Source organism: Microcoleus sp. PH2017_34_RAT_O_A (genome assembly GCF_020737885.1).
Classification (GTDB): Bacteria; Cyanobacteriota; Cyanobacteriia; order Cyanobacteriales; family Microcoleaceae; genus Microcoleus.
The window spans coordinates 1-57,671 of sequence record NZ_JAEQDD010000016.1 but is presented as its reverse complement, the minus strand read 5'-3'; the positions used below and the strand labels follow the sequence as shown (position 1 = coordinate 57,671).

Below are 57,671 nucleotides of genomic sequence, written 5' to 3'. Positions count from 1 at the left end.
CCGGGAAAAATTTCGCAAAGACAGAACAATTTCGCGAATGCGATCGGCTCCATTTTCAATTGAATTCAGCAGGTTCGGGAAATCCTCTTGCATAAATTCTACTTCTATTTCTTGAGCAAAATTCGCGATTTCCGTCACTGGTTGCGGGTAATTTTTTTGATACAAACTACACAGTTGCAGCAAATTTTTTGCATACTCGTTAGCGTGAATAATATTGCCGTAAATAAAACTAACAGGATTATTGATTTCGTGAGCAATTCCGGCTACTAGCTGTCCCAAACTCGACATCTTTTCTGCTTGAATTAATTGAGCTTGAGTCCGGCCTAATTGTTCCAAGGTTTGCTCTAGTTCGCGATTTTTATCTTTTAATTCTGATTCGGCTTGTTTGCGCTTGGTAATATTGCGGGCGATAACTATTGCCTGATTCGAGTTAAAAGGTAGCAATCTCGCTTCATAGGTTTCTTCCCCAGACGGCATGGATAGGGAATACTCTAGACTAACTGGAGTTCTATTTTCGGCAACTTCCAGTAGAGCCTGTTCTAGCTGGCTAGCGGCGGTTGTTGGCAATATATCGGTCACTTGTTTGCCAAGAAAAGAGTCGGAATTCAGGTACAAATCCCCTGAATTTCCTGACAAATAATCCAAAATAATGCCGTCAGCATTGAGGCGGAAATACAGATCCGGCAATGCTAGAAAAACAGATTCCAACTCAGAAGTTTTTTGGCGCAATGCTTCTTGGGCGTAGTAGCGATCGCTAATATCCAAAATTACCCCATCCAAACAGGAAACGCTCCCATCGGCGTCGAACACTGGAGAACCTTTATCCCACACCCATTTAACGGTGCTGTCTGCTGCTAGCAAGCGGTATTCTAAATTATAAGACTGTTTATTTTCTATTCCTTGCCGAATAGTTGCTTCTACTTTTGCCAAATCTTCGGGGTAAATAATGCTAGCAAAAGTTCTGCCTTTGCTGTCCAAACGCGAAATAAAATCCCCAGCCGGGTAGCCCGCTATTAAGTAAATTGCCTCGCTAATAAAACTTGTTGAAAAATCGCACTGCCAGCGATAAACCACCCCGGGAATATTAGCAACCAAAGACCTAAATCTGGCTTCACTCCTACGCAAAGCTGCTTCCGATTCATGGCGTTTTGTAATATCGTTAGTAAAACCTAGCACTGCAAATATATTACCTTCAGTATCGCGCAGAGGGACTTTTTTGGTATCTAAAATATGTATTGAACCATCAGCAACAGTTGCGGCATCGCAGGGATTGTGGATGATTTCGCCTGCCAGTACAGCAGAGTCGTCTGTGCGAAATCCTCGGATATTTTGTGCGGAATTTCCAAATACTAGCTCTTCTGAGAATCCTAATTCTAAATCTGATTTGCCAATTATTTCTTCGACTGTTTTACCGATCGCTTCGGCTAAACTGTTGTTGGCCAAAATGTAGCGAAATTGTTTATTCTTGGCAAAAATCCAGTCACTGGTTTTGTCGATTACCGTCCGCAGAAGTTGTTCCGAACGTTCGGTTTGTGCCAATGCTACTTGCAGTTCTACTTCCAGGCACTTGCGATCTGTAATATTTTCAAATGCCACGCCTACGGAGTTGTTAGGTAACGGAAAAGCTTTAATAGAAAAAGCACGAGTTATTTTTCCCGATTCGTCGCTGTCAATATCTTCAACTTCTACAGCTTTTTGGTTGCGAATTACTTCAGCAAATGCTTGGGGAATGTTTTTCGATCGCAAATGCGGAAAAATCTCGTCGATTGTCATGCCCAAAACGTCGGCCATTTCTAGCCCGGTAAACCGCGTAGCAGCGGGATTCGAGGCGATCGCCCTCAAGGTGCTATCATCGTCTATATTTTCCAAATGGTAGACGTACAAACCAATTTGCATATTCTCGACAATTTGGTCGTAGAGGCGCACGCTTTCGTCTACCTGCCTGCGTTCGGTGATATCTTCTGTAATCCCCAAAACGTACTGAGGCTCGCCCTGAGCGTCGAGAATTGGCACTTTGCGGGTGTGCAGTATTCTCATACCTTTGTGGCGAGTTTGGATCGGCTCTTCGGCTATTTCTTTAACCAGAGATTGGTTGTGATGGCTGGTCAATATTTCCCTGTCTTGAGCGGTAAAAACGTCAGCTTGCTCTTTCGGGTAAATATCGTAGTCATTTTTGCCGATCGCCTCTTGAGATGTCACACCTGCGATCGTTTCCCCCGCCTTATTCCACAGCACGAATTTTAGCGAAGAAGCATCTTTAGCAAAAACTCCCAACGGCAGATTTTCTACTACGGAATTGAGGAACCCTCTAGCTGATTTTAATTCAGCTTCTGCGCGCTTGCGTTCGATGCCTAAAGCGATGACATCGGCAACGGATCCTAAAGTTTCTTCAAAGGGTACTGTCAGCGACTGGTGGCTGACAATTACCATGACTCCCACTAGCCTTTCTTCGACAATTAAAGGATAGCCGGCGAAGGTAAGAATTTGCTTGGGGATTTGGCAATTTCCCCGATTGTGACTGCTGTCGATAATTGCTAATTGCGAACTGTGTGCTGGCGTGGCTTCCCCGCATTCTTGCTCCTCTAGCCCCAAATGATTCAGTTCAAATCGGCAGTCAAATAGTGGTTTTTGCTGTTCGGCGATCGAGTTAACCTTATTTTGAATAAATCTAGCAACCTCGTCTGTGCGGCTGTAGATTCCAGAGGTTGCTTGCAACTCGCAAATATTGTATTGAGAGTTAAAAGTCCAAATTTCAGCAGAGGCGACATCGAGATTTCGTACCATTGCCTCGCAACAGGGAAGCAGGATATCTTGAGGGTGTTTGGTGAGGGCAATACCGACATCGGCTACCATTGCTGTGAGGCGAGAAGCTTGGGCTTTTTCTGCTTCCAGCCGTTTGCGATCCGTGATATCTTCCACCAAAGAAAGCACTGTAAAAGTGTCGCCGCTGCGAATAATCGAGTTGAACCAACGACACCAAATAACTTGTCCGCATTTGGTTTTATTTTGATTGATTGAAGTATTGCCGTTACCGGAGGCTAGTTCGAGTTCGATCGCACTTACAGCCTCTCGATCGTCCTCGCAAACCAAATCCAAATCGCCGAAATGCTTGCCCAGCATATCATCGGAAGTCCAGCCAAATATTTCTTCAGCACGTTTCGACCACTGAACGATCCGAAAATTCTCATCCCAGCCTACCATTGCCAGGGGACTGTTAGCTGCATTCAACCACAGTAAATGATTCGAGCGACGCAACTGTTGAGTTTTCTGCTGCTGCCAGCGGTAGTGCCTGGTTATATCTCTACCGACACCCAACACCCGCATCTGATTGTTAGCGACATCCAGCGCTGGCGTGTAAGCCGTTTCGTAAATTTTAATCCCGCCATCTGCCGCCGTCACCTCGTGAATTGCCAGCTTTTTTTCCCCTGTGATAAATACTTGTTGCAGGCAGGAATCAATCTGAGAGATTATATTTTTTAGAGCTGTATTATTGGGATATAATTTCAACAATTCCCGATTCGTTTTGTTGACTGCTTCAGCCGGATCCAATCCCATCCAAGCAGCAGCTACAGGATTAATCGATATGTACTTTTGCTGTCGATCGCACTCTAGGAAAGCATCAACAGAGTCAGAGAAAAAAGACTGTAACGAGTTGATAACTTCCTGCATGGGTATTTTTTGATCACTTGCAAGTTAAGCTTTAAATTTTTCCTAAAGTTAGTTTAACTCACTCAAATATTTTTTCGCACTTTACTGCTGGCGTTCCCGGTACAATTTTCGGCCCGTTCCCTATAATACAAAAAATTTCAGGAAATAGTATGTTTTGGAATATAACTTAATTAGAGCATCTGCTCTTTTTTTCAACAAGACGCATCGGATACAAAAGGAGAAGAGGGAGGGGGAGAGGGAGATGGGGAGAGGGGGAGATGGGGAGAGGGGGAGAGAGGGAGAGGGGGAGAGGGGGAGATGGGGAAAGAGGCGTTTGCTTGGAAAAATCTTTAATAGCTTCAGGTGGGCAGTGCGCACCCGAAAGACGCTAGAGACATTTTTGGGATCAAAAGCCAGCAGTCACCAGGCAGTTTTTAGCTGCTAACTGATGACTGATGACTAATAACGTTCGCTCGGGAGCATCTCATTTTTGCAAAAAGCATTTTTTCTTTCAGTGCTGTCCCCGCTCGCGTGCTTTATAAAGCACGCGAGCGGGACAGCACTACAAATGCAAAACCCAGATGCTCCCCGTTCGCTCGGGGGGGGGACGTTCGCACTAATGACTGATGACTAATGACTACATCATGCCCATGCCGCCCATGCCGCCCATGCCGCCCATGCCGCCCATGCCGCCCATGCCGCCCATGCCGCCCATGCCGCCCATGCCGCCCATGTCGCCCATGTCGCCACCAGCTTTTTTCTTCTCGGGTTTTTCGACAATTACAGCTTCAGTGGTCAAAACCATGCCAGCAATGGAACCGGCATTTTGTAAAGCCGATCGCACTACCTTAGCCGGATCGATAATTCCAGCGGCAATCATATCTTCGTAAACGTCGGTGAGAGCGTTGTAGCCAATGTTCAGCTCGCTAGCCCGCACTCGCTCGATCGCGATCGAACCTTCAACACCGGCATTATCAGCGATTTGACGCAAAGGTGCTTCCAAAGCTTTTGCAACCAAATCAGCGCCAATTTGCTCTTCAGCGTCTAAAGTGCTTCTGATGGCATCAATTTTTGTAATCAGGTGAATCAGCGTCGTACCGCCTCCAGCGACGATACCTTCTTCCACAGCAGCTTTAGTAGCGTTGAGGGCGTCTTCAATGCGGAGTTTGCGATCCTTGAGTTCGGTTTCGGTAGCTGCGCCTACTTTAATTACAGCAATACCGCCAGCAAGTTTGGCAATGCGTTCGGTTAATTTTTCCTTATCGTAGTCAGAATCCGTCGCTGCTAGCTGCTTGCGGATTTGCTCGATCCGTGATAACACGTCTGCTTTGTGTTCGTCGCCAGCGACAATGATGGTGTTTTCTTTGTCGATCGTAATTTTGCGGGCGGTACCGAGCATTTCTAGTGTTGCGGTATCAATGCTGAGTCCGACTTCTTCAGAAATCAGTTGACCGCCGGTCAGAACGGCGATATCTTGTAGCATGGCTTTGCGTCGCTCGCCAAAACCAGGAGATTTGGTAGCTGCGATATTCAATACACCGCGTGCTTTGTTGATGACCAAAGTTGCCAAAGCTTCACCTTCAATATCTTCGGCGATAATGATCAGCGGTGAACCGGTGCGGGCAACTTTTTCAAGAAGCGGAATTAGTTCTTGAATGGAGTTAATTTTTTTGTCGGTAATCAGGATGCGAGCGTTTTCGTACTCAACTTCCATGCGATCGTTGTTGGTGACGAAATACGGGGAAAGATATCCGCGATCGTACTGCATCCCTTCGACAACTTCCAATTCTGTCAACAGAGATTTCGACTCTTCAACAGTAATGACGCCATCTTTGGTGACTTTTTCCATTGCTTGAGCAATCATGTCGCCGACTTCTTCGTCGTTACCGGCGGAGACAGTGGCGACCTGAGCAATGGCAGATCCTTCGACTGGTTTCGCTAATTTAGCGATTTCTAGGACTAAATGGGCGATCGTTTTTTCAATCCCGCGGCGCAGTGCGACTGGATTGGCGCCTGCTGCGACATTCTTCAAACCTTCGCGAATGAGGGATTGGGCAATCACGGTAGCGGTGGTGGTGCCGTCGCCTGCGATATCTTTAGTTTTGGAGGCGACTTCTTGAATTAAGCGAGCGCCAGCATTTTCTAGAGGATCTTCGAGTTCGATTTCCCTAGCAACGGTGATACCGTCGTTAACGATTTGGGGAGTGCCGAATTTCTTTTCGAGTAGGACATTCCGGCCTTTGGGGCCCAAGGTAATGCGGACTGCATCGGCGAGTTGATTGACGCCGCGTTCCAGTGCCCGCCGAGATTTGTCGCTAAATGCAACTATTTTGGTCATGTTTGTCTCCTTGCGCTTACATTAGCAAATTTAGCACTCTCTGACTCTGAGTGCTAAGTCGATCGACTTTAGATTGTAGCGTGTCCCTCAGAAGTGTGGGGCTGGCGGGGGCGGATTTGGGGAAAAGGGCGGGCCCCAACGGTGGCCCAGGACACGTCACTGCCGTGTCCCTACATACCCGCTGTAGGGACACGGCACTGCCGTGTCCTCATAGATATAATGTGGTTTGTGACATATCGCCCGATCGGATATTGGAGTGCCCCCTGTCAACTGTCAACTGTCAACTGCTATACGCATCAACGGTTAAATTCGGTACTAACTGTCAACTGTCAACTGTCAACTGTCAACTGTTATACCTATGGCTCGTTATTCTCGACTGCAAAAACTCATTTCTTATATGCGCCCGCACTGGAAACCGACATTCTGGGGCGTTTTTTCCTTATTAATTGTCAATGCTGTGGGCGTTTACATTCCCCTACTGATTCGGAATGCAGTTGACACACTCCAAGTGGCGACTAAATTTGACCAAGTTTTCAACTACGTGATACTGATTCTCGTACTAGCTTCAATCATGTGGGGAATTCGGATGGCATCGCGGATTCTGCTGTTTGGCGTCGGGCGTCAAGTAGAATTTGACCTCAAACAGCAAATATTTAATCATTTATTAACATTAGAACCGTCTTATTTTGCTGCCAATACTGTAGGGGATTTAATTAATCGCGCTACTTCCGACTTGGACAATATTCGCCGCTTGGTGGGTTTTGCAGTGCTGAGTTTGGCGAATACAGCCTTTGCTTATGCTTTGACTTTGCCGGTGATGCTGGGGATTAATGTACGGCTGACGCTGTTGGCGATCGCAGTTTATCCATTAATGCTAGTTTTGGTACAGTTATTTAGCGACAAACTTCGCATCCAGCAACTAGCAGTCCAAGAAGAACTATCGGCGATGAGCGATTTAATTCAAGAGGATATGAGCGGAATGTCCGTAATTAAAATCTATGCTCAAGAAGAAAACGAACGTCGAGCTTTTCGCGATTGTAACGCCAAGTTGCTATCAGCAAATTTGACATTAGCCCAAACTAGAAACTTTATTTTTCCACTACTGGGCGGTTTAGCCAGCATCAGTTTGTTGGTACTACTTTCAGCAGGTGGCGGAGCAATTGCTAAGGGCGAAATTAGCATCGGCGATTTTGTGGCATTGCTGATTTATGTCGAGCGTTTGGTATTTCCGACGGCGCTGTTGGGTTTCACCATTACTGCTTACCAGCGCGGAGAAGTCAGTGTCGATCGCATAGAATCAATTTTGACTGTGGAACCGCAAATTAAGGATGCTCCCGATGCAGCGGACTTGCCAACTCCTGTCAAAGGTGAAATAGTCGCTCGCAATTTGAATTATACCTATCCAGGCGCTAAGATACCCGCGCTCAAAGATGTCAATTTTACCATCAAACCGGGCGAAACAGTCTCGATTGTTGGGGCGATCGGTTCTGGCAAATCAACCTTGGCTAATGCCCTGCCGCGCTTGCTGAATATCGATGCGGGTGAGTTGTTTGTAGACGGGCAGGATATTACCGAGGTGAAGTTGAGGGAGTTGCGCGGGGCGATCGCCTACGTGCCCCAAGAAAGCTTTCTGTTCGGTACTACCATCAAGAATAACATCCGCTACGGCAATCCTTTAGCAGAAGAACCCCAGATTGAAGCAGCCGCCAAACAGGCACAAATCCACCCCGAAATCCTCAACTTTCCGCAACAGTACAAAACAGTTGTCGGCGAGCGCGGCATTACCTTATCCGGCGGACAAAGGCAGCGAACAGCACTAGCTAGAGCCTTGTTAGTTGACGCTCCCGTGCTAATTTTAGATGACGCTCTTTCCAGCGTGGACAATCAAACTGCTACCGATATTTTGCAGAACTTGGCAACCGGAACCGATCGCAAAACCGTAATTTTTATCTCGCACCAAATGTCAGCAGCCGCGAGTGCCGATCGCATATTCGTCATGGAAAAGGGAGAAATAGTGCAAAGCGGCACTCACGCAGAATTGGTAAAGGAAACAGGGCTTTATCAGTATTTGTGGAACCAGCAAAAACTAGAAGAATTGCTGCACTGACAGGTTCGTAGTGAGGACTTTAGTCCTTCTTCATCCAGGTTCGTAGTGAGGACTTTAGTCCTTCTTCATCCAGGTTCGTAGTGAGGACTTTAGTCCTTCTTCAGACAAAGGGAAAAGGACTGAAGTCCTCACTACAAACTGAAGCGTAGTTAACTTAGTTATTTATCAAACATAGTCGTGGAAAATCAAAATCCCGATCCTTCAAGCCTCTCCAGCAACACTGATTCACCGGGAAATAGTCCCATCAAAATAATGCCCCTAGGTGACTCAATTACCGATGGATACTTCGTACCAGGAGGATATCGCATCGATTTACAGCCTGCAATGGAGAATCGAGGCTATGCTATTGAGTTTGTCGGTTCCCTAAGCAATGGCCCCGATACCTTACTCTCTCAGCATCACGAGGGACATTCCGGTTGGCTGATCGAACAAATTTGCGATCGGGTTGTGGAGTGGCTGCAAACCTTCCAACCCGATATTATTTTGCTCCTCATCGGCACCAATAATATCGGACAATGGTATCAAGTAGAAACTGCAAGCTATCGCCTCAACCAATTAATCGATCGCATTTTTGAAACTGCACCCAATGTTAAACTCTTTGTCGCTGCAATTCCGCCAATGTCTGAACCCACCTTAAATCAGCGAGTTAAACTATACAATCAAAACAGCGAGGAGTTAGTCAAGGAAAAACAACAAGCAGGGAAGCCCATAGATTTTGTTGATTTATATAATATCCTCAGCCTTGACGATCTCCCCGATGGCGTTCATCCCAACCGAGAAGGATTTCGGAAAATTGCTGGTGCTCTTGAAGCTTGTCTGTCAGCGCACCTAAGTTAACAAATTCCTCGTCTGCGATTCCACGCAGTCTACAATCGTCGTCAAGAAAAATAGTATAATGAATATATCTAGTCCACCCCAATAATCCCCAATCATGCTCGCAGAAGCAAACGCCACACTCTGGCCTAGTCTAATAACTGTTTCAGCATTAATTCTATACTTCGTTGTTACCATCAACGTTGGCAGAGCCAGATTCAAATACAAAGTTTCTCCCCCGCAGATGACAGGAAACCCGGACTTTGAACGAGTAGTGCGAGTTCAGCAAAATACCCTAGAGCAAATGATTCTATTTTTGCCCTCGCTATGGCTGTTTTCGCAATTTGTCAGCCCAATTTGGGCAGCCGGTATCGGTGCAGTTTGGATAGTTGGACGCATTTTGTTTGCTTGGGGTTATTACCAAGCGGCGGAAAAACGAGCCGCAGGATTTGGTATTAGTACCTTAGCTACTTTAACTTTGCTTGGCGGTTCATTGATTGGCATCATCATGTCCCTGGTAAAAGTTTCACAGCTATAATTTATATTAGTAGGGTGCGCCGCGCGCACCTTTTTATGTAAATCTAACTCTTTCAATCTCGTTCAGGAGTCAATATGTCTGAAACTAACAAACCTGTATTTCAAATTAACCAGCAACTTTTTCAACAGCTTACCGAGTGGCAACAAAAACTCGCACTAGAAGATGAATTAGCCAGCGAGTCAGAAGACGAGAAACCAATAGAGGTAAAAAGTCCTCCCGATAGTGATGAACAGCATTCTCAAACCAATAATTCCTAGCTTGTGGCTGGCAGTATTCTTTTTTGTATTTCCGGCTGCTGTCTCGGCTCAATCGTTGACAATCAGCCAAGTTCAACAAGTTAATAGCGGTTTATTTCGTTCTAACTCTCAAGATTTCTTCGAGCAAGGAAATCGCCAACTGGAACGGGAAATCGCAGCTTTGTTGCGAAAAAATGTTGCTTCCGAAGGCAAGATTCTGGAGATTGATGAAAAATTGCGCTCTCAGCTTTGTCGGGAAGATTTTTTAATCTCCTCGCGGTATCATGATACAATCAGTGCTGCTGAGATTGCCAGTTTTCAGCCAAAATTAAATGAGATTTGCAGGCAGAAATAAAGTCAAAGTGAGGTCAAGATTAAAGTTTTAGCGTTAATGGATAAAGAAGTAATGACTAAATTGAAACTAGCGCTGCTGGAAGCGAAAACGGTGGCTCAGTTGGCTGCGATTATTATTGATTACACTCATGAGGAAATGATGCTAGTTTTTGATGAGCTGGAATGGGAACAGCAGGCAAAAATTAAGGATATTTGGAAGAGTGTTTGAGGGATGGCCTGTTTATAAAGTTGTAGGTTCCAGCACCGGACACGGCATTGCCGTGTCCCTGCGGATATCGCGTAATGCAGCCCTACTTTTTGGGAAGCGATTCGAGACACAATTGACGGAAATGATCGCCGCGTTGCTCGAAGCTTTGGTATTGATCGAAGCTGGCGCAAGCTGGCGAAAGCAGTACGACTTTAGCTTTGTTTTGTTTGCCTAATTCTGCGGCTCTGGGAATGGCTCTTTCCATTGTTTCGACGATTTCCCAAGCGTTATAATCTGCTTGTTCTAGCCGATCGCTAAAAAGGCCCGCTGCATCCCCAATTAACAGCACTGCAACAGCCTTCGCCTTGATTGTATCAATCCAAGCGTTATCATCGCCCTCTTTGGGATCGCCGCCCGCAATCAAAATCGCCGGCGCGCTGACAGCAGCTAACCCAACTTCCGCCGCATCATAATTAGTCGCTTTGCTGTCGTTGATGAAATCTATGCCTTCCCAGGTGCGGATGTGTTCGAGGCGGTGCGCCACTCCGGGGAATTTCGCGATCGCCCGGGCGATCGCACTTTGATCTATCCCTGCCAAATTAGCCGCTGCCACAGCCATCAACAAATTTTGCAAATTGTGTTCGCCCACCATCCGCAAAGACTCAGCAGGCAAAATTTTCTCGCCTTGAGCAATTACCCAACCGTCTTCGATGTACGCTCCAAAAGCGTGTTTTCCCAACAAATCTTTTTCACCTTTAACACTCGTCCAACACGCATCCGGCCAAATGTCAACTCCTTGCTGTCGCAAACCAGGATCGTCACCGTTGATGATTTGCAATTCCGAATTTTTTAGCAAATGGGCTTTAATGTTGTAGTAATTTTCTAAAGTTTTGTGGCGGCTGAGGTGATCCGGCGTCAAAGTCGTCAAAACTCCGATGCGCGGCGCTACCGACGGCGATGATTCTATCTGATAGCTGCTGATTTCTGCGATTACCCAATCAGGCGGTTTCTCAGCTAAAGCTAATTCGCACGCAGCATAACCAATGTTGCCACAAGCGGGAGCATGAAGCCCTGCTTCGGCAAAAATCGCAGCAATTAAAGCAGTAGTTGTAGTTTTGCCGTTAGTACCAGTAATTGCTACCCAAGGAGATTTGAGATAGCGCCACGCGAGAGCCATTTCTCCGATTGTTTCAATTCCCAATTCTCGGGCGCGTACTAATGCTGGAATATCCCAGGGAACGCCCGGACTTACTACTACTAATTCTATGGATTTGTCAGGTTCAAAAGATTTACCTAATTCTAGGTTGATGCCTTCGTTAGCTAGTTCCTGTTGTTGTTCGAGCAAGTTTGGGGCCGATGAGCGATCGCTCAGCGTTACTTCCCATCCTTCGCGTTTGAGCAGTCTGGCGGCGGCAATCCCTGATTTTCCTAATCCAATTATATGAGCGATCGGCATACGTTATGTGTGTGATGGAGCGAATTTCCCTGGTTTTCTAAGTTTATATCTTAACCTTGCATGAATTTTTGCCTATTGGCCATTATGCTTAATTTACGAAAAAAGGTATGTTGTTGCGCTTAAGCGCTCTTTCATCTATGTATGAAAGGGGAGTATCTCAGTTTTGCATTTATTATAGTGCGAGCACCTCAAAGAAAAAATGCTTTTTACAAAAATGAGATGATCCCGCAGGAAAGAGCGCTGAAGCGCAACAACGTACCTTAAAAATTTAAAATCGATTGACGATCGCCCCAAAGTCAGCCAACACCCGCGCGTGATTCCGCAACAAACCCAGTAAATTCAAGCGATTGCGCTTAATTTCCGGGTCAGAATCCATCACCAAAACGCTTTCTGGCCCGTCAAAAAAGCTGCTCACAGCCGGAGCAATCTCCGTCAAACTATCTACCAACTGTTGGTAATTGCGAGTTTGCTTCGATAGCAGCGTTTGCGGCACTAACTGCACCACAGCATCGTAAAAAGCTTGTTCGGAAGACTTTTGAAATAACTCGGGTTTCACCGCCGTTTTCGGTTCCAATTCTACCTTATCCAAATCACCTTGAGCCGCCAAACGAGTCGAACGGTTGACTGTTTCGTAAATCAGATCCAAAGTCTTGTCATTGCGGATTTGTTGCAGGAAAATTGCTCTTTCCAGCGCGTCCAACAAATCTCTTAATGCTCGTTCAGTATATTCTGGGTCGTTTTCTCCCAAAACTGCATTCACCAAATCATAATCTACATTCTTTTCTTCTTGCAGCAAAGTGCGAATTCTTTGCAGGAAAAACTCGTATAATTGCGATAGCAACTCCGCCGATGTTTGGGGGCGCACCGCGGTAAATTCTGCGACAACTTCTGCAAGTAGTTGGTGCAAATTGATTGGCAACTGAGACGCCCAAATAATGTTAGTTATTGCATTGGCGGCGCGGCGCAGGGCGAAGGGATCGGAGGAACCAGTCGGCAGCATTCCTAAGCCGAAGATGCTGACTAATGTATCTAATTTATCGGCGATTGCGACAACTTGACCTGTGAGAGTTTGCGGCAAATTATCGCCCGCACCTTTGGGCAAATAATGCTCGAAAATTCCTGTTGCTACGGCTTCCGGTTCGCCGCAAGCTAAGGCGTATTTCTGACCCATAATTCCTTGCATTTCGGGAAATTCGTAAACCATTTGGGTTACAAGGTCGGCTTTGCAAAGCAATGCTGCTCTTTCTATGTAAGCTTGTTCTGCGGCGGTGATTTGCAGTTGCTTGGTGATGAGAGAGGCAATCTTGCACAGTCGATCGACCTTGGCGCGCACTGTACCCAAATCTTCCTGGAAAGTGACCGTCTCCAACTTTGGCAAATAATCCTCTAGAGGCTTTACCAAGTCTGCTTTGTAGAAAAACTGACCGTCTGCCAATCTCGCCCGCACGACTCGCTCGTTACCTGCGGCAATAATCGCCGATTTTGCCGGATCGCCGTTGGAAATTGTAATGAAATAGGGTAGGAGTTCGGGGAATTCTGGGCTTTTGAGAATTGGAAAATAGCGCTGGTTGGTGACGATAATTGTGGTGATTACTTCCGGCGGTAACATCAAAAAACCGTCGTCAAATTTGCCGACTACGGCGTTGGGCCATTCTACTAAGTCGGTAACTTCTTCTAACAAATCTTCGGTAATGTCGGCGTAACCGCCTTGTTTGGTGGCGGCGGCTTCTACTTGTGCTTTAATTTGAGTTTTGCGCTGTTGTCGATCGACTTCCACGCCAGCAGCCCGCAGACACTCGACATAATCCTCGGCTTGCGGAATCGAGACCCCCCCCATCTCCGGTGTAGGGGGGGTGTGCAACACCCGATGTCCTTGGGAAATGCGATCGCTCTTGACGGTATCTGAACCGCTGACCAATGCGATCGGCAGTACAGTATCATCAAACAGCGCTACGATCGATCGAATCGGGCGCGGAAACTTCAAATCTCCGTCAGCCCACCGCATAAATCTTTTGCCTTCTAACTTGTTAATCCACTGCGGCACAAGTTCGACCAAAATATCCGCCGTCATCCGCCCCGGAATCTGTTTGAGAACAAACACAAAATCGCCTTTATCGGTAGCGCGAACTTCCAAAGCATCGATTTCTACGCCTTGTTTTTTCGCAAAACCTTCGGCTGCTTTCGTCGGTTTGCCATCTTTAAAAGCCGAACTTGCGGGCGGCCCTTTTACCTCTTCTTCTCTGTCTAATTGCTTGAGTGGCAGTCCTTTAACAAGAACGGCCAAACGCCTCGGAGTTGCGTATACATTAATTGATTCATTTGTCAAAGATTGTTCTGCCAGAGTTGCAGGTACGAGTTCCTGCCACTGTTGGACGCTGCCTGCGACAAAAGATGCGGGCAATTCTTCGGTGCCGAGTTCTAATAAAAAGTTAGGCATATAGAAATTGTGAAGTGAGGGAGCTACGGATTGGTAATGGGTAATGGGTAATTGGTAATTGGTAATCGGTAATTGGTAATCGGTAATCGGTAATCGGTAATTGGTAATTGGTAATTGGTAATTGGTAATTGGTAATTGGTAATTGGTAATTGGCTGGTGAGTGCGTTAGTTGACCTAAAATTTTTACATAACAAAGTTTGGTGTTTTTGTCAAGAGGCAATTCATCTCCCGATTCGATCGTTACAAAAGTTATGGATCGGCCGTCAAAATAGCCTGGAATTGCGATCGCGATAATAACATCACAGAATTATTTTACCGGTCACAGGTCTGATTAGAGCTAAAAAACACTCAAATGATCAGCATAGCACTTAAAATCGGGGGTGAAAGATATTCTCAGCAGCTCATGACCTTGGCGGAAAGACTAGCAGAAGATTGGAAGTCGCGACTCGAACAAGATTGCCCCGACGAGAGCTCTAGCACTCGCGAGAGTGTTGTTCGCTGGCTGTTGGGAGACAAGCCAGAAAGATTTGACACTCTAAATCCGACTCAACTCGCTGTCGCTTCTGGGGCGATCGACTTTTTATATCGAATTTTGCAGCAGCGCTATCTGGGAGTAGCGCCAGAAAGAGCTTACCGCAACTTGATCGGGCGCCTGGGCGGTTTGGTGGTGCTCCGGCAAAAAATCCAAGCGTGGGTTTCTCTCTCGCGCGACAGACAGCGCAGTGCGGTAGAGGTACTGCAAGAAGTGATTCAGGAAATGCTGAATTCCGATCGCTACCTCCAGCAGCAAGTCGCCTGGATTGCCGAATGCACAACAGATAAACGCTTGCGAAATGCTTTGCTGCTAGCGAGCACTGAAGAATACTGCTTGCGGCCGATCCGCAACCAGCCGCTGCTGGTGTACCGCTTCGTCAACTACCTGCGGCGTTCCCAGCGGGGCGGGTTGACGCAAGTCCCGGCGGGAGATTGGGTGCGGCTGGTGTCGGAACAGGTTCTGCCTGACGATACAGACGAACCGCTCAGCTTGCTAGACGAACAGGCGATGTCGGATTATCGAGAACATCAAGCTTGGGAAGAACGGCAAACTCAGCGGCAGATTGTCCAACAAGAATTTGAGAATTACTTGACTGCTGAAGTCGATCCGCTGGCTTCGCGATGGCTGCGGCTTTACCTGCAAGGCCGTTCCCAAGAGGCAATTGCTGAGGATTTGAAGGTGCCAGTCAAACAAATTTACCGCTTGCGAGAAAAAGTCAGTTACCACGCGATTCGGGTGTTTGCAGTCAAACAAGCACCAGAATTAGTCGCTAACTGGCTGGAAATTTCGCTCAAAGAACACAGTTTGGGCTTGACTCCCGCCCAGTGGCAGCAATATTTACAAGATCTCACGCCGGTGCAGCGACAGTTGATAGAATCGCTCAAAGCAGGGAAAAGTGTAGAGACGATCGCCTCTGAATTAAAGTTAAAAACCAATCAAGTCATCGGCGAGTGGAGCAAACTCTATTTAGCTGCTCAATCCCTCCGAAACGAGTAGATTGGTAATGAGTGGCGGGCGAAGCGTAGCGGAGGGAATTGCTAATTGTTAATTGGCGGTAGGAATTTTCCGAATTCGCGCTACAAATCAATTCCCGAACAGCCAGATTTGCTGCGAGTTTCCCCGTGGAAACCGCGATCGATCGTTCGATCGCAACTGCTACCGCGATCCCGGCAAAAAGGATACTGTACGATCTACACTCACGATCGTCGAGCCCCAAATTTGAGACCAAAGATCCAGCTTCCAGATTTATATAGAGGAGTTAATCTAAAATCTAAAATCGTTCGACGCGATCGAAGCCGTCGAAGTCTAAAATCTAAAATCTAAAATCGGCTCGCGATCGGGGATGCTCACCGTGAACTTTGTGGAGTAAGATATTAGTAGGACGATCGAATGAATCAGGATTTTTGAACCAATCCTCAATTCAGCAGTTACCTGTCAATCATCGGTTGTGGTGTATCTCTCAAACTTGGGCATTCAGACACAATTTTATCTTTGCCAGCCGCGGGAATCAATCTGGGGCGATAGATGATATTTCGTCGATAGTGCGCCCGCCATTATCTAGCTGTCAATCCTTCTGTATAATTTGAGACTGGAATACAGCACGGGGAAAATTCTGAGATTCAAGATTTTTCTTTCATCAAATCTTCCGGTTTTCATGCGAATACCTCCGTCAGGGAAGTTGCAGAGTTTAATTGTATAAATCAGGTTGGCGTGGCGCGATCGATCGCGCTTCCGACTACAGAGAAGCTAATGGTACATACATCTTCAACAGACTCGGCGACTACAATGGACTCCGATCGAATATTTCAACTAATCGATACAGTTGTTCCCTTTGAAGCTTGCCTTTACTATCAAGTTTTGCCTTTATCTCTAGAAGGCAATCTATTTAAATTGGGCGTAGTCGATGTGCAAGATGACTCCGCTTTGGACTACGTGCAGCGGATTTTAGCATACATGAATTGCTCGGTGACAACGGAGCAAATTGCCCCGGAAACTCAGCGTTCGATGCTCTCAGCTTACTTGCTCCACGGGAACCAAGTCAGAGAACCCAGCCTGACAGAAACCACACCAGCCCCAACACCGATACCAGCCCCAACACCAATAAATCCCGCACCAACAACATCAAGCTCCGAAGCAGACACCCTGCTGTCTGTACCCGAACCCTCCATTCGGGTTCCCGATCGGTTGAAACCTCCCGATGCTGAGGTTTTGCTGACGCCGACAGAACTTTCGGTTTTGGATGTCGAGGCCGTGCACTTGTCAAGCCCCGTCGAAGTTTTGGCAACTTTACCCGCGCCCCAACTGCTGCAAGAATTGCTCGGTAGAGTGCTCGTAGACGGTATCGGTAGGCTGTTTTTTGAGAGACACCAGTCCCAAGGTAGGATTCTTTGGAGTCAAGACGGCGTTTTGAAATCGATCCTCGAAGGTCTCTCTCCCTTCCTGTTTCAAGAAGTCATCGACGAGTTGAAACGGCTGACAGATATGCCTGTTTCCCCGGTGGAACATCCCAAACAAGTCGAAGTAGAACGCATCTATGGAAAAACTCATTTGCTGTTGCGCTTGCGAGTAATGCCCGTGGGTGGCAAGGAAGAAGCAACGCTGCAAGTCTTGCGGGGAGCAGCTTTGAGGTTTTACCAGCAGCAGCAATTGTCTACTCTGAGTCGAGATGCACTGCAACTGGCCAAAGAATTGCAGCGGAAAGTGAATCAAATTCGCGATCGCACTCGGCTTTCTCCTTTACCTTTGGAAGGTTTACCCGCTTTGGAACAAGTTGTCAGAAATGTTGACGACCAACTTGAAGCTTTGATGCAAGAACAGAATCCCGAGGATTTCTAATTAGAAATAGTTGTAAGTTTTGAACTTTCTTTAACTCAAATCTAGCCCGATCAAATAAATAATAATAATTAGGTTCGTAGTGAGGAATGCGAGTCCTTCCTTATCCAAAATCTGAAGAAGGACTCGCATTCCTCACTACAAACCTATGTGAGTGCAGTTGTGCGATCGCACCTAAGATGAACCGTGCTCGAAAATCTTATCGTACTGCAACAAATCCAAACTTACAAAAACTGGCAAACACCCAAAACATTGCTGTGCAACTTCCCAGCGTTCCTCTCGCTGCAACATAGCAGTCAACTTTTGTTTAGCGCCCAGCAAATATCGGACATCGTTAGCAGCGTAGCTCAATTGGTCATCAGAAAGATGCTCGGAATTTCCCCAATCCGAACTTTGAGAAGTTTTATTGAGTTCTACTTTTTCCAACTCTTGGATTAACTCTTTAAGTCCGTGTCTGTTAGTATAAGTTCTGGCTAACTTGCTAGCTATTTTTGTGCAGAAAACAGGTGCAATGTCAATACTTAAATTGTAACGCATTGTTGCCAGATCGAAGCGCGCAAAGTGAAATACCTTCTCAATATTTTCAGCTTCCATGAGCTTTTTCAAATTTGGCGCCGCCGTCTGGCCTTTAGCAATCCGCACCGCCGCCACTTTACCTTGCGGATCGCACAACTGCACCAAACACAGGCGATCGCGCCAGGGCATCAAACCCATCGTTTCCGTATCAACGGCGATCGCCTCCGCCGTCAAATAATAAGATAGCAGATCATCGGAGATATCGCGATCGCACACTTGAAAATCTGGAAATTCCATTCTTGGTTATTGGTAATCGGTAATTGGTAATCGGTAATTGGTAATCGGGCATCGGTAATCGGTAATCGGGCATCGGTAATCGGGAATCGATAATTAATCTTTCCTTCTTTCCTCTTCCTTCTTCCTTCTTCCTTCTTCCTTCTTCCTTCTTCTTATCGACTACGGACAAAAAGCTGAGTAAAATAATACTCCCCTTTGGCATTTTTGGCAATCGCAATACCAGTCAAATTAAATTGACTCTCGATATTCTTGCGGTGGCCCTCACTTTTAATCCAACCCTCAACAGCATTGCCAACCGGGTCGCTGTAGCCAAAATTGTAAGCAACATTTTCAGCTACACTTTGATAGGGAACAGTAATTGCTTTCGCCCGCCCTTCAAATCCATCGTGGCTAAATTTAACTTTCCCACTCGCCATATTTTCGCTGTGAATTCTGGCTATCTGACTAATTCGCGGATCGACAGTCAGCGGCGGCAACTTTTTCGAGGCTCGATATTGATTGATCTGTTGGTTAACAGCTTTTTCTAACTCAGCAATTGAACTCGTAGCAGCAATATTAGTATTCATGGAAGTTTCTGGGAGCGATTGTGTAGGAATGAGTTGAGTACAATTAGGTAGGATTGCCAGGAATCCTAGAGACATTAAAATCAAAGGTTTGTACATGAACTATTAAAGATAAAGAAGACCGGGCGGTTGAAACCGCGGCTACACAGACAAAACCCGCCTCCGCGGGTTGAAGAACGGATGATGAAAATTACGTTATCTTCTAAGTCGGCGGAGGCGGACATCATTTATATAGACGCGGTTGAAACCGCCGTCTGACCATTCCTACAGGGCGATCGCCCGAAATTCCGGTAAACTAGATATTCAGAACCTTCGCCACAGTGTTCACATCTTTGTCACCCCGTCCCGAACAGTTGAGGACAATGCGCGGACTGCCAGTTAACTGCGGACAGAGAGTTTCCAAATAGGCGATCGCGTGAGCAGTTTCCAAAGCCGGAATAATCCCCTCCAACTGCGACAACCGTTGAAAAGCATCCAAAGCTTGCTGATCGGTTACACTGTAATATTCAGCCCGGCCAGCATCCTTCAAATAACTGTGTTCCGGCCCCACACCAGGATAATCCAAACCCGCACTAATCGAATGCGGCTCGATGACTTGACCCTCATTATCCTGCAACAAATAACTCATAGCCCCGTGCAGAACACCCACAGTTCCCTTAGTCAAAGTAGCAGCGTGTTTATCCGTATCCACACCTTCTCCCGCCGCTTCAACACCAATTAACCGCACAGTTTCTTCCCCAACAAACTCATGAAAAAGACCCATAGCATTAGAACCGCCGCCCACACAAGCTAATAAGATATCTGGCAAACCATTCCATTTTTCTAGACACTGACTGCGAGTTTCTTGACCGATAATTGCATGGAAATCGCGCACCATCATCGGGTAAGGATGCGGCCCCGCCACCGAACCAAGAATATAATGAGTTGTTTCAACATTTGTCACCCAATCGCGAATCGCTTCAGAAGTCGCATCTTTCAGCGTTCCCGTACCCGCCGCCACGGGTCGCACTTCAGCACCCATCAAGCGCATTCTAAACACATTTAAAGCCTGTCTTTCCATGTCATGAACGCCCATGTAGACAACGCATTCTAAACCGAAACGAGCGCAAACAGTGGCAGTAGCAACGCCATGTTGGCCAGCACCAGTTTCAGCAATTACGCGCTTTTTACCCATGCGTTTTGCGAGCAATGCTTGAGCCAAAGCATTATTGATTTTGTGAGCACCAGTGTGGTTTAAATCTTCGCGTTTGAGGTAAATTTGGGCGCCAGTGCCGTCTGGTTTAGCATAATGCTCCGTGAGGCGTTCGGCGAAATACAATGGGCTGGGGCGGCCGACATAATCCTTAAGTAATCCTTGAAGTTGCTGTTGAAATTCCGGTTCGCTGCGGTATTTGTGAAAAGCCGCTTCAAGCTCAAATAAAGCCGGCATCAGGGTTTCGGGGACATATTTGCCGCCGAATTTGCCAAATCTACCGAGGGAGTCGGGGCGTTGGGCGGTGGTTTCGGTGGTTTCTGTGGTGAGACGCAGGGGTGTGACAGTCACGGACTTTGTGGGGATAAGGGGACAGATTTTATTATATCTAGTCGATGTGGCGGGGCGGTGGGCGATCGGGTAATTTTGCGAGGGCTGCCAAAAATCGCTAGGATGGCGGAAGTTCGTCGGAGCCTTCGAGATATTGCCCTGTAAGGGTTTCAGGGATTTTTTCTGTAGATGAGAGGTTGTTTGTACAGAGATTTTTGGGAGTCCTCGCAAATGGCCTCTGGACACGTTGCGCTGTATGGGGTTTATAATCGAGGGATCCCCACTCGCTGGGGAAACTAATTGAATGGAAACTAGGATCTCCCGACCTTTACTTTTGGTAGGTTGACGTGTTCCCGCTCGCTGGGGAAACTAATTGAATGGAAACTTCGTAATGGTGAACAATTATGAATTCAAATCAGCAGTTTCTGCAAAATTTATACGATGCTTTTAACAAACGCGAAATTGAAACAATCATCTCGTTGATGCGCCCAGACGTGAAATGGGCGAACGGAGTGGAAGGCGGTTTCGTTTATGGACGCGATGCGGTGCGCGAATATTGGACAAATCAATTTAAGGATATTCAACCGGAGCTTGAAACGTTAAAATTCGAGACTGACGAAAACAATCGGAACATTGTCACCGTTCATCAAATTATTAAAGATTTGCAATGCAATGTGCTTGCGGATGCAACAATTCATCAAATCTTTACCATTGAGGATGGTCTGATTTGTCTTTATGAAATTGGCGAAACCGAAACAATAGAGGAGATGATTCAAAAGACAAAAAGTTCCAACTAGCAATGATGTCCTTGGGCGGGGGCGGGTTTTACAAATAATATTTAATACCAACAAACAATCTACATAAACCCGCCCCCTTATGCAATATGTTAAAATTATTGAAGAACGCAACAGTTGGCTCATTCAATCGTAGTAAACTAAAAGCGTAGACCTACAATTCTCACTTCCTTTAGTTATTGTTACACAACAGGAAACCAAAATCGTGGATATCGACATTCGTTATAAACCTTCCTTTGCCACAATTTTTCTTACACTCGAACCTGGAGAAAGCATTATTGCTGAATCAGGAGCGATGATAGCAATGGATGCAGCACTCACAATGAAAACAGAATTTAATGGAGGTTTTTTGTCAGGTGTATTGAAAAAGTTTTTTGGTGGTGAATCGCTGTTCGTCAATCGATTTATCAATCCAACACGGCAGTCTCTCCAAGTCGTTCTTTCTCAATCTACAATCGGAGATATTGCCGAAGCTCAAGTCTATGAAAATAACCTCTGTTTTCAACCCGGTGCTTATATTGCCAGTACCCCCGATATCAAATTAGGCGTGCGCTGGGCTGGATTTGCCAGTTGGTTTTCGGGAGAAGGCTTATTTAAATTGCAAGCCAGCGGACAGGGAACAGTATTTTTTGGTGCCTATGGTGGTTTGACTAGCAAGCAAATCAATGGTGACTTCATTGTCGATACAGGGCATTTAGTAGCTTACGAATCGGGAATGAAAATGTCGATAAAAATGGCAGGCGGATTATTAGGTTCGATTACATCCGGGGAAGGGTTTGTGAATAAAGTGACGGGTAAAGGAACAATTTACTTGCAATCCAGAAGTATCGATGGTTTGGTGCAATTTTTATCAAGTAAAGTTTGACTTGCGAGCGAATATATCCATTACCTAGTACCTACTTATGAAAATTGAACTTTTACAACAACCCGACAGCACGATCGCCCGAATCACTCTAAATGCCGGTGAAGAAATCGTTGCTGAGGCAGGTGCAATGGTGGCGATGAGTGGCAATCTACAAGCAAGTACGACATTGCGCCAAGGCAAAGGTGGCGGTATTTTCGGCGGACTCAAACGCATGATTGCCGGAGAGTCGCTATTTTTAAGTGTATTTCGATCGCCAACACCGGAAAATACCTTGTTTTTAGCACCCAAAATGTTGGGCGATATGCTGCACTATCAAATGGGCAAAAGTGGCTTAGTAGTACAAGCAGGTTCTTATTTAGCTAGCACACCAGATGTTAATATTGACTTGGGTTTTCAAGGCTTCAAATCGATGTTTTCTGGAGAAAGTATTTTCTGGCTAGATATGGGGGGTCAAGGAGATGTACTATTGAGTTCCTTCGGCGCAATTTACGAAGTTCCAGTCAAAGGAGAATACATTGTTGATACAGGTCATATTGTCGCCTTTGAGAAAAGTTTAAAGTTTGAAATTACTAAGCCCCCAGGAAGTAGTTGGGTGAGTGCATTTCTCGGTGGAGAAGGTTTAGTTTGTCGATTTAAAGGTAACGGTCGCCTGTTCTGTCAAACCCACAATACCACAGCATTCGGTCAAGCCGTCGGCAATCGTTTACCTCCCAGGTAGCAAGCGTGGAGACTCGCGATATGCAAAACATAAACGGAGATTGCTTTCATAAAAGGGTGCATCTGGTTTTTGAAGAGGGCGAAGCATGACCGCATATAAGTTATTAATTATAATTTCATATTGATTGCGGTCATGCTTCGCCCCTACAGACATATTTGCCAAACTGAAATACACCCTCATAAAACATCGCATTCATGTAAAGTGTTCCTCGCAACGATCATTCTAACTGAACGTTATTGAGCTATCAACTGCCAACTGTCAACTGTCAACTGCCAACTGCCAACTGTCAACTGTCAACTGTCAACTGTCAACTAACTTATATGCCTAAAAACATCTCATATACAATCGAACATTCTCCATCCTATGCCCAACTAAAACTCAAAATTCCTGCCAACCAAACGGTGTTGGTAGAATCTTCGGGAATGGCAGCAATGGATAGTCACATCACCCTGAAATCAAAAGTCAAAGGAGGTTTGATGAAAGGCCTCACGCGAATGTTAGCAGGTGAGTCTTTGTTTATCAGCGAATTTACTTCGCCGGAACGTTCTGGAATACTTTACGTTTCCCCTGGAGTTCCCGGCGATATTCAACATTATCACCTCGATGGCAATAGCTTGATGCTGCAATCTTCTGCTTTTGTGGCATCGAGTTCTACTGTAGACCTTGATACTAAATTTCAGGGATTAAAAGGTTTCTTTAGTGGCGAATCATTGTTTTTTCTCAAAGCAACTGGACAAGGCGATATCTGGTTTAATTCCTATGGCGCAATTCTGGAAATTCCAGTCAATGGAAGTTATATCGTGGACACCGGTTATATCGTTGCCTTTGAGGATACGCTGAAGTATGATGTTGAAGTCCTGGGCGGACTATCCTGGAAAAATTTGAGAACGGGAATTTTAGGTGGAGAAGGCTTAGTTTGTCGTTTCAGTGGACAGGGGAAACTGTGGATACAGTCTCGCAATCTGTTTCCTCTGATTAATTTTTTAAATCCCTTCCGACCGACAAAGAACAATTAGTTTGGTGCTTTTATATACAGCATATTCCATGTATATTTGGTACACACAATTTTGGGAAATTCCGTGTAAGGTGCGTCGCCATATAATCTGCCACTGCTATTCAATAACTCGTAGCGATGCACCCTACAAACTCACGCAAGTCAATCCAAAATCTAAAATCTAAAATCTAAAATCGAATGACCGATCGCAATCCACCCACAAGCAACAGGCAACTGCTAACTATATTAGGGATTTTTTTAGCCATAGGATGTTTATTGCTTTGGGGAAGCCTCAAACTGGTAGATGGGCTGATTTTATTAATTCCCCCCGAACTCGAACAGCGCTTGGGGGCGTTAGTTATCCCAGCTTACGAACGTCTTGCGGAATCTTCTCCAGCACAAGATACTCTCAATCAACTTCTCGATCGCCTGGAAACTAAATTACCTAAACAAAAAAATATCGATCGCAATTATCGCCTACTTTACATTCCCGATGATACTGTAAACGCGCTAGCCTTACCTGGAGATACAATTGTTGTTTATCGGGGTTTAATAAAGCAATTGGAATCGGAAAACGAGTTGATGATGATCTTAGGTCATGAGTTGGGTCATTTCGCCAATCGCGATCATTTGCGGGGAATTGGACGGGGATTGGCGCTACAGTTTGTGGTGGCGGTGTTCGTAGGCGATGGAGGTGGGTTGGTGAATGTTGCCGCTGCGATCGCTTCCAATTTAAGCAAAGCCCAATTTTCGCGCAGTCAGGAAGCCCAAGCCGATGAATTTGGCTTACAACTGCTGGTTTCCCATTACGGGCACGCAGCGGGCGCAGCAGACTTTTTCCAGCGATTAGCGCGAAAATCTGGTTTAGATATTGCTTTGTTATCGACTCATCCGGCACCTGGCGATCGCAGTTTAACGTTAACACAAACGATCGCCCAACGCCGCTATCCGATTCAAGAGCGATCGCCTTTACCCGCAACACTCAAAAGCGATCGATAACAATCAGACACTTAATAATTCCCGCTCTCCCTTGATGGGCTAATACAATAGGTATAATATCAGAGTCTCAACGAGCGATCGCAACCTTACACCAATCCACTAAAACTAGAAATACCCTTCAACAGTTGACAGTTGACAGTTGACAGTTGACAGTTTGAGAGCGACCTCTACCTAGAAGGAAGAGGATTGGAGTAATGAATAGTCTGATTTGTATTTCTCCCGAGCAGGCTTGGGGCTTTCAACCAATTATTTATGGTAAAACAAGTTCAGGCAGTATAACATATGGCAGCATCCAAACGCAAAAATTCTGACAACAAAACAACCGACGGTAAACGAGTAGTTTACTCTGAGTTTGGTAACTACGAAAACTCGGCTGCTCTCGAACGAGGAACCCCGGAAGTTCCCCAGAATCAACAAACTTTGAAAGTAGAAGCATCCCGAAAAGGACGCGGTGGCAAAACAGTTACAGTCATCAGCGGATTTCAAGAAAAACCAGAAACTTTAGCAGATTTAGCCAAGCAGCTAAAAGCCCAATGCGGCACAGGCGGCACAGTTAAGGATAATGAAATTGAAATTCAAGGCGAACACAAGCAAAAGCTACTCGAAATTCTCAAAAAATTGGGCTACAAAGCTAAAATTAGCGGAGGTTAATTGGGTGCATCTGGGTTTTGAAGAGGGCGAAGCATGACCGCATATAACTTATTAGTTATAATCTCATATTTACTGCGGTCATGCTTCGCCCCTACAGATATATTTTCATGCGCCCCAGATGCGCCCGGTTAATTTCTGTTATTCTTCCCTCTTCCCTCTTCCCTCTTCCTTCTTCCCTCTTCCTTCTTCCTTCTTCCCTCTTCCTTCATTTTATGTACACTCGACCCTTAGCCCGTTTGATCGAACAATTGCAGCGCTTGCCCGGAATCGGCCCAAAAAGTGCACAGCGACTCGCTTTACATATTTTAAAGCGACCGGAAGAAGACGTGCAAGCCCTAGCTCAATCATTGATTGATGCCAAAAAACAAGTCGGTTTTTGCAAAGTATGCTTTCACTTATCCGCTGAACCTGTTTGCGAAATTTGCCGCAACACTAACCGGGACGGTTCTACTATTTGTGTTGTGTCAGAATCCCGCGATGTAATCGCCTTAGAAAAAACGCGGGAATACATCGGCAAATATCATGTTGTCGGCGGTGTCATCTCGCCGATGGATGGAATTGGCCCGGAACAATTGAACATTCAGCCATTAGTCCGCCGCGTCAGCCAGCAAAAGATTGCTGAAGTTATTATTGCGATTAGTCCTAGCGTGGAAGGCGAAACTACTACTCTTTATATCGGTCATTTATTGAAACCTTTTACCAAGGTTACGCGAATAGCTTTTGGTTTGCCGATGGGGGGAGATTTGGAATATGCTGATGAGGTAACTTTGGCTCGTGCTTTGGAAGGAAGGAGGGAATTGGATTAGGTGAATTGAAAGAGAAGAGAAATGAACCGCGAAGACGCTAAGGACACGTTCGGCGAAGCCGTTCCCGAAGGGTAGGAAGATGGGAGAGAAGAAAGTGCGATTGCTTTATTGAGGTTCGCAATGACAATTTTGTAAAAAAGGTTAAACTGAATAAAGTTACTGAGAGTGAAAAATATGACTCAATTCGATCGCCCTTTAAGCTACCCTACAACCCGCAAAGCCGAGCAAACAGACGATTATCACGGCGTCCAAGTATCCGACCCCTACAGGTGGCTGGAAGACCCCGATTCAGAGGAAACTCAAGCCTGGGTGGAAGCTCAAAACGCAGTCACTTTCGGCTACCTCAGCCAAATTCCGGCGCGGGAAAAAATCAAACAGCGCCTGACTAAACTGTGGGATTACGAGAAATACGGCATACCTTTTAAACAGGGCGATCGCTATTTTTACTACAAGAATGACGGTCTGCAAAATCAATCCGTACTCTATACTTTACCATCCCTAGACGGCGAACCAAAAGTATTAATTGACCCAAACACTCTCTCAGAAGACGGAACCGTCGCTCTCGGCGGCGTAGCTATCAGCGAAGACGGCCAACTTATGGCCTACGGTTTGTCAATTTCTGGCTCGGATTGGCAGGAATGGAAAGTTCGCGATGTGGAAACTGGGGAAGATTTATCAGACCATTTAAAATGGCTGAAATTCTCAGGTGCAGCCTGGACTCACGACGGTAAAGGTTTTTTTTACAGCCGCTACGATGAACCCAACGAAAAAACCAAACTCGAAGATGTTAACTATTACCAAAAGCTATTCTATCACAAGCTCGGTACTCCGCAATCTGAAGATGTATTAATTTGCGATCGCCCTGACCAAAAAGAATGGGGATTTAGCGGTGGTGTTACGGAAGACGGCAAGTATTTGATTATATCAGTCTGGCTCGGCACTGACCCGCAAAACCTGATTTTTTACAAGGATTTAACCGCGCCGGAATCAAGCATTGTCGAACTGATTAACAAATTCGAGGCTGAGTACAGTTTCATTGATAACGAAGGATCATTGTTCTGGTTTCAAACCGACTTGAATGCACCGCTGGGCCGCGTAATTGCGATCGACACCAACAACCCTCCTCCTTCATCCCTAGCGGGCGCTGACACCCCCCTGAATCCCCCCCTTACCAAGGGGGGGTTCACCGAAATCATCCCCGAAGCAGCGGAAACCCTGGGAGGCATTAGCCTTCTCAACAATCAATTTGTCGCTTCTTACCTGAAAGACGCCTACACCCAGATTAAAATCTTCAACTTAGATGGCTCTTTTGCGCGAGAAGTAGCCTTGCCGGGAATTGGTTCGGCAGGAGGTTTTGGCGGCAAGCGGCACGACACCGAAACCTTTTATGCTTACACCAGCTTCACGACTCCGAACACAATCTACCGTTACAATATGCTGACGGATGAAAGTAGCGTTTATCGGCAGCCAAAGGTTGATTTTAATCCAGAGGATTACGAGACAAAACAAATATTTTATCCCAGCAAAGACGGTACGCAAGTACCGATGTTTGTCACGCACAAAAAAGGCTTGCAGCTAGATGGCAATAACCCCACTTACCTGTATGGTTATGGTGGTTTTTCTATCTCGCTGACTCCAAGTTTTTCTCTTAGCAGGCTGGTTTGGTTGGAAATGGGCGGAGTTTATGTGACAGCTTGTTTGCGGGGTGGTGGCGAGTACGGCGAATCGTGGCACCAAGCTGGGACAAAGTTGAACAAGCAAAATGTGTTTGATGACTTTATCAGCGCTGCGGAATGGTTGATCGAGAATAAGTATACGAAACCTGCTAAATTGGCGATCGCAGGTGGTAGCAACGGCGGCTTATTGGTGGGGGCTTGCATGACTCAGCGGCCAGAATTGTTCGGTGCAGCATTGCCCGCCGTCGGCGTCCTAGATATGTTGCGCTTCCATAAGTTTACCATTGGTCATGCTTGGGTTCCTGAATATGGTTCGTCGGACAATCCCGCAGAGTTTCCCACAATTCACGCCTATTCTCCGCTGCACAATCTGAAAGCGGGAACTGCTTATCCGGCGACAATGATTACAACTGCGGATCATGACGATAGAGTGGTTCCAGCCCACAGTTTCAAGTTTGCTTCGGCTTTGCAAGCAACGCACGCAGGAGAAAAACCCGTGTTAATTCGGATTGAAACAAAAGCGGGACATGGGGGTGGCAAACCTACCGCTAAAGTCATTGAAGAATTGGCAGATGAATGGGCTTTTTTGGTGCGCGAACTCGATATTAACGTTTAACCAGCGCGGGATTGGGTGCGCCTATTCCCTAGGCGCGCACCCGCACTCCTCTCTTCAACTGCTGGTGAACACCACTTACCTGATGGTATGATCTGACACATCTTTTGCTGCTAACCTGATGTTCAATGTGGAAATTGTGCGATCGTTTCATGGCCTGTGGCTGCGGACAACCGATCGCTACAGCATAAATTAGTGTAACTTGTCAACTCCCACTTGTCTTAATTTGCCTGACATTCTGTAACTTTTTGTATGGTTTAGCCTTGGTTCTGAGCTTTTTAGAGATGAAACCCTATTAAGTAAAGTTCGTGGCAATGTCAACTCCCACAAGTAGTAAATCCAAGCTACAATCAAAAAATTTTCTAATTCTCGGAAACGTTTTTTTCAGTGGATTTACGGTCAAGATTTCAGAAAAAATTACACTCCCAACTGTACTGAGAAGCATCCCGTTACCGGAATCACTGCCTTTTTGTCAGCAATACGTAAGTAAGTGCCGATCGCAATCTCAAGGTTATGGGATTAATTTCTTTTCAAGAAAAATACTTGAGTGGCGCAATCAAAACCAGATAATGCTTGCATATCTAAGGGTGTAGTGATTTATTACCTAGGTTAATGCGCGAAGCTGATACAGCATTGTCTATCCAATCCTTCCCTCACATCTTAACTTCAACAAAACACGTAAGTGTTTAATTTATTTCGTAAATATAATTTACAGTAAATTTATATTTCCGTGTATATCGAATGTTCTCAAAGGGGGTAGTTTAAAACTAAGTAACTAAATCAGCGAACTATGAAAACGAGCCCCAATACGTCGAATGTGTCAGCCGTAAAAATACGCAAATCTACTAATATTACCACTACCAACAACTTATTTTTTAAGCCAGCAAACTCTACAGCGTATCTAGAATCGAAAACATATCTAGTCGTTGTTGACTCCCGAGTAGAAAACTACGAGGAATTGATCCGTGGAGTCAAACCCGGAAGCGAAGTATTGGTGCTCGATCCAACCAGAGATGCGATCGCACAAATCACCGAATTTTTGGGGCATTACCACAGCATCAACAGCCTGCACGTAGTTTCTCACGGCCGAGAAGCAGCAGTCGCGATCGGTCGGACAGAACTGAATATTGATAACCTAGAAACCTACAGCAGTCAATTGCAGCAGTGGGGAAAAGCCCTTAACAAACCCGGTAGCATTTTACTTTATGGATGTAACGTAGCTGTCGGCGAATCGGGCATTAAATTCATACAAAAACTCAGCGAATTAACTGGAGCAAATATTGCTGCTTCTAACAACTTAACTGGGAGTGCAGCACTAGGCGGCGACTGGGAATTAGAAATTACCACAGGACAAATCGATGCCGAACTAGCCTTTAAACCAGAAGTCTTAAAAACCTACAATCATGTCCTCGGAACATTAGTTACCGAAAGCTTTCAAAATCCCACAGCATTAGGGCCTTGGATCTACGGAACTAGCGGCGGTGCAATTCAACCGGGATTAACCTCAGGTAGCGGCCCCGGCATCATTCCCAGTTTAGGGCTGGGCGATCCTCCGGGCAGTGGCGCTTTAAGATTAACATCGAATGCGAACAACCAAGCAGCTTTTGTCATCTACAACAACCCAATTTCTTCGACTGACGGCATCAGAGTTGCCTTTGATTTATTTGCCTATGACGGCACCGGTGCCGACGGCATTAGTTTCTTCTTAATTGACGGGGCTGCTACACCAACTCAAGCAGGTGGATTCGGCGGTTCTCTCGGTTATGCTCCCAACAACAGTTCTGGTATACCGGGGATTGTCGGAGGTTATTTAGGTGTTGGATTTGACGAATATGGCAATTTTTCAGATCCGAGTGAAGGGCGTTTAGGTGGCCCGGGATCGATACCTGATGCGGTAGGAATTAGAGGCAGCCAAACCGGAGGATATCAGTTTTTAACTAACAATGTAATTCCCGGCGGCATAGATAATCCTACCGTTACCGATCGCACTCTTGCCAGAAAAAGAGTTCAAATTACTTTACAACCGTCTACTCCCACAATACCCAGCCGTTTTTTCGTTAACATCGACTTAAACGGCGACAACTTATTTAACGGCCCGGGCGAAAGTGCGATCGACATCCCAAATTTGGCGGCTGTAAATGGCACAATTCCGCCGACTTTCAAATTTGGTTTTGCTAGTTCGACAGGGGCAGTGACCAACATTCACGAAATTCGCAATCTCAGCGTTGAAACTGTCACAGCACCTACCATCTCAGCCGATATTGCCACGGTTAAAACTGGCCCCGCATTTGCCCTACCCAACAGCAGTATTACTTACACCATTACGTCCACCAATAACGGGCCCAACGACGCTACCAACGTCCTGATTCAAGATCCCCTGCCTCCGGGCTTAACTTTCAGCAGCGCCGATAATGGTGGGATTTTCAACCCGACAACGCGGAGTGTCAGTTGGCCAGTGATTTCGACTCTGGCTAACGGTGCCAGCGTTACCCGCAGTATTACCGTGACTGCACCTGCCACAATCGGATCGGTAACTAACCTGGCATTTAGCAGCAGCAGCACTTTCGATCCCAACCTGATTAACAACACCGGTGAAGGGATAGTATCTCAAGCTACAACTGCGATCGTTCCCGCTACAGCCGACATCATCACCTCAAAAACAGGCCCGACAACAGCCGTGGCTGGATCGACGGTCACCTATACAATTACCTCACAAAACAGCGGGCCGAGCAGCGCTACCAATGTGACGGTAACAGACGCTTTGCCCGCAGGCTTAACTGGAGTGACAGCCTCCGACGGGGGCAGTTACAATCCTGCCACAGGTGTTGTCACTTTCCCGGCGATCGCAACTTTGGGCATCGGTGCGGCTAACGCCGTCAGCCGCACAGTCAGCTTCAGTACCCCAAATACCGGCACTGTCATCGACATTGCCAGGAGTACAGCCGAAACTCCCGATCCCAATAGTGCCAACAACAACGGCACGGCTGCGATCGCTCAAGTCAGCACCACGATAACGAGCAGCGCCGACGTAGTTACCACCAAAGCAGGCCCGGCATCTGTCACGCCCGGAGCCACTGCCACTTATACGATCACCGCCCAAAACGTCGGCCCTTCGGCAGCCGCCAACGTTTCCATCACCGATACCCTGCCTGTGGGCTTAACCGGAGTGACAGCCTCCAACGGCGGCACTTACAACCCAGCCACAGGTATTGTTAGCTGGACGGCGATCGCAAGTTTGGCAAGCGGGGCAGCCAACGCCGTCACCCGCACAGTCAGCATTGTTGCTCCTGCCAGCGGCACAGTTGCCAACACCGCCAGAAGCACCTCCGACACCGCCGATCCCAATACTGCCAACAACAACGGCACGGCTGCAAACGCGCAAGTCACCACCACGATCACTCCCAGCGCGGACGTAGTTACCACCAAAGCAGGCCCGGCATCGATCGCGCCGGGAGCCACTGCCACTTATACCATCACCGCCCAAAACGCCGGCCCTTCCAGCGCCACCAACGTCGTCATCACCGATACTCTGCCTCTGGGGTTAACGGGAGTGACAGCTTCCAACGGTGGCAGTTACAACCCTGCCACAGGTGTTGTCACTTGGACGGCGATCGCAAGTTTGGCAAGCGGGGCAGCCAACGCCATCACCCGCACTGTCAGCGTTGTTGCTCCTGCCACTGGCAGCGTTGTCAACACTGCCAGAAGCACTGCCGCCACCGCCGATCCTAACAGTGACAACAACAACGGTACGGCTGCGAACGCTCAAGTGACAACTGCGATCGTTGCCGCGAACCAACCTCCGGTAGCCAATAACGCCAACAGCGCGATCGCACCCAGCAGCACCGTTTTACTGACCGGATTGGGAGGCACAGATCCCGACGGGACGATCGCCTCCTTCACCATCAACACCCTACCGCCAGCAGCCCAAGGAACCTTGTTTCTGGGCAATCCCGCGTCTGGGGGAATTGCCGTCACAGCGGGTCAAACTCTCACACCCGCTCAAATCAATCAATTATTTTTCCAAGCGACCAACTCCTTTGCAGGAGCGAACTTCACCTACAGCGCTACCGACAATCAAGGCCTCACCAGTCCCGGCACCGCTACCGTCTCTGCGGTACTGCCGACACCCAACAAACCTCCTGTAGCCAACAACGCCAACATCAGCCTACCTCCGAACAGCACAGCCAACATTGTCGGACTCGGAGCAACCGACCCCGACGGAACGATCGCCTCCTACACAATCAACACCCTGCCGACAGTCGCTCAAGGGGTGCTATTTTTAGGCAATCCCGCCTCTGGGGGAATTGCCGTCACCGCAGGTCAAATTCTCACGCCCGCTCAAATCAATCAATTATTTTTCCAATCTACAGGCACTTTTACCGCAGCCAACTTCAGCTACAGCGCCACCGACAATCAAGGCGCTACCACCCCCGCCAGCGCTAGCGTTGCCGCCGCCATTCCAGTACCATCGCCAACACCCGCACCGGTCAACAAACCTCCGGTTGCCAATCCTGTCAACAGCAGCCAGCAGCCCAGCAGCACCGCTTTATTGACCGGATTGGGAGGCACGGACTCCGACGGGACGATCGCCTCTTTTACGATTAACACCGTGCCACCTGTCTCTCAAGGGCAGCTATTTTTAGGCAATCCCGCCAGCGGAGGCGTAGCGGTGACACCCGGCCAAGTTCTGACTCCGGCACAGATTCAGCAACTATTTTTGCAAGCCACAGGCAACTTTACGGGAACCAACTTCAGCTATACCGCCACCGACAACGGCGGTGCCACCAATGCTGCTACCGCAACTGTAGCGGCAATCCCTCTGCCAGTGCCGACACCAACTCCTGCACCGGTGCCGACACCAACTCCTGCGCCAGTGCCAACACCGACTCCTGCGCCAGTGCCAACACCGACTCCTGCACCGGTGCCAACACCAACTCCTGCACCAGTGCCGCCTCCCAACCAGCCGCCAGTTGCCACAAATGTCAACTTCACTGTTCCCCCCAACACCAGCCCGCGAGTTCCGGGATTGGGAGGAACTGACCCCGACGGGACGATCGTCTCTTTCACCATCAACAGCCTGCCCCCAGCAGACCAAGGACAGGTATTTTTAGGAGATCCGGCCAACGGAGGCGTTCGACTCACACCCGGTCAAGTTCTGACTCCGGCACAGATTCAGCAAATATATTTCCAAACGACGGGCAGCTTTACGGGAGCCAATTTTACCTACAGCGCCACCGACAATCAAGGCGCCACCAGTCCCGCCAATGCTACAGTTACCGCTTTGGTTCCGGTGCCGAACCAACCGCCAGTTGCCACAAATGTCAACTTCAGCACTCCGCCCAACAGTAGCAGGTTAGTCACGGGATTGGGCGGAACCGACCCCGACGGATCGATCGCCTCTTACACCATCAATACTTTGCCCCCAGCAGACCAAGGAGTCCTATTTTTAGGAGATCCCGCCAACGGAGGCGTTCGCGTCACAGCCGGCCAAGTTCTGACTCCCGCACAGCTTCAGCAAATATTTTTGCAAACGACGGCCAACTTTACAGGAGCGAATTTTAACTACAGCGCTACGGACGATCGCGGTGCTACCAGTCCCGCTAATGCTACAGTTGCTGCCATAGCTCCAGCTCCGGCACCGACTCCAACTCCGACTCCGACTCCGGCGCCAATTGTTCTCAACCAACCTCCAGTTGGCATAAATGTCAACTTCAACATTCCGCCCAACAACAGCGTGCGGGTTCCAGGATTGGGAGGAATTGACCCCGACGGGACGATCGCCTCTTTCACAATCAACACTTTGCCACCGGCGAACCAAGGAACACTGTTTTTAGGAGATCCTGCTAACGGTGGGATAGCGATCGCACCCGGTGAAATTCTCACTCCCGGACAGATTCAGCAACTGTTTTTCCAAACGACGGGCGAATTTACGGGAGCCAATTTCACCTACAGCGCCACCGACAACGGCGGCCTGATTAGTCCCGGCACCGCTACTGTTGCTGCGATTCGCCCGACGACCAACTTACCGCCATTGGTGAACAATGCTAACTTCAGTATTGCTCCCAGTGGCAGCGCCCAGGTTCCGGGATTGGGAGGCAGCGATCCCGACGGGTCGATCGCCTCTTACACCATCAACACCCTGCCCCCAGCCAACCAAGGAGTTCTATTTTTAGGAGATCCGGCTTTGGGCGGCGGCGTTCGCGTCACACCAGGCCAAGTCCTGACTCCGGCACAAATTGAGCAATTATTTTTCCAAACCACAGGAAGTTTTACGGGAGCCACTTTCAGCTACAGCGCTACAGACGATCGCGGCGGCATTAGTCCCGCTACCGCTACTGTCGCTGCAATCTTGGGGCTGGTGGCGCCAACACCAACCCCAATATCAAATCCGATCGCCGAACCAGATACCGACTGTCTGTGCGAACCCATTGTAGAAAAACCAGGAATTAACTTTGCACCGCCGCCACCAGCGCCCGGAGTTCGATTTGTCCGGCCAATTTCGCAACTGGGAGAGGGACAAACCACCAAAGGTACAGACGGCAATGACTCGATCGCAGACAACAAAGGCAACCAAAAAATCATCGGTTTAAAAGGGAACGACCTGATTTTAGGCAAAGACGGCGCCGACGAAATTTACGGCAATGAAGGCAATGACAGGATTTTTGCGGACACTGACACGGATATTGCTTACGGCGGCGAGGGCAACGATATCATCCATGCCGGCAAGCAGAACGACTGGATTGCAGGCGACTTAGGCTCTGACACCCTGTTTGGAGATGAAGGTGCCGATACGATTTTGGGAGATAACGGCCGCGATAACTCTAGCAGCGCTGCGGACGATCGCGATTTGATCTTCGGAGGTAACGGCGCAGACATCATTAACGGCAACGAAGGCGACGATACCATCCATGCCGGCAAAGGTAACGATCTTGCCCTTGGAGGCAAAGAAAATGACATCATTTCGGGCCAAATCGGCTCCGATACGTTGATTGGGGGCACCGGCAATGACACCTTGTTTGGCGGTTTCAACGGCAACACAGACTTCGATTCCCAGGGACGCGACTTGCTCTATGGAGGCGACGGCAACGACTTCCTCAGCGGCCAAGAAGCCAACGATACCCTGGTTGCAGGCAAAGGTAACGATCGCGCTTACGGAGGTAAAGGCAATGACCTGATCTACGGTCAATTAGGCTCTGATACCCTCTACGGCGACGCAGGCAACGATACTCTGCTAGGCGACAAAGGCGGTTCCAACTCAGTTAACGGTGCTAGCGAAGGAGATTTAATCTTTGGCGGCACCGGTAATGACATCATCGGCGGTGGTAACGGCAATGACACCGTGCAAGCAGGCAAAGGCAATGATTGCGTTTGGGGCGGCAAAGAGAATGACTTGATTTGGGGCGAATTAGGCTCCGATACCCTTGTCGGCGACAGTGGCGATGACACGATATACGGTGGCGCTCGCAGTCGAGCTCAAGATGTCAACGGCCAGGACTTGATCTTTGGCAACATTGGTGCTGACGTACTCTTCGGCGATGAAGCTGACGATACCATCAGTGGCGGTGAAGGCGATGACAGGATTTACGGCGGTAAAAATAACGACCTCATTCACGGAGATCTTGGCAACGACAAGATTTACGGCGGTGACGGCAGCGATGAGCTCTGCGGTGGCGAGGGCAACGATACCATTTATGGCGATCGCTCCGATAACCGGGCTGTCTCGGTGGGCGCAAACGACCAGCAAGACTGCATCAATGGCGATGCTGGCGATGATTTGCTCTACGGCAATGAAGGGGAAGATACCCTGAATGGAGATGCTGGCACCGATACCCTAATTGGCGGTAAGGATAACGACTTGCTCAATGGGGGTGATGGTGATGACTGGCTGTTTGGTGGCTTGGGCGACGATACTTTAATCGGAGGTATTGGGAGCGATCGATTTGTCTTGGGTGCTGACAGTGGTACTGATACTGCGATCGGTTTTGAGGCCGGTGTCGATAAGTTTATTTTGATTGGCGGCCTGAGTTTCCAGCAGTTGCAATTGAGCACCACTCCTGACGGTACGTTGCTGCGAGTCGCAGGAACCGATCGGGTTTTAGCGAATCTGGTGGGGATTAATGGGGCGATCGGATCCTCGGATTTCCTGTCATCAATTATCTTGCCTTCTTAGGGTTATAATTCAATACGGTTTACTTAAGAAAAATCTGACTTGCCCAAAATGGCTATATTGCCAGAAAATCGTCAGATAAAATTCATCAAAAGCATTAAGTAAACCGTATTGAAATACAATCCACTCCATCAAGAGAAGAGTTTTGAACCGTATTGGGGCGCTTTTGGCGCAGAGGCAAGAGTATTGCGAAAGTTTTGGAAAAAAACCTTTTATCCCTCCCCTCTCTGTGTTCTCTGTGTTCTCTGCGGTAAAATCTTCTTAATATCTACTTCACCTCTTTATAATCCAAAAATCGTCAGATAAAATTCATCAAAAGCGTTAAGTAAACCGTATTGGGTTATAATTGGTCGCGAAATTACCCTCTTCTCATAAGAAAACGCCACAGCAACTTACAATTTCTGTGGCGTTTCGATAATTTTTAATAATCTAAAACTCGACTGTAGCAAGGTTTGTAGTAAGGACTTTAGTCCTTCTTGAATGTGGGCTAATGTCCTCACTACAAACCAAATTCGATCTGATAGAACTCAGAAGTTTACTTGCACATGATCAAGTTTCCAGCCGAGATGAATCCCGGAACAGGGGCTGAAATCTCAACCCAATTGCGGTCTTCTCCATTCTTATCTTTGACTAACTGGAAATTCGGCACAAGCGTTACTTGACCGTTAGCGGGTACGCCGCCTTTAACTGTCGCAGTCTTTGAAGGCTCCGCACGAATAGCCAGACCTTTCGGTGCTACGCGAGGTTCTACTTGGCGGCACAGGCTGACGGGGCCCGTTGTTGGTGCTGGTGTTGGTGCTGGTGTTGGCGCAGGTGCTGGCGCAGGTGCTGGTGCTGGTGTTGGCGCAGGTGCAGGTGCTGGTGCTGGTGCAGGTGCTGGTGCTGGTGCAGGTGCTGGTGCAGGTGCTGGTGCAGGTGCTGGTGCAGGTGCTGGCGCTGGCGCTGGCGCTGGTGCTGGCGCTGGCGCAGGTGCAGGTGCAGGTGCAGGCGCAGGTGCTGGTGCTGGTGCTGGTGCTGGACTTGGGGAAGGAGCTTGACTAATTGTGCACGAAGCTAAATTAGCCTCGTTGTTCGGGTATCCGGTAGCTATATACCCTTTTACGGGAGCGGTAATTTGAATCCAGAGGCGGCCGTCGGAGGCTTTAACAGAAGTAGCGCCTTGGAACAGTGTTACCTGAGTATTCATGGCTACACCGCCAACTCTCACGGATTTGGGGTCTGGGCTCTGGCGAACTGTCAAACCTTCTTTGGGAGTTACTTTGCGGCAAAGCGTGTCAGCTTGGGCGATTTGAAAGGTGGCGCTATCTTCAAAGGAAATTTTTTCAGCATCCTGACTGGTAGTGGATGCTGGTGAGGTGGCAACACCGATCGCAGTCGCCTGCACACTTCCGGCTACAATGGCGATCGCGCCCAGCAATGCAGCGGGTTTGTTCCAACAATTCAAGTTTTTCATCCGTTCAACTCCTCAATCTAATCAAAACCATTATCTTTATTGCTGGTCAATATAGCAAAAAAAGCGATTTGTCTTCCAGAAAAATGCTGTCTATAACACACTACTGCCTCTAAGTCAATTTTTATTTCTCTAATTTAGTGCTGCGTGAAATTTAAGCGAGAAAAAATTAAGCTGCTGCGCCTGTAAATTGCTCGTTATGGTAGAGCGGGGCAGGGAGAAAGTGGGAGAGTAGGGGAGGGTGGGAGAGTCAATACTCAAGTCAATACTCAACAGTCAACGGTTGAAATGCGTGAGAGTCGATCGACATAACTTAAAATTACCGCGAACAACTGACAGTGGGAGAGTCCCCCAGATTCACTGCGCTGCAAGTCAATTCTTCCACTCTTCAATATAAAAATCAACAGACCTTAGTTAAACCTCCCAAACCGCGGCTTTGCAGTGAATTCTTCCATTATTTAATCTCACATCTAAAATATCCAATCGACCGAGATTTTTTGGTTTCAATCTATCAAAAGACGGATTTTTTTTAACCGCTCGTCGCTGGATAACCTCTATCTGGAGAATGGTTTAGCCGATCGCGCCAATCGAGTACAAATAGGATGTTATATCTCATTTTGTACTCTATGAAACTGAATTATTTTACCAAACGGCTTTCGACTCTCGGGCGCTATCTGGCTGCAACTGTGCTTTGCGTGTCAGCGATGGCATTTGCTTGGCAGGGTGCATTTTTCTCGAACACCGCAGCAATGGCCTCTCTTGCTGTAAGCTCGATCGCAGCAGCAGATATAGGCGATAAAGTTCAAGACAAAGCCAGCACAGATGCCGGAAGAGCCAAGAACTTCATCCGAGATACAGAAGAGAAGGTGAAGGAAACAGCCAAGACAAATGCTGCTAAAGTCGATCGAGCATCAGAAGATGGTAGTGTAGTCGAGCGCAAAGCCAAGAAAGATGCAGCTACAATTGAGAAAAGAGCAGAAGAAGATTCAGCTCGCACACAGAAAGCAGTAGATAACACAAAGAATGCTGTGGAGCGCGCTGTTGACAGTATCAAAGGTGCTTTTAGCAAGTAGAAAATAAATCATACTCAGTAGGTTTGTAGTGAGGACTTTAGTCCTTCTTTTCCCGAGGACTTTAGTCCTCACTACAAACCAAGCTTACGGCGCTCGCTCTCTTCGGACAGGATATTAGGTTTTTTCGCCTTGTCAGGTCGATCGAAACTCAAAACATCGATCTACATTAACCAAAACCCCTACAGTCAGAGTAAAACCCAGGGCGGTTTTATTGTCGTCAGACAAATTAGGTACGTTGTTGCGCTTCAGCGCTCTTTCTAATATTAGCTAAAGAGCGCTGAAGCGCAACAACGTACCTTCAGAGTAAAACCTACCTCAAGCCACTACTTAAAACTGCCGCAAAAATCGTAAATCGCTAGCATAAACCCGGCGAATGTCATCAATTTCATAAAGTACCATAGCGAACCGCTCCACCCCAAAACCGGCTGCAAATCCAGTATACTTTTCTGGATCTAAACCGACTCCTTTAAGAACATTAGGATCTACTACACCGCAGCCCAAAACTTCCAGCCATTTGCCGTTCCACTGCAAATCAACTTCAGCAGAAGGTTCTGTAAACGGAAAGTAACTCGTGCGGAAACGAATCGGCAAATCTTGCCCGAACATTTGTCGCAAAAACTCTTTAATTGTGCCTTTCAAGTCAGTAAATGTCAGATTTTCACCAATAGCTAAAAGTTCAATTTGGTGGAAAACTGCCGCGTGAGTAGCATCAACAGTATCGCGGCGATAAACGCGGCCGGGAGAGACAATCCGAATCGGCGGTTTGTGCTGTTCCATGTAGCGAATTTGCACGGATGATGTCTGAGTCCGCAGCAAGTCGCCACCTGGCAGGTAAAATGTATCTTGCATATCCCGCGCCGGGTGGTCGGGCGGAGTGTTGAGCGCCTCGAAGTTGTAATAATCTGTTTCCATTTCCGGGCCGTTGGCGACGGTGTAGCCGAGGCCGACAAAAATATCGAGAGCGCGGTCTATGACGGCGTTTAAGGGGTGAATTCGACCTTGAGGGCGAAAAATCCCCGGCATGGTAACATCGAGGGTTTCTGAGGCTAATTTGGCTTGAATTTGGGCGGTTTGGAGAGCGGCGCGCTTGTCTTCTAAGTCGGCTTGTAGGGCTTCTTTTACGGTATTGGCGATCGCGCCTACTTTGGGCCGCTGATCTGCCGACAGTTTGCCCATCATGCCTAAAATTTGAGAGAGTTGGCCTTTTTTGCCTAGGTAGCCAAGGCGTAACTGTTCGAGTTGTTCGAGGGTATTCGCACTTGCGATCGCACTTTTGGACTCTTGGCCCAGGGTTTCTAGTTGAGTTTCAATGTCGCTGAGCTGGACAGTCATTTTGATTTTAGATTTTAGGTTTTAGATTTTAGATTGATGGCGATTTTGGGCCAAGCTGAGTTTAGCGCAATTTTGGTGTGGCTGACTTGTAGATTTTAGATTGATCGCTGGGGAGCATCTCATTTTTGTTTGCAAAAAACATTTCTTTTTACAACAGTGCTGTCCCCGCTCGCTTGGTTCTATAAGCAAGCGAGCGGGGACAGCACTGTTAAAAGCAAAACTGAGATGCACCCGGTGGCTGCTTAATGCGTAATAGGTAATAGATAATTGCAAGTAAAACCGATCGCCCTACTTGAATCTAGTTTAAGATTATTCTCAGGCCTCTAAAAATTTCAATGAAACTTTTAATTAGCAACGACGACGGCATCTTTGCACAAGGCATCCGCAGCCTCGCCAACGCTCTCGCCACCGCAGGCCACTCTGTGAGCGTAGTTTGTCCCGACAGAGAGCGCTCCGCTACCGGACACGGCCTTACACTGCACCAACCCATCCGCGCCGAAATTGTCGAATCTGTTTTTGACCCCGCCGTCAAAGCTTGGGCTTGTTCGGGTACTCCCGCCGACTGCGTTAAACTAGCTTTGTGGGCTTTACTTGACAAACCGCCCGATTTTGTCCTTGCTGGCGTCAACCACGGGCCGAATTTAGGCACGGACATCATCTGTTCGGGGACGGTTTCGGCTGCGATGGAAGGAATTATGGAAGGCATTCCCAGCATTGCTTTCAGCCTCGCCAGCTATACTTCGCAGGAATTTGGGCCGGCAGTGGATTTCGCTGTCACCTTGCTACGACAGTTGGAAAAACAGCCAATGCCAAAACCGACACTGTTGAATGTCAACATACCAGCAGTCTCACAAGCAGAAATTACCGGAGTTGCGATCGCCCGTCAAGGCATTCGCCGCTATTTCGACATATTTCAAAAGCGCACCGATCCGCGCGGCAAAACTTATTATTGGCTGGCTGGGGAATTGTTAGAAGATGTGGAAGAAACCTCCGAATCGGCAGTTTGGCATGATATTCCTACAGACGTACAAGCTATTCGCGACAATAAAATTACCGTTACTCCGCTGCAATACAATCTCACCTGTGTTCCCGATTTGCACTCGTTACGAGATTGGCAATTTGAAAGTTTTCCCAAGCAGTGAGCTCCGATCGACCCGATCGCCGCTGTAAACTAGGAATTAAGGATAAAGTGCCTATGAAGGTATATGCCCTAGGCGTTAACGCAGGCTCTCAATTGGTTGTTGGTTTTTTACTCAAGAAAAGCAGTTATGAACGCTCCCACCTATAACACTCATTCTGTCACTTGCCCGATTTGCAACCGTTCCAGCGTCGTGGGCCCAGTCGGAATGGTCAGCGGACTATTCACCTGTCCCCACTGCCATTCTCATATGGTAATTAGCTGGAGCGGCCATTTTGTCCGCGATCCTTTTAGTCTCAAACAACTGACGGTGGGAAAGATGCTCAGGCGCGAGAGCAGGCCGTTAGCTCGCCTTCAGCGGGACTTTGGGCTGGGCAAGCATTTTCCGTTACTGGCAATTTTGGGAAGCGTGGTATTTTTGGGATGTGCGATCGCAGCTACAGAACAATCGCTACCCCGACAGAGTTCATTTCAAGGATTTTTAGAGTGGGTGAGCGGAACTGGCAATTCCCAAGATGTCTCGCGTTAATATTTCAACATAAATTGTGACAGATATTACTGGTAAATATCTATTCCGTTAGGTAGAGATAACGAGAGAATACTTACGCATTCCGACTGCTGGAAACCGGGGTTTTTAGGGTTTTGATTGGCTGTAACGAAGTTTTTTTGTGAAAAACCCGGTTTCTGATTAGGTGTGCCTCAGTTCTAGCATTTTCAACTTATACCAATTCCCAGGAGTAGGGCTACTTTTAAGAATTGTTCAACAGTTGACAGTTGACAGTTGACAGTTGACAGTTTGAGAGCGACCTCTACCTAGAAGGAAGAGGATTGGAGTAATGAATAGTCTGATTTTAATTTCTTCCTCACTCGCTTTCTTGCTTTCAACCAATTCTTTCTGGTAATTTTTCGTTAGTTTCATCTACTTATACTCAGGCTGCGGACTGAAGTCCGCACTACGAACGAATCTTACTGCGGTTAATTGAGCCGGCACGAGATGATTTAATAAATCTTGGATTGATAAATTAACCGCAGATATAGGTAGATAAACGCAGATAAACGCAGATAATTTCAAGAGAGGAGAGTGCATGAATACAATCTTTTTAACTGAGCAATTAATTGAGAAATTCCGCAATTTTTCTAACCGCTGCTTCCAAAATTTCAGGTGACTCAACTAAGGCAAATCGCACGTAGCCTTCTCCTGATTTCCCGAAACCGGCGCCGGGGGATGCTGCGACTCCTGTACTCTGTACTAGCTGAGTGCAAAATTTCACCGAATCCGACGCCCAAGGTGCTGGTAGTTTCGCCCAAACGTACATCGTGGCGGGGGGTACGGGCACTTCCCAGCCGATCGCCCTTAGCGCATTTACAAAGGTATCCCGGCGTTTTCTGAAGGTTTCGACGCTGGTGGTGACGCTATCTTGGGGGCCCGTTAATGCCGCGCTGGCTCCGTTCAAAATCCCTAGATATTGGTTGAAGTCTACGGCGGCTTTTACTTGTCGCAGGGCTGTAATTAGTTCGGGATTGCCGATCGCATATCCAACTCGAAAGCCTCCCATATTGTAGGATTTTGATAGCGTGAAAAACTCGATCGCCACACTCTTATCTCGATCGGCTTGAAAAATCGACGGCGCCATCAATTTACGAAATTCCTGGATATCGGAGGGCGGGCGCGCACCATCCACCGCCCCTACGGAATCGTCAAACACCAAATCCACATAGGGGAAATCGTGAACTAAAACGAGCTCGTGTTGGCGACAAAAATTCACTGCTTTCTCAAAAAATGCCAGCGGGGCGATCGCAGTTGTAGGATTGTGAGGATAGCTCAAAACCATCATCTTCGACTGAGCCAAAACAGGCATCGGAATATCTTCAAAAACAGGCAAAAACTGATTTTCTGCTAATATTGGCATCGGGTAAATTTGACCGCCCGCCAAATACACACCTCCCGCGTGGGAAGGATAGCCCGGATCGAGCAGCAAAGCAAAATCTCCGGGGTTGAGCACAGCTAAAGGCATATGCGCGGTGCCTTCTTGGGAACCAATTAGCGGCAGCACTTCTGTTTCTGGATCGACTGAAATCCCAAATTTTTGCTCGTACCAGGAAGCTGCTGCTTCCCGGAAAGAGCGGGTTCCGTTAAACAGTAAATAGCCGTGGGTGCTAGGATCTGATAGGGAATTGGCGATCGCATCTGTAATGTGAGCAGCCGCAGGCAAATCGGAAGAACCCAGAGACAAGTCGATCGCATTTTGTCCGGCGGCTCTTGCTAGAGCTTTTGCCCGATCCATATCGGCAAATACATTAAATTTTAGGGGTTGTAAACGTTTGGCAAATTGCATATTTTTTGTATTTTTCTTGATATTAATCAATCATTTAAAATTGCTAAAAACTGATTATTTTTGATGTTTTTCAGACATTTTTTTTTAACCGCAGAGAGCGCAGAGGGCGCAGAGGAAGAGAGAGATTGAAGAGAAAGGAGAGATGTTGAAAATTTATTGGGGATGGATCTAGTTGTGGGTGGGGAGTTGGAAACTCCCGAATCATTTCAAAATTTTATAAGTGACCTTCTAGCAAACCGAGCAATGTTTGTTTGGTAATAGCTCCTTCGTGGGAAAGGACTACTTCGCCATTTTTAAATAGTCTGAGTGCTGGGACTCCTTCTACTTTATACTGCTTGACAGTATTAGGATTGGGGTCAATTTCCATTTTAACCACTTTTAGGTCGCTGTAGTTGGCAGCCATCCAGTCGATCGAGGGCGCGATGAGTTTGCAAGGCCCGCACCAAGATGCCCAAAAATAGGCAAGCACTGGTTGCTCTGCTTTCAGGACTTCTGTTTCAAATTTTTCGTCGTTAATGACAATTACACTGTTGCTCATGGTTGTACGATGATTTTTCCTGATTATTTTTAAAGCACGGGCGGGCGTTAAACTTGCACCAAATTAAAAGACAGGCACAAAAAACTGTTTCTAATTTTAAAACATCCTGCGAACTTATTGAGTATAAACTCAGGAATGGGGGCTAATGGCTAATTCTGTATGGCGTTTAATTCCGCTGCTGTCGGCGTCTGGTAGGGTGCAGATGGCGATCGACAAATGGCTGTTAGAAAAGCATCTAGCGGGGGAAAATCCGCCAACTCTGCGATTTTACACCTGGGCACCGACGGCGATTTCCTTGGGCTACCACCAGCAGCGCTGGCCGGAATTTTGGCAGCAGCTATCTTGGGAGGGACAGCCTCTGGAGTTGGTGAGACGCCCTAGCGGTGGGCGCGCTGTGCTCCACCAAGGGGATTTGACTTATGCAGTTGTGGCGTCGGGATTTGAGAGCAGCCGCTTGAAAGCTTATCACACTATATGCGAGTTTTTGATTGAAGGTTGGCGGGCGATCGGTGTGGATTTGCACTACGGGGAAGCTGGGCGCGGTTACATTCACAATCCCAATTGTTTTGGTACGGCGACGGGTGCGGATTTGGTGACGGTTGATGGCTGCAAGTTAATTGGTAGCGCGCAATTGCGCCGTGGTGATGCTATTTTGCAGCATGGTTCGATGCGTTTGCAGCCGGATATTGGTTTGTTTTCTCAGGTTTTTGGGGAGGAATTAATTCCTGTGAAATTACCTCTATCTGAAGGGAGAGATGATTTGATTGCAACTGTAATTGATGCTTTGAGTGCGGCGGCTTGTCGCTGTTTTGATATTGATTTGGAGGTGCGGCCGCTTTCGGAGGAGGAATGGGAGGATATTTGGGAATTGACTCAAAAAAAATCTATTTGTTGATAGCTGAAAGAATTCTATAGAATTTAATCTGTAATCTCCTACAGGTCGATGCCGTGAAATTGTCGATTTTTTTGAGGGATTGTTGGTGGCGACGCACCCTACGAATACTGTTACTAAGAGGGCTGAAGCCCAACAACGTACCTCATCTTTTGGGAACAGCCAAGATGGCCGTTCCACAAAAGATTTTTGGTATCATGCTTGTGGGGTGGGCGCTCTTGGCAACACCCAAAAAGTTAAATTTAAATGCTGTAGAGCTTATGGTTTTGGCTCAGTTTGCACTTGGACGATCGGCTGTTTGGCAATTTTGGTCAATTTCACTGCATCTAGCAAGCTTTCCCAATCAGCATCCAGCATTGTATCCGAAGGGCGATCGCGACGAGCAGCAGCTAAATTGCTGAGAGCATCTTGCCAAATCCCATTTTCAGCATAAATAGCTGTTTTCCGCCGCGGATCTGCCTTTTCTAATTCACTGCGGATATCTGCACTGAGATCAACTCGCCGTATAGTACCAATTTCGAGCAGATCGGCAGATCTCTCTTCAGCCTCGCAAATCACTGTAAAATTCCAAGTGTATTTTTTGCCTACTTCCAAGGGAGGCACATTCTTGTTAGCGGGGATACTAACGCCGATTACTCCTGATAAATTGGCAACTTTGAGAGTCTGTTTATAAATCTGCTTGCCGCTTGGATCTAGTAGGATAAATTCGGCTGATTCCGCCCTTGTTGGAGGCAAGTAGAAAAAGAATGTTGGATATTCGGAAACAGTTCGTGAGATTTTATTTTGAGGGACTAAGCCTGTGAGATTTATTGCATTTAGCTCGCTGTTGCGACAGTTACCGCGCGTCGTCGATCTGGGCGATCGAGGGGGCGATTGCTCCATATCTTCACGGGGCTGAGCGAAGCGCGGCCCTCCCGGTACAGTATTGCGCGGCTGGCCCACATTATCTGGCGTTGGCTGTCCCACACTTGCAAATTGGCAAGCATTAAATGCTCCTATCAACAATATGGAACTAAAGACGAGGGATTTTAGTGTAAATTTAGTCATTTTTTTTCTAGGATTTGCATGATGTTTGTAAGATATGTTGTCTATTTTTACTTGGACGATCTTTCTCCTCCCAAGACGCGATAGACATTAACTTTTTGCTCCCTGCCTTTTAAAGGTAAAGCTCCCCAAGATTCTACCTCAAATTTTCCTTGAATATGCACTAAGGTTTCTTCGGCAATTAAAATGCGGCAGGTGTCCTCTTGCCGATCTTTTTCACAGCTTTCCAGGCGAGAAGCGATATTGACACTATCACCGATTACTCCATATTCTAAACGGGTTTTGCCTCCCAAACTGCCCACCATTATCGGCCCTGTAAAAATTCCGACTCGCATTTTTGCCGACGGCAAACCGCGATCGATCCAACTTTGATTCAGGGCTGGTAAGCACGCACTTATAGCTAGGGCGCAAGATACCGCAAGGCGAGCATCTTCGGCAATTTCTTCGGGAGTTGTGCGGGGGATAGGAACACCAAATACAGCCAGCATTCCATCTCCAGTAAATTTATTAATCACCCCATGATGTTTTTGCACTTCCTCGGCCATTGCTGATAAATATTCATTTAACCAAGGCATTACTACTTCTGGGGATAATTTTTCGGAAATAGTGCTAAAGCCCTGTAAGTCTGTCAGGATCATTGTAGCAGTTAGTCTTTGCCCCGGCAATAGGCCCGACTGGAGGAGATGGACGCGCTCTTTCCACAGGGCATTGGCGATCGCCGGTGAGGTTTGCTGTCCTAATAATTTCATCACAATTTCTTGCTGCTGCTTTGACTGCTGGTACTTGTATGTGATGATAACTGCTGGGGCGATCGAAAGTGCTAGTGTCGGTGAGGCCAGTGATATCCACCCCTGTTGAGTGAATAGAAAAAATGTGAATCCCCATAATATGCAGCCAAGCGCGATCGCGCTGACTATGAAATTGATCGTATTTTCTAGCCGCCAAGCTAAACAGCCGCCAACTGCTCCCCAAACAGCTATCCAGAGCATTTCTTGCCATTCATCCCAAAACCAAAATAGATTTTTGCCATCTAAAGCTGCGTTAATAATTTGGCTAGTTGCCGCTGCATGAATAAAGACTCCAGGCATCATGCGGTTGTCGCTGGCAGTGGCGCTGTAAGGGGTAGAAAAGACATCTTTTGTAGTTGGGGCTGTAACCCCGATTATCACTATTTTATCCTTCACCAATTCGGGGTCTAGTTTTCCCTCCAAAACTTGAGTGAGTGTCACGGTTTTTGCGGTATTTTCAGGAGAGCGGTAATTGAGCAAGATTTGATAGCCTCCAGTGTCAATTGTCTGATAACCTCCTGAGTCCGATCGCAGTCGCGAAAAGACTGTGTTTCCTGCTTTTATTTCTTGATCTTTTGTGAGTGTTGAAGGAATTTTTTTACTGTCAATATATTTGAAAGCCAGCCGGAGCGCAAATGAGCTGAGAGTTGATTGTCCGTTGGAACGAAAGATCAAGCTCCGGCGAATTATGCCGTCTGGATCGATTACTAAATCGTTAAATCCTATCCGTGCTTTGGGTATGTTGGGAGGTGGTAGAGCTCGATCGTACTCTGACTTGCCGATGAAAGTAATCGGGATGAGTTTGGGGTTTGTGAATTGAGCTGCCAATTCTGCGTTTCCTGGTTCGTAGGGGATATCGCGGATTATATCCAGACCAATAGCGACGGGTTCGAGACGCGCTATGGAGGCGATCGCACGAGCTAAAACTCCATCAGAGATTGGCCATTTCTTAAAAGTATGAATGTCCTGTTCTGTGACTGTCACTACTAGCAACCTCGGGTCAGGGCCTGCATCGGGGCGCAACTGTACCATCAAGTCAAAAGCCTTCAATTCCAAGGGCTGCAACCAACCTAAATGTCGCACTCCTAAGAGAGTTCCTGTCACGACAATGCAGGTGACGGCAAGAGGTTGTAAATCAGCGAAGGGTAAGGAAAAACTTAACTTTTTCCAACTACAACGTTTCTCTCCCAATTGATGAAATATCTTAAAAAGATTGGGCATAAGAATTTTTGTTTTAACCATCTTGTACAAAAAAGTGTGCTATATTAGGTGGTCATAATTAACAGAACAATACCGTGGGTCATAAGTTCCTGACAGCAAGGAAATTAGCTTTTTAGGTTGAGTTTATTTATGCACGCCTATTTAGCAGAAATAATTGGTTTAAAGCCTCTCCCCCCATCGGGATAACTTTAAAAAAAGAAGACTATTCATTATTCCAATTCTCTTCCTTCTAGGTAGATGTCGCTATCAAGCTATCAAGCTATCAAGCTATCAAGCTGTCAACTGTCAACTGTCAACTGTCAACTGAATGAAACCTGAAATTGTGACTAATCTGGATTATTGATGCCCCATTTTAAATTAATTTTCTTGTACGGTTTTAGCGATCGCACTTAACTGCAATCCCAGGGGATAACTGTTTTCTTCTTTGCTGTGCTTGATATCAGCTTCGGAAATCTTGGGTTTGAGGTATTTTGCCATAACTTTCATCACGTCGCCCCGATCGATCGTCCCTACGACTGCACCAATGGACGAAAGGACGAGGATTCGCGGGAGTTGGCGGGCTTCCATGCTGTTAATTACTTCTGCAATGGATGCTTTTTCGGAGACTGTGGGGGTTTTTTCCAGGGGTTGCAAAATGTTGTGCAAAGTCTGAATTTGCCACTGACTGCGCTCTGTGCAGCGGATATCGTCGATCGACACTAAGCCCAAATCCCGCCCGTTGGTCGCAGCGATGTAAAATGGAAAGGGATTGACTTCTAGCAAATAGCGATCGGCAAATTCTCGCAAACTCAAATTTGCATCGACAACTCGAAACTCGCGGCTCATTGCATCGGCGGCCTTAGTTTTGAGCAGCGCTTCTTGCAACGAAGTAAAGCGACTGTAGCTACTAGCATTCCGAATCGCAAAAGAGCCGATCAGCGCCATCCACAAACCGCCGTACTGGCGCGCTAACAAACATAAACTGACACCGAAAGCAACAGCCAACCAACCCAAAACTTGTCCTGTTTTTGCAGCCCAACGCACGCCGGCAAATCGAGAACCAGTGATTTTCCAAATTGCTGCTTTTAAAACTTGTCCTCCGTCCAAAGGCAGCCCGGGAATCAAGTTAAATAATCCCAAAACTAGATTGATTACTGCTACTTTTTCTGTTATAATTGATAGCAAACTTGTCTGGGGGAAAACTTGAGAACCCAAACCGAGGATTAAAAACAGCGCAAAGCTGACGAGAGGGCCAGCAATAGCTACTTGAAAAGCTTGACCCGGAGTTTTTGATTCAGAGTCGATCGAAGCTACTCCGCCAAATAAGAATAGAGTAATAGAATTAACTTTAATGCCTTGCGACATCGCCGCCAAGCTGTGCCCTAATTCGTGCAACAGTACGGAAGCAAATAGTAGCAAAGCTATTGCGAACCCGGCACTCCAGGAGAGCGCAGATCCCCACAATCGGTAACTGCTGGCGTATTCGCGGGTTGCTAGGGCTAAAATTATAAACCACGAATAATCTATGAGTAGCGGGATGCCAAATAAAGAGCCGATTCGCCAACCTGTCTGCATGAAAGTTTCCTGGGAAAGGAGAGGAAGAATGAATTTCTATTATATCTTTTCAAACCCTTGCCTTTCCCAAACCGTGATTTTTAAAGCACTCCGGCGTTACCCAAGCCCAAGATTACTCCTGCCCCGAGCAAGTGGCCCAAGCTGGTTGTGGCCAGCAATTCTGGGATGCCGAAGCCTTTGAACATTCCAGGGACTGCAACGGGTAAAGCTGGGCCCTTGCCTCGGTTTTGTTTGTTGATGCCGTAGTAGCCGATCGCGATCGCCAGCAAGTTGCATATAATCATTGTCAGTCCTACCATTGGTGTCCACTCCACCGTTAAGGCAGTGGCAGATGGTACGGCTAACAGCAAAGATGAGTTAATCATGTTTATATGCTCCGGATTTCACAGATTAATTGATTTAGAAAATTATAAAAAGTATTTTGCATTAAACTAAGATTTGTTTTAATAGTTAACAATTCGTTTATATTTTGATACAAATTCAGCACAGAGGAAAAAGAGTGCGGGTAAAAATTTGCGGAATCACTAAATTAGACCAGGGAATGGCGATCGCCCGTTTGGGAGCCCAAGCTTTGGGGTTTATCTGCGTACCCGCTTCCCCGCGCTATGTCAGCCCCGAAACCATTCGCCTGATTGTCGAACAGTTGCCGAAAAATGTCGATCGCATTGGCGTGTTTGCAAATACCACAATAGAAAATATCTGTCAAGTAACGGCAGAGTCAAATTTAAGTGGGGTGCAACTGCACGGAGATGAAACAGCGGAATATTGCGATCGGCTGCGCGAGTTTTTGCCGGGAATTGAAATTATCAAAGCTTTGAGAGTTAAGAGTCATGAAACGTTAGCCACCGCTGCAATTTACGCCCTGCGTGTCGATACTTTACTGTTGGATGCTTACCATCCGGCTCAACTTGGCGGTACTGGCAAAACTATAGATTGGATGATGTTAGCAGAGTTTAAACCAGCTTGTCCTTGGCTGCTGGCGGGCGGCTTAACACCGGATAATATTTTAAATGCGATCGATCGCGCGATCGGCAATAACTTCAGCGGTGTTGACCTTTCGAGCGGCGTAGAAATAGCGCCGGGAGATAAAGATTTGACCAAAGTTGCTCAGTTATTCGATCGATTAAAAGCTTTAAAATAAACGGTAGTATCTCATTGTTGTAAAAAGCATTTTTTGTGTTTGAGTGCTGTCCCCGCTCGCTTGTTGATAGAACCAAGCGAGCGGGGACGCTCGCACTATAAAAGCAAAAACTGAGATGCTTCCTTTTCTCTCTTTATTCTCGCTTCTTCCCTTCGACTTGCTAGCACGCCGCCTCACCCACGCTTTTTCAACTATTCCCGATTTCACCGATTGGCTGGTTGTAGCTCTGCTGGTGCTAGTTTATAGCGCGATCGCACTTCCCATCGGTTTTTGGTCGGGATTTCTGAAAGTAGACGTGCAAACCTCCGGGCCGATAATTGCGGGAGTGCTCGCGGGCTGTTTGTTAACTCCGGGGCTGACTGAGGAAGTTTTTTTCCGCGTGTTAATGCTCCCGCACGCTTTTGAGAACCCTTCTGGGCTAATGCTGTGGTTTTGGGGATGCTCCAGTTTGGTGTTGTTTGTAGTTTACCACCCGCTCAACGCACTGACTTTTTATCCGATCGGTCGATCGACCTTTATCAGAAAAATGGGTTTAAAACCCCGTCCTTTTAGGACGGCTTTGTGCTAAAATAGAGAAGTCTACAGGCTCAAGACACGTTGAAATAGCTACGATGAGAGCGTACCTAGACAGTTCCGAGGGGCAATGTTTAACTACATCCCTGAAGACAATAAGCTTTAGGCTTGAGTACAATGAAACATAGTCGCCACAGGGCATTGGGAGACTCTAAACGGACGCAGAGCGAGGGTAAGACTACTTCGGTAGCACATTGCTGTGAAGCGTCAAGGAATCCTCGCTCCTTCAGGACGAGGAGGTATGTCAAGAATCCCGTGTTTTTGCTACTCGCCGCTGTTTTGGGAGTAGCGTGCTCCATCGCATACCTGCTCATCGGTTCCATCTGGCCTGCGGTGGTGATTCACTGGCTGGGAGTGACAGTCTGGCTGCTGCTCTTGGGCGGTTACAAGAGGCTATATGGGTGAATTACCCAACTCTCACCTTGCGGTAGAGAGTGGGCTTCCAGCTTCCACCGCAACAGCATCCGAAAGAACCGAGATTCTTCCGGGTTGACTTACATTGCGTCCACTGGCAGTAGCGCTGATTCCCAACGCCAAAAACCGCAAGCCTTCGTCTCTAATGTTTAGCGCTGCGTTGATATCTCTATCATTCACAGAATCACACTTAGGACATTTCCATTGGCGTATTTTCAAATTCATTTTAGAAACTTTGAACAAGCAATGGTTACAAGTTTTGGAGCTAGGAAAGAATCGGTCAATCTCTAAATAGACCTTGCCTTCTGCCTCGGCTTTATACTTAAGCATTGTTCCAAACATTCCCCAGCCAGCATCATAGATAGCTTTGGCTAGGCAATGGTTTCTTACCATTCCTTTGATATTTAGATCTTCTACTACAATTACTTGGTTTTCGTTGACTATCTTGCGGGATAGCTTGTGCAGAAAATCCTCACGCACTCTTTTGATTTTAGAATTCACCTTGGCTACTAACTTCCGGGCTTTATTCCGTCGGTTACTGCCTTTGACTTTTCGGTTTAGCTTCTGTTGCTTGCGCTTCAGATTTTTACGATGTTTAGCGGTTGCTCTAGGATGCTTGTACTTAGAGCCGTCAGACGTGACCAAGAAATCAGTTAGCCCAACATCTAAGCCAATTGCTTTTCCTTCGATATTAGCATCTGGAGTGCCAATTTTATCATCAACAAGTACCGATGCAAAATACGAACCATCTCGATTTTGGGATACCGTTACAGTTTTGATCGTGCCATCATACTGGCGATGAATCTTGGCTTTGACTTCACCAATAATCGGAAATTTTATAGTGCTCTCCAGAATTTTCACATTCTGGGGATAGCTGACAGATTGCCTGTTGTGCTTGGATTTGAAGCTAGGAAACCCACCACGTTTCTCAAAGAAGTTTTTGTAAGCAGTTGATAGATTCAGTGCTACTACTTGCAAGCTTTGTGAGTATGCCCCATCTTTCAACCAAGGGTATTCCTTCTTGAGCGCTGGTAGCATACCTTGAATAGCCAATCTGCTCAATCCCTTACCAGTTTCCTTATAGGTTACTTGGCTCTTATTCAAACTATAGTTCCAAAACCATCGACAACAACCTCTCATCACCAGCAAAATACTGTTGCTGGTGGGCGCTGGGTAGATTCGGAACTTGTAAGCTTTCGGCATTTATCGGCTATCGGCATTTCTGGTAAAAAATTAACACAAGGATTTTGCGGTTGTCAATAAGTTGGCTCGTTTTCTCATCAAGCCTCAAACCTCAAACGCTGCGCGTTGTGCGGCTCGGCTGTAATCGTCAACTCGCTCGCCTTTGAGCCCGACGCTCACGGATTGTACAGGTAGAGCGCGGGACTTCCCGGCTGTATGGTTAAATTGTAAAAAGTCCAGCATCACTATATTGTCCGGAGGAGCTCAGTTGTGGAAATCATAGGAGCGATCGTAGGTTTTTTGGCGGGGATAGCAGCGGCTTACTGGTTAGTGGAAAAGCGGTTGCACAAGCAAAAGCAAGAACACTTGCTGCAAACTCGCAGAATAGCTCAGGATATAGAACTAGCTCAGATATCTCGAATGCAACAAACTACCGAATCTCCACACCGAGAAGGAGAAGATCGGTTTAGAAGCGCTACTGTTGAACACGAAAATTTACTCAGACAAGTTACAACTCAATACGAAAATCAGATTCAACAAGTTGCGACTCAATACGAAAATCGACTCCAACAAGTTTTAGCAGAACGCGATCGGCTCCAACAAGTTGCAGGCGCCCACGAGCAGCAGATGCGACAATTCACCCAGGAATTAGAGGCCGCTCACAATGCTAGGCTTCAGGAAAATATACAATCTTTGCAAGCCGAACACGAACGTCATATACTCACACTTTCTGACGAATTGCATGACAGTTATCAAGCTCAGATGGATGAACATTTTCAAAACCTGCAAAAACAACACGAAATTCAATTGAGACAAGCTGCCTCGCAATATGGGAACAGCGAAGTTGACATACAATCAACGACGGAGGCTTTGCAACAGCAATACGAAAGTCAGTTGCAAGCCGCTCACGAGCAGTTTCAAGCTCGCGAAGCTCAGATGCAAGCTACTATCAGGTCTTTGCAAGAGCAATACGAGAGTAATGTACAACAACAAGAAATCCCGGAGCAACAGTTCAGTCAGTTAAATCCAACAGAATTTACATCGGATTTACCACAACAAGAAGTTTGGCAAGAAGAACCATCAAGTGAGTTCAATCAACCTGAGTTCAATCAACCTGAGTTCAATCAACCTGAAGTTGAACAAGAGTTAAATTACACAGAATTTTCCGAACCACAATCAATTGATTTAGAACAACTCGAAATCAGACAAACGCTTGAATCTCCCAGACAAACACCAAACTACTCATCGGTGGCGCAGTTGATGGGATGCGTTCAAAGTCAGGACACAGAAACTCGCAAATTTGCAGCGTCTGCTTTAGGTAAAATGGGTGCGGCTAATGCTTTGAGAACCGACGGTCAGCGAGCCATAGAAACCTTGGGTAAATTAGCTCAAGATTTCAACCCGGAAGTGCGCGAAGCTGCTGTGGAAGCACTAGCAATGATTAAGTCTGAAAAAGTGATTCCGCTCTTGCAAAGAGCTTTGCGAGATACAGATAGCGGTGTGGCCAAATCGGCAAGTGCGGCGCTCAATAAGTTTAAGTTTTACCCGCGCACTCCGGCGGTGAAACCGAAACTGATGGATATCAAGAAACCAAAGCGTTAAGCAGTTACGAGCCTAAATATAGCAATTCTCAATTGCCTAAAACACCGTAGGGACACAACATTGTTGTGTCTTTAATTTTGGTCGCTTCTCAGTTTTGCTTTTAAAATAGTGCTGTCCCCGCTCGCTTGCTTATAGAACCAAGCGAGCGGGGACAGCACTGTAGAAAGAAATGTTTTTTGCAAAAATGAGATGCTCCCGAGAGTGTCAATGAGCAGATATCGTCAACTGATATCGTTTGGGAGCATCTCAGTTTTGCATCCGTAGTGCGAGCGGGGACGCTCGCACTCAAAGAAAAAATGCTTTTTACCAAAATGAGATGCTCCCTATCGTTTCCGGGTGCATCGGAATTATATAGTGCGAGCGTCCATAGCGAACGATTGGTTCGCGAGCGAGACGCTCGCACTATATAATTCAAATATATTATTCCGATGCTACCGGATTTGATATGACAAATTTCAGTTGTCAACTGTCAACTGCCAACTGCCAACTGTCAACTGCCAACTGCCAACTGACAACTGTCAACTGACAACTGTCAACTATTTAAAATCGCTGTTTTGTACCGAGTACAAATTTGATTTCCCCGTCATCGCTGACACCCATATCCAAGCGAATTAATCCCAAGGACGATCGCACTCTCACACCCAAACCAACACCAGCCCCAGTCCCCGGTTTATCCCTGACTACCGCCGGTTTTCCCAACACGCTGTCACCCGTTCCCAAATCCGACGCAAAATCAACAAATATCACGCCACCCACATCCCTACCAACCGGAAACCGATACTCGCCGGAAGCCAAAAAATAACTCCGCCCGCTGCCAATTTCCCCGCCGTCGTAGCCCCGCACAGAATTGCGGCCGCCCAGGCGAAACGCTTCCGTCGGTGGCAAATCTCCAATTACCGTTCCCCCTTGCAGATTAAAAGCCAACATTTCTGGCAAAGCTTCCGACTCGCTGATGCCCAGCAAAGTTACTGGTACATATTGTATATAATTTGCTAGCAGTCGGTTGCTCACAATGTTGCCGCGTCCGAGAGGTATCGACTGTTCTGTACTGAGGCTGAGAATCGAGCCGCTGGTTGGGTTGAATGGATTGTTTCGCCGATCGAGCGTAGCGCCAAAAGAAACAGTATACAATTCGTCAACGCCCGCACCGCTGAATGTGAGAGGATTGCCGAGTACGTCCCGGCGGGCAAGATTTAAATTGCGATCGCGCGTGCTGATATTGGTATAATTCAGTCCCAAAGTTCCCCGCCAATCGCCCAAAGGCCGCGTAACAGCGAGATTTCCGCCCATCCGAATTTCTCGAACTCGATCGCCATTGGGCAAATTAATATCCTTGTTGAAAATTTCCGAGATTCTGCGATCGCCAAAAGCTCTCACACTGTATCCCAAACGGTCATCTGCCGCAACGTAAGGGCTGACAAACCGCACATCGTACTCCACACCTCGGAGGCTGGGCTGAATTTCCACCGACAACCGCTGGCCGTTTGTGCCGAATGTACGATCGACATAGGAAAGAGGAACAGCCACACCAACATCATCACTCAAAGTGACACTCGCCCCAACAGAACGAGCCGATCGCTCTTCGACATTGTAAATTACATTAATATCCGTCCCAACTTCTTCAGTAGAAACCGTCACCTTGTCAAACAATCCCAACTGTTGCAACTGTTGTAAATCGAGTTGTACAACTTGCTGGCTGTAATTATCCCCCGCCTTAAGTTTGAGTTCGCTTCGGATAAAATCTTCCGAAATTCTCCCCTTAATCGGATTCCCTTTTTTATCAACAGCTTCGCCTCGGGAATTAACAAAGCGAATTTTCACCTCTGCAACGTAAACGCCCTCAACATTTCTCCCTTGACTGATTGGTAGAGTACCGCCTAGCTGTTGCGCGTTGCCGTTGACTGCTTCCGGGATTTCGGCTTTGGTGGCGATCGTCCCCGCAGTTGGTAACAGAGATGTAAAATCTTTATGGCGATCGTCCTGGGCTGAGGGCGATCGAACTTCAGGAGCAACAGCAATCTCATCAGATGTTGGCAAATCCCGCACAATTGCACTCACCTCATCCGATTGATGAGAACTTAAGACTGAAACCGATAATAAATGTCGCTTGTAGTCGAGTCTAGATCCCCCTAAATCCCCCTTAATAAGGGGGACTTTGAGAATATCTCTTGTCCCCCCCTGATTAAGGGGGACTTTGAGAATATCTCTTGTCCCCCCCTGATTAAGGGGGACTTTGAGAATATCTCTTGTCCCCCCCTGATTAAGGGGGGTTAGGGGGGATCGAGACTCGGCTACAAACAAGAGAGACGGTGGGTTTGACGTTAAGTTATCACCAATTACCTCATCCTCCTCCCTCTGCGCCTCTGCGCTTCCTTCTCTAACCTCCACCTCACTCGGTACGACAGTCAGATCGATCGCCCGCGCCGCCAATTCCCCAGCAGCCACCGCCGCCAAACTCAAAAAAGCAATAATCGAAATTCGCATAAACATAAAACTAAAGCATTCTCAACGCATCTTACTCAAATTCGGTTCTCCTGCCTATTCCGCGAAAAGAAACCCGGTATTTTTGAAGATACCGGGTTTCTGGGATGATGAAACTTGGGGAAAGATCGATCGGTACGCCTCTAATCGCCGATTTAGCGGACAAGAGTGGAAAACCCATACATATAACCATCATTGCGGTGAACAGTTTTGCAGTATTTGTGACGCACAGGGCTAATTTTTCCCCAAG

45 protein-coding genes (1 of these 45 running past the window's edge) are annotated in these 57,671 nt (G+C 47.1%); 26 read left to right on the top strand and 19 right to left on the bottom strand.

Annotated features, from left to right (window positions below):
- Both JGK11_RS08195 and groL read right to left on the bottom strand, forming a co-directional pair.
- On the bottom strand, nucleotides 1-3,669 hold the 5' portion of the coding sequence (locus JGK11_RS08195) for a PAS domain-containing protein (protein ID WP_293211219.1). 567 nt of this gene lie to the left of the window's left edge; only the first 3,669 of its 4,236 coding nucleotides appear in the window; it begins with the start codon at nucleotides 3,667-3,669; its stop codon lies off the left edge, out of view.
- 616 nt (nucleotides 3,670-4,285) lie between these two features.
- Nucleotides 4,286-5,986 (bottom strand): chaperonin GroEL, encoded by a 1,701-nt coding sequence (gene groL, locus JGK11_RS08190; RefSeq protein ID WP_293152181.1) that lies wholly within the window; start codon nucleotides 5,984-5,986, stop codon nucleotides 4,286-4,288.
- A gap of 358 nt (nucleotides 5,987-6,344) precedes the next feature.
- Here groL and JGK11_RS08185 point away from each other — a divergent pair, with 358 nt between their 5' ends.
- The 6 genes from JGK11_RS08185 (at nucleotide 6,345) to JGK11_RS08160 (ending at nucleotide 10,242) form a co-directional block, all read left to right on the top strand.
- Complete coding sequence (locus JGK11_RS08185) at nucleotides 6,345-8,093, top strand: ABC transporter ATP-binding protein (RefSeq protein WP_293177918.1); 1,749 nt, start codon at nucleotides 6,345-6,347, stop codon at nucleotides 8,091-8,093.
- A gap of 177 nt (nucleotides 8,094-8,270) precedes the next feature.
- Nucleotides 8,271-8,930, top strand: coding sequence for an SGNH/GDSL hydrolase family protein (locus JGK11_RS08180; RefSeq protein WP_293196543.1), 660 nt, complete (start codon nucleotides 8,271-8,273; stop codon nucleotides 8,928-8,930).
- 94 nt (nucleotides 8,931-9,024) lie between these two features.
- A complete protein-coding gene (locus JGK11_RS08175; protein WP_293177912.1) occupies nucleotides 9,025-9,444 on the top strand; it encodes an MAPEG family protein in 420 nt (139 codons plus the stop codon).
- Nucleotides 9,445-9,518: 74 nt separating this feature from the next.
- On the top strand, nucleotides 9,519-9,701 hold the full coding sequence (locus tag JGK11_RS08170) for a hypothetical protein (protein WP_293204826.1): 183 nt from the start codon (nucleotides 9,519-9,521) through the stop codon (nucleotides 9,699-9,701).
- On the top strand, nucleotides 9,670-10,035 hold the full coding sequence (locus JGK11_RS08165; RefSeq protein WP_293204828.1) for a hypothetical protein: 366 nt from the start codon (nucleotides 9,670-9,672) through the stop codon (nucleotides 10,033-10,035). Before JGK11_RS08170 ends, JGK11_RS08165 begins: the two co-directional genes overlap by 32 nt.
- Nucleotides 10,036-10,086: 51 nt before the next feature.
- The gene (locus JGK11_RS08160; protein WP_293177903.1) at nucleotides 10,087-10,242 is read left to right on the top strand and encodes a hypothetical protein; all 156 of its coding nucleotides are present in this window, start codon (nucleotides 10,087-10,089) and stop codon (nucleotides 10,240-10,242) included.
- An 82-nt stretch (nucleotides 10,243-10,324) separates the two neighbouring features.
- On the opposite strand, the gene murD is transcribed toward JGK11_RS08160, so the two are convergent.
- From murD to JGK11_RS08145, 3 genes are all read right to left on the bottom strand, one after another.
- Complete coding sequence (murD, locus tag JGK11_RS08155; protein WP_293177900.1) at nucleotides 10,325-11,677, bottom strand: UDP-N-acetylmuramoyl-L-alanine--D-glutamate ligase; 1,353 nt, start codon at nucleotides 11,675-11,677, stop codon at nucleotides 10,325-10,327.
- A gap of 268 nt (nucleotides 11,678-11,945) precedes the next feature.
- Nucleotides 11,946-14,114 (bottom strand): glycine--tRNA ligase subunit beta, encoded by a 2,169-nt coding sequence (gene glyS, locus JGK11_RS08150; RefSeq protein ID WP_293211217.1) that lies wholly within the window; start codon nucleotides 14,112-14,114, stop codon nucleotides 11,946-11,948.
- Nucleotides 14,107-14,334, bottom strand: a complete 228-nt coding sequence (locus JGK11_RS08145; RefSeq protein ID WP_293196549.1) for a hypothetical protein — start codon at nucleotides 14,332-14,334, stop codon at nucleotides 14,107-14,109. Before JGK11_RS08145 ends, glyS begins: the two co-directional genes overlap by 8 nt.
- A gap of 132 nt (nucleotides 14,335-14,466) precedes the next feature.
- Between JGK11_RS08145 and JGK11_RS08140 the strand changes: the two genes are divergently transcribed.
- The 3 genes from JGK11_RS08140 (at nucleotide 14,467) to JGK11_RS08130 (ending at nucleotide 17,484) form a co-directional block, all read left to right on the top strand.
- Nucleotides 14,467-15,645 carry a HetZ-related protein 2 gene (locus JGK11_RS08140; protein ID WP_293191216.1) on the top strand — a complete coding sequence of 393 codons (1,179 nt, stop codon included), beginning with the start codon at nucleotides 14,467-14,469 and terminating at the stop codon, nucleotides 15,643-15,645.
- Nucleotides 15,646-15,697: 52 nt separating this feature from the next.
- A complete protein-coding gene (locus tag JGK11_RS08135; RefSeq protein WP_293191214.1) occupies nucleotides 15,698-15,871 on the top strand; it encodes a hypothetical protein in 174 nt (57 codons plus the stop codon).
- A 527-nt stretch (nucleotides 15,872-16,398) separates the two neighbouring features.
- A complete protein-coding gene (locus JGK11_RS08130; protein WP_293177889.1) occupies nucleotides 16,399-17,484 on the top strand; it encodes a hypothetical protein in 1,086 nt (361 codons plus the stop codon).
- Between the two features lie 171 nt (nucleotides 17,485-17,655).
- On the opposite strand, the gene JGK11_RS08125 is transcribed toward JGK11_RS08130, so the two are convergent.
- The 4 genes from JGK11_RS08125 to trpB all read right to left on the bottom strand — a co-directional run bounded on the left by JGK11_RS08125 (nucleotide 17,656) and on the right by trpB (nucleotide 20,400).
- Nucleotides 17,656-18,294, bottom strand: coding sequence for a ribonuclease D (locus JGK11_RS08125; protein WP_293177886.1), 639 nt, complete (start codon nucleotides 18,292-18,294; stop codon nucleotides 17,656-17,658).
- Entirely contained in the window at nucleotides 18,248-18,463 is a 216-nt protein-coding gene (locus JGK11_RS08120; protein WP_293177883.1) for a hypothetical protein, read from the bottom strand. Before JGK11_RS08120 ends, JGK11_RS08125 begins: the two co-directional genes overlap by 47 nt.
- Complete coding sequence (locus JGK11_RS08115; protein WP_293191212.1) at nucleotides 18,447-18,860, bottom strand: CAP domain-containing protein; 414 nt, start codon at nucleotides 18,858-18,860, stop codon at nucleotides 18,447-18,449. The genes JGK11_RS08120 and JGK11_RS08115 overlap by 17 nt, the downstream gene beginning before the upstream one ends.
- A 292-nt stretch (nucleotides 18,861-19,152) precedes the next feature.
- Complete coding sequence (gene trpB, locus JGK11_RS08110; protein WP_293177876.1) at nucleotides 19,153-20,400, bottom strand: tryptophan synthase subunit beta; 1,248 nt, start codon at nucleotides 20,398-20,400, stop codon at nucleotides 19,153-19,155.
- Nucleotides 20,401-20,783: 383 nt separating this feature from the next.
- Here trpB and JGK11_RS08105 point away from each other — a divergent pair, with 383 nt between their 5' ends.
- The 9 genes from JGK11_RS08105 to JGK11_RS08065 all read left to right on the top strand — a co-directional run bounded on the left by JGK11_RS08105 (nucleotide 20,784) and on the right by JGK11_RS08065 (nucleotide 36,665).
- A complete protein-coding gene (locus JGK11_RS08105) occupies nucleotides 20,784-21,176 on the top strand; it encodes a nuclear transport factor 2 family protein (protein ID WP_293177873.1) in 393 nt (130 codons plus the stop codon).
- A 202-nt stretch (nucleotides 21,177-21,378) separates the two neighbouring features.
- A complete protein-coding gene (locus JGK11_RS08100) occupies nucleotides 21,379-22,038 on the top strand; it encodes a TIGR00266 family protein (RefSeq protein WP_293177870.1) in 660 nt (219 codons plus the stop codon).
- Nucleotides 22,039-22,075: 37 nt separating this feature from the next.
- Nucleotides 22,076-22,756: a TIGR00266 family protein gene (locus tag JGK11_RS08095; RefSeq protein WP_293177867.1), complete on the top strand. Its 681-nt coding sequence runs from the start codon at nucleotides 22,076-22,078 to the stop codon at nucleotides 22,754-22,756.
- A 320-nt stretch (nucleotides 22,757-23,076) separates the two neighbouring features.
- On the top strand, nucleotides 23,077-23,772 hold the full coding sequence (locus JGK11_RS08090; protein WP_293177961.1) for a TIGR00266 family protein: 696 nt from the start codon (nucleotides 23,077-23,079) through the stop codon (nucleotides 23,770-23,772).
- A 176-nt stretch (nucleotides 23,773-23,948) separates the two neighbouring features.
- The gene (locus tag JGK11_RS08085) at nucleotides 23,949-24,749 is read left to right on the top strand and encodes a M48 family metallopeptidase (protein ID WP_293211214.1); all 801 of its coding nucleotides are present in this window, start codon (nucleotides 23,949-23,951) and stop codon (nucleotides 24,747-24,749) included.
- 282 nt (nucleotides 24,750-25,031) lie between these two features.
- Entirely contained in the window at nucleotides 25,032-25,400 is a 369-nt protein-coding gene (locus JGK11_RS08080) for a translation initiation factor (protein WP_293177861.1), read from the top strand.
- 212 nt (nucleotides 25,401-25,612) lie between these two features.
- Nucleotides 25,613-26,206: a recombination mediator RecR gene (gene recR / locus JGK11_RS08075; protein ID WP_293177858.1), complete on the top strand. Its 594-nt coding sequence runs from the start codon at nucleotides 25,613-25,615 to the stop codon at nucleotides 26,204-26,206.
- A gap of 174 nt (nucleotides 26,207-26,380) precedes the next feature.
- Entirely contained in the window at nucleotides 26,381-28,498 is a 2,118-nt protein-coding gene (locus JGK11_RS08070) for a prolyl oligopeptidase family serine peptidase (protein WP_293211212.1), read from the top strand.
- A gap of 787 nt (nucleotides 28,499-29,285) precedes the next feature.
- Nucleotides 29,286-36,665 (top strand): DUF4347 domain-containing protein, encoded by a 7,380-nt coding sequence (locus JGK11_RS08065; protein WP_293211210.1) that lies wholly within the window; start codon nucleotides 29,286-29,288, stop codon nucleotides 36,663-36,665.
- A 532-nt stretch (nucleotides 36,666-37,197) separates the two neighbouring features.
- Here JGK11_RS08065 and JGK11_RS08060 read toward each other — a convergent pair.
- Nucleotides 37,198-38,115 (bottom strand): SH3 domain-containing protein, encoded by a 918-nt coding sequence (locus JGK11_RS08060; RefSeq protein ID WP_293211208.1) that lies wholly within the window; start codon nucleotides 38,113-38,115, stop codon nucleotides 37,198-37,200.
- Between the two features lie 623 nt (nucleotides 38,116-38,738).
- Between JGK11_RS08060 and JGK11_RS08055 the strand changes: the two genes are divergently transcribed.
- Nucleotides 38,739-39,185: a hypothetical protein gene (locus JGK11_RS08055; protein WP_293177849.1), complete on the top strand. Its 447-nt coding sequence runs from the start codon at nucleotides 38,739-38,741 to the stop codon at nucleotides 39,183-39,185.
- Between the two features lie 327 nt (nucleotides 39,186-39,512).
- On the opposite strand, the gene pheS is transcribed toward JGK11_RS08055, so the two are convergent.
- Nucleotides 39,513-40,517 (bottom strand): phenylalanine--tRNA ligase subunit alpha, encoded by a 1,005-nt coding sequence (pheS, locus tag JGK11_RS08050; protein WP_293211205.1) that lies wholly within the window; start codon nucleotides 40,515-40,517, stop codon nucleotides 39,513-39,515.
- A 335-nt stretch (nucleotides 40,518-40,852) separates the two neighbouring features.
- On the opposite strand from pheS, the gene surE reads away from it, so the two are divergent.
- Both surE and JGK11_RS08040 read left to right on the top strand, forming a co-directional pair.
- The gene (gene surE / locus JGK11_RS08045) at nucleotides 40,853-41,659 is read left to right on the top strand and encodes a 5'/3'-nucleotidase SurE (RefSeq protein WP_293177843.1); all 807 of its coding nucleotides are present in this window, start codon (nucleotides 40,853-40,855) and stop codon (nucleotides 41,657-41,659) included.
- A 126-nt stretch (nucleotides 41,660-41,785) separates the two neighbouring features.
- Nucleotides 41,786-42,184 (top strand): hypothetical protein, encoded by a 399-nt coding sequence (locus JGK11_RS08040; RefSeq protein ID WP_293193473.1) that lies wholly within the window; start codon nucleotides 41,786-41,788, stop codon nucleotides 42,182-42,184.
- A gap of 583 nt (nucleotides 42,185-42,767) precedes the next feature.
- On the opposite strand, the gene JGK11_RS08035 is transcribed toward JGK11_RS08040, so the two are convergent.
- The gene (locus JGK11_RS08035) at nucleotides 42,768-43,991 is read right to left on the bottom strand and encodes an LL-diaminopimelate aminotransferase (RefSeq protein ID WP_293177840.1); all 1,224 of its coding nucleotides are present in this window, start codon (nucleotides 43,989-43,991) and stop codon (nucleotides 42,768-42,770) included.
- A 214-nt stretch (nucleotides 43,992-44,205) separates the two neighbouring features.
- Entirely contained in the window at nucleotides 44,206-44,529 is a 324-nt protein-coding gene (locus tag JGK11_RS08030; protein WP_293177837.1) for a thioredoxin family protein, read from the bottom strand.
- 145 nt (nucleotides 44,530-44,674) lie between these two features.
- Here JGK11_RS08030 and JGK11_RS08025 point away from each other — a divergent pair, with 145 nt between their 5' ends.
- Complete coding sequence (locus tag JGK11_RS08025; RefSeq protein ID WP_293177834.1) at nucleotides 44,675-45,424, top strand: biotin/lipoate A/B protein ligase family protein; 750 nt, start codon at nucleotides 44,675-44,677, stop codon at nucleotides 45,422-45,424.
- A 255-nt stretch (nucleotides 45,425-45,679) separates the two neighbouring features.
- Here JGK11_RS08025 and JGK11_RS08020 read toward each other — a convergent pair whose 3' ends face one another.
- From JGK11_RS08020 to psaK, 4 genes are all read right to left on the bottom strand, one after another.
- On the bottom strand, nucleotides 45,680-46,468 hold the full coding sequence (locus JGK11_RS08020) for a DUF928 domain-containing protein (protein ID WP_293177831.1): 789 nt from the start codon (nucleotides 46,466-46,468) through the stop codon (nucleotides 45,680-45,682).
- Between the two features lie 47 nt (nucleotides 46,469-46,515).
- Nucleotides 46,516-48,474, bottom strand: a complete 1,959-nt coding sequence (locus tag JGK11_RS08015; protein WP_293211203.1) for an adenylate/guanylate cyclase domain-containing protein — start codon at nucleotides 48,472-48,474, stop codon at nucleotides 46,516-46,518.
- A 357-nt stretch (nucleotides 48,475-48,831) separates the two neighbouring features.
- Complete coding sequence (locus JGK11_RS08010; RefSeq protein WP_293211201.1) at nucleotides 48,832-50,028, bottom strand: site-2 protease family protein; 1,197 nt, start codon at nucleotides 50,026-50,028, stop codon at nucleotides 48,832-48,834.
- An 80-nt stretch (nucleotides 50,029-50,108) separates the two neighbouring features.
- Nucleotides 50,109-50,393, bottom strand: coding sequence for a photosystem I reaction center subunit PsaK (gene psaK / locus JGK11_RS08005; RefSeq protein ID WP_293177824.1), 285 nt, complete (start codon nucleotides 50,391-50,393; stop codon nucleotides 50,109-50,111).
- 134 nt (nucleotides 50,394-50,527) lie between these two features.
- On the opposite strand from psaK, the gene JGK11_RS08000 reads away from it, so the two are divergent.
- The 3 genes from JGK11_RS08000 to JGK11_RS07990 all read left to right on the top strand — a co-directional run bounded on the left by JGK11_RS08000 (nucleotide 50,528) and on the right by JGK11_RS07990 (nucleotide 52,147).
- The gene (locus JGK11_RS08000; protein WP_293196565.1) at nucleotides 50,528-51,169 is read left to right on the top strand and encodes a phosphoribosylanthranilate isomerase; all 642 of its coding nucleotides are present in this window, start codon (nucleotides 50,528-50,530) and stop codon (nucleotides 51,167-51,169) included.
- Between the two features lie 115 nt (nucleotides 51,170-51,284).
- Nucleotides 51,285-51,737: a CPBP family intramembrane metalloprotease gene (locus JGK11_RS07995; RefSeq protein ID WP_293177820.1), complete on the top strand. Its 453-nt coding sequence runs from the start codon at nucleotides 51,285-51,287 to the stop codon at nucleotides 51,735-51,737.
- Nucleotides 51,738-51,997: 260 nt separating this feature from the next.
- Nucleotides 51,998-52,147, top strand: coding sequence for a hypothetical protein (locus tag JGK11_RS07990; protein ID WP_293177818.1), 150 nt, complete (start codon nucleotides 51,998-52,000; stop codon nucleotides 52,145-52,147).
- Between the two features lie 12 nt (nucleotides 52,148-52,159).
- Here JGK11_RS07990 and JGK11_RS07985 read toward each other — a convergent pair whose 3' ends face one another.
- A complete protein-coding gene (locus tag JGK11_RS07985; RefSeq protein ID WP_293193479.1) occupies nucleotides 52,160-53,359 on the bottom strand; it encodes a transposase in 1,200 nt (399 codons plus the stop codon).
- A 249-nt stretch (nucleotides 53,360-53,608) separates the two neighbouring features.
- On the opposite strand from JGK11_RS07985, the gene JGK11_RS07980 reads away from it, so the two are divergent.
- Nucleotides 53,609-54,940: a HEAT repeat domain-containing protein gene (locus tag JGK11_RS07980; protein ID WP_293187178.1), complete on the top strand. Its 1,332-nt coding sequence runs from the start codon at nucleotides 53,609-53,611 to the stop codon at nucleotides 54,938-54,940.
- Nucleotides 54,941-55,480: 540 nt separating this feature from the next.
- Here JGK11_RS07980 and JGK11_RS07975 read toward each other — a convergent pair.
- The gene (locus tag JGK11_RS07975) at nucleotides 55,481-57,430 is read right to left on the bottom strand and encodes a BamA/TamA family outer membrane protein (RefSeq protein ID WP_293211198.1); all 1,950 of its coding nucleotides are present in this window, start codon (nucleotides 57,428-57,430) and stop codon (nucleotides 55,481-55,483) included.
- Nucleotides 57,431-57,671 lie beyond the last annotated feature (241 nt).

What these genes read in the sequence shown, in the direction of transcription:
- JGK11_RS08030 (WP_293177837.1), bottom strand. Translation starts at nt 44,529, where the DNA reads ATGAGCAACAGTGTAATTGTCATTAACGACGAAAAATTTGAAACAGAA.
- JGK11_RS08170 (WP_293204826.1), top strand. Translation starts at nt 9,519, where the DNA reads ATGTCTGAAACTAACAAACCTGTATTTCAAATTAACCAGCAACTTTTT.
- JGK11_RS08115 (WP_293191212.1), bottom strand. Translation starts at nt 18,860, where the DNA reads ATGAATACTAATATTGCTGCTACGAGTTCAATTGCTGAGTTAGAAAAA.
- JGK11_RS08060 (WP_293211208.1), bottom strand. Translation starts at nt 38,115, where the DNA reads ATGAAAAACTTGAATTGTTGGAACAAACCCGCTGCATTGCTGGGCGCG.
- JGK11_RS08025 (WP_293177834.1), top strand. Translation starts at nt 44,675, where the DNA reads ATGGCTAATTCTGTATGGCGTTTAATTCCGCTGCTGTCGGCGTCTGGT.
- surE (WP_293177843.1), top strand. Translation starts at nt 40,853, where the DNA reads ATGAAACTTTTAATTAGCAACGACGACGGCATCTTTGCACAAGGCATC.
- JGK11_RS08055 (WP_293177849.1), top strand. Translation starts at nt 38,739, where the DNA reads ATGAAACTGAATTATTTTACCAAACGGCTTTCGACTCTCGGGCGCTAT.
- JGK11_RS08065 (WP_293211210.1), top strand. Translation starts at nt 29,286, where the DNA reads ATGAAAACGAGCCCCAATACGTCGAATGTGTCAGCCGTAAAAATACGC.
- recR (WP_293177858.1), top strand. Translation starts at nt 25,613, where the DNA reads ATGTACACTCGACCCTTAGCCCGTTTGATCGAACAATTGCAGCGCTTG.
- JGK11_RS08010 (WP_293211201.1), bottom strand. Translation starts at nt 50,028, where the DNA reads ATGCAGACAGGTTGGCGAATCGGCTCTTTATTTGGCATCCCGCTACTC.
- JGK11_RS08125 (WP_293177886.1), bottom strand. Translation starts at nt 18,294, where the DNA reads ATGGAATTTCCAGATTTTCAAGTGTGCGATCGCGATATCTCCGATGAT.
- JGK11_RS08105 (WP_293177873.1), top strand. Translation starts at nt 20,784, where the DNA reads ATGAATTCAAATCAGCAGTTTCTGCAAAATTTATACGATGCTTTTAAC.
- JGK11_RS07975 (WP_293211198.1), bottom strand. Translation starts at nt 57,430, where the DNA reads ATGTTTATGCGAATTTCGATTATTGCTTTTTTGAGTTTGGCGGCGGTG.
- JGK11_RS08130 (WP_293177889.1), top strand. Translation starts at nt 16,399, where the DNA reads ATGGTACATACATCTTCAACAGACTCGGCGACTACAATGGACTCCGAT.
- pheS (WP_293211205.1), bottom strand. Translation starts at nt 40,517, where the DNA reads ATGACTGTCCAGCTCAGCGACATTGAAACTCAACTAGAAACCCTGGGC.
- JGK11_RS08070 (WP_293211212.1), top strand. Translation starts at nt 26,381, where the DNA reads ATGACTCAATTCGATCGCCCTTTAAGCTACCCTACAACCCGCAAAGCC.
- JGK11_RS07985 (WP_293193479.1), bottom strand. Translation starts at nt 53,359, where the DNA reads ATGCCGAAAGCTTACAAGTTCCGAATCTACCCAGCGCCCACCAGCAAC.
- JGK11_RS08175 (WP_293177912.1), top strand. Translation starts at nt 9,025, where the DNA reads ATGCTCGCAGAAGCAAACGCCACACTCTGGCCTAGTCTAATAACTGTT.
- groL (WP_293152181.1), bottom strand. Translation starts at nt 5,986, where the DNA reads ATGACCAAAATAGTTGCATTTAGCGACAAATCTCGGCGGGCACTGGAA.
- JGK11_RS07995 (WP_293177820.1), top strand. Translation starts at nt 51,285, where the DNA reads ATGCTTCCTTTTCTCTCTTTATTCTCGCTTCTTCCCTTCGACTTGCTA.
- JGK11_RS08165 (WP_293204828.1), top strand. Translation starts at nt 9,670, where the DNA reads ATGAACAGCATTCTCAAACCAATAATTCCTAGCTTGTGGCTGGCAGTA.
- murD (WP_293177900.1), bottom strand. Translation starts at nt 11,677, where the DNA reads ATGCCGATCGCTCATATAATTGGATTAGGAAAATCAGGGATTGCCGCC.
- JGK11_RS08160 (WP_293177903.1), top strand. Translation starts at nt 10,087, where the DNA reads ATGACTAAATTGAAACTAGCGCTGCTGGAAGCGAAAACGGTGGCTCAG.
- JGK11_RS08080 (WP_293177861.1), top strand. Translation starts at nt 25,032, where the DNA reads ATGGCAGCATCCAAACGCAAAAATTCTGACAACAAAACAACCGACGGT.
- JGK11_RS08140 (WP_293191216.1), top strand. Translation starts at nt 14,467, where the DNA reads ATGATCAGCATAGCACTTAAAATCGGGGGTGAAAGATATTCTCAGCAG.
- JGK11_RS08040 (WP_293193473.1), top strand. Translation starts at nt 41,786, where the DNA reads ATGAACGCTCCCACCTATAACACTCATTCTGTCACTTGCCCGATTTGC.
- JGK11_RS08085 (WP_293211214.1), top strand. Translation starts at nt 23,949, where the DNA reads ATGACCGATCGCAATCCACCCACAAGCAACAGGCAACTGCTAACTATA.
- glyS (WP_293211217.1), bottom strand. Translation starts at nt 14,114, where the DNA reads ATGCCTAACTTTTTATTAGAACTCGGCACCGAAGAATTGCCCGCATCT.
- JGK11_RS08015 (WP_293211203.1), bottom strand. Translation starts at nt 48,474, where the DNA reads ATGCCCAATCTTTTTAAGATATTTCATCAATTGGGAGAGAAACGTTGT.
- JGK11_RS08090 (WP_293177961.1), top strand. Translation starts at nt 23,077, where the DNA reads ATGCCTAAAAACATCTCATATACAATCGAACATTCTCCATCCTATGCC.
- JGK11_RS08020 (WP_293177831.1), bottom strand. Translation starts at nt 46,468, where the DNA reads ATGACTAAATTTACACTAAAATCCCTCGTCTTTAGTTCCATATTGTTG.
- JGK11_RS08185 (WP_293177918.1), top strand. Translation starts at nt 6,345, where the DNA reads ATGGCTCGTTATTCTCGACTGCAAAAACTCATTTCTTATATGCGCCCG.
- JGK11_RS08095 (WP_293177867.1), top strand. Translation starts at nt 22,076, where the DNA reads ATGAAAATTGAACTTTTACAACAACCCGACAGCACGATCGCCCGAATC.
- JGK11_RS08035 (WP_293177840.1), bottom strand. Translation starts at nt 43,991, where the DNA reads ATGCAATTTGCCAAACGTTTACAACCCCTAAAATTTAATGTATTTGCC.
- psaK (WP_293177824.1), bottom strand. Translation starts at nt 50,393, where the DNA reads ATGATTAACTCATCTTTGCTGTTAGCCGTACCATCTGCCACTGCCTTA.